The following is a 48,866-nucleotide window of genomic DNA, read 5'->3' as shown; positions in this document are numbered from 1 at the left end:
GACGCTGGCAACGGTGGTGCCGTTGGCGATCCCGGTGAGGATCGGCCCGGCAGCGTCACCGCCGAGGCGGTCCAGGAGGCGGGCGGCCGCGACGGCGGTGGACAGCCAGGGGCCGGGGTGCAGCGCGGCGCCGAGTTCTTCGGCGACGATGCCGGCCTCGACCATCCCCAGGCCGGCGCCGCCGTATCGATCGGGCACCAGCAGGCCGGTCGCCCCGAGGCCGGCCAGTCCGCGCCACACCACGTCCGTCAGGCCGGACGGATCGTCGAGCAACGGACGCACGTGCTCCGAAATCGAGGCCCGCTCAGCGAGAAACCGTCGCACCGTGTCGCGCAGGGCGAGCTGCTCTTCGGTCAGTTCCAGGTTCATTTGCGCGGCAGCCCCAGCACTCGCTGTGCGGTGATGTTCTTGTTGATCTGACTGGTGCCTCCGGCGATGGTCAAGGACCGCGACGACAACCGGTAGTCGGCCCAGTGCCCCTGCGTGCCCAGCACGTCGAACGCCAGCGCGGCCAGGTCCTGGCCGATCTCGCCCCACACGGTCTTGGCCAGGCTGGCCGACCCGAGCGGGTCGCCGCCGTGCAACGTCGCCGAAATGGCGCGCTGACACAACACTTCCAGATACTTGATGCGCACACTGAGCTCGCCCAGTCGGCGCAGCACCACCGGGTCCTCAAGCGCGCCGTCCACGGCCGTCAAGTCGGCCACGAGTTCGTCCAGCCGCACGTGCATTTCGGCGTACAACCGTGCGGCCCCGGCACGCTCGTGACTCAACGTGGTGGTGGCGACCTGCCACCCCGCATTGAGCGGACCGAGCAGCGCATCGGCCGGTATCCGCACCTCGTTGAAGAACACCTCGGCGAAATCCGTGTCGCCGTTCAGGGTCGCCAGGGGGCGGGCCTCGATGCCGGGCAGGCTCATGTCCACGATCAGGCAGGAGATGCCCTGGTGTTTCGGGGCTTCCGGGTCGGTTCGGACATACAGTTGGCACCAGTTCGCCTTGTGGCCCAACGAAGTCCAGATTTTCTGCCCGGTGACCACGAAGTGTTCGCCGTCGCGCACCGCCCGAGTGCGTAGTGCGGCCAGATCGGATCCGGCCTCGGGTTCCGACATGCCCTGGCACCAGATGTCGTCGGCGCGCATCATCCGCGGCAGCAGCGTCGTCTTCTGCTCTTCGGTGCCGTACTGCATGATCGCGGGGGCGATGTTGTTCATCCCGATCACGTTCAGCGGCAACGGGGCTCGCTGGCGCGTGGTTTCTTCGGTGTAGACCAGTTGTTCGAGCACCGTGGCACCGCGACCGCCGTATTCGGTGGGCCAGGAGACCGCGCCCCAGCCCGCATCCGCAGCGGTTGCGTCCCACGCGCGCAGCTTCTCGAACACCGCGTCGTCACGGCCCGACGGCCTTCGCGCGGCCCGGAGTTCATCGGTCAGATTGGTCGACAGCCAGGCGCGCAACTCATCGCGGAAGCGCTCCACTTCCACCGGGTATGAGAAGTCCACGTTTGTTATTCGACCTCGGGCAATTGTCTGCGACCAAGCCGCACTCTACGTTGGAACAGATATTTGGTCAATCAGCGCGACGCCGTCAACGGCCGGTGGTAAGAGGGGCCGTCGGTGCCGTGCCGTGCCGTACGCGTCCCGGCCACCGGGGACCGCATGCAGTCGTGGGTCTCCGCGCGGTCGGTCCGGCGCCGGATCTGTTCTCGCAGTTCGCTGTCCGTGGTCATGCACCGGATCCTCTCGGTTGACTGCAATCGGACCGGACTCTACGGTGGAACAGATATTTGGTCAACGAAGGAGGGGCGTGGTCGGCGACACCCCTGATCACCAGGGCCACCACCAGGGTCTGGGCATGCTTGCTTCCGCGCTGGCCGGGCGGCCGATGGCGGTTGCCGCACTGCAGCCCGGTGAAGCACCGTGGACCGACGGCCAGACGATCTATCTCGATCCGTCCGGCGGCCGGCGCTACCAGCGCGAGGCGGTCGCGGTGCAGGCCTCGCTGATCGCAGCCGGCAGCCTCGAACCCGACGTGGTGCGTCCGCTGGTCCGGCACCGCAAGCTGGCCGGTCGCTACCTGGCGATCGAAGCGCACCGCGCGCTGTGCGCCAACCGGGACCTGTTGCCGAATCCGTTGGTGTCGTTGGGCAACCGCGACATCGCCGCCCTCAGCGACTCACCGATGGCGTCGCTGCGAATCGCCGAGGGGCGGACCGCAATCGACGATCCGGGCCCGGCCTTCGGCGTGATTCGCGCGGCCAAGGTGCTGGCCGCCAACACCCGGCGGGCAGAGCAACAGGATCAAGCGGACCCCAAGCATGTGCCGCGGGACCGCAAGGCTCAGGAGCCGGACCGGCTCGAGGAACTGGACGATGACGAGATCGACGATTCCGACGATCCGGATATGTTCACCAGCCCGGTGGGCGGGGGTGGGTTCATCGGCAAATGGCTCAAGAAGATGCTGTCGTCGGCGCGCAAGACCGGTAGTGGCGGCGGTCCGCCCGGCGCGGACACACCGACGCACCGCACCAACTCCGGAAAGCGTGGTGCGCATGCGGTGTCGTCGCTGGCGTCGACGTCCAGCGAGGAAGACCGGATCCACGATGCGCAAGCCGACGGCGCGCGGTACCCGGAATGGGACGCGGGGAACAAGCGCTACCGCCCCGGATGGTGCACCGTGCGCGAGATCCAACCGAAGATCAAACCGTCGGCCACCCAGGCCATCGACGACGCGATCGGCGTGCGGCGCCCGCTGTCCCGGCTGGGCATGGGGTTGCACCGGCGCCACCGCCAACCCCAAGGCGACGACATCGACATCGACGCCGCGGTGGAAGCCCGGGTAGAGGTGCGGTCGGGTTCGGCGCCCGACGAGGCGGTGTATCTGGACAGCCTGCGACGCAGGCGCGACCTTTCGGTGCTGCTGCTGCTCGACGTTTCCGGGTCGACGGCCGAACCGGGCACGGCCGGGCGCACGGTGCACGAACAACAGCGCGCGGCGGTCGCCAACCTGGCCGTCGCGTTGCACGACCTGGGGGACCGGGTGGCGCTGTACGCGTATTACTCGCAGGGCCGGGGCGCGGTGAGCATGGTGCCCGTCAAACGGTTCGACGACCATTTCGACACCCGGATCATGCGCCGCCTCAACAGCTTGGAGCCCGGGGCGTATTCGCGGCTGGGGGCGGCGGTCCGGCACGGTTCGACCGTCCTGGAGGCGCGCGGCGGCACGGCCCGGCGGTTGTTGGTGGTGCTGTCCGACGGGTTGGCCTACGACCACGGGTACGAACGTGCTTACGGGGCCGCGGACGCGCGCCGTGCGCTGTCCGAAGCCCGCCGCCGCGGTACCGGATGCGTGTGCCTGACCATCGGCGCGGGGACCGACGTGGAGTCGCTGCGTCGCGTCTTCGGCAGGACCGCGCACGCGACCATCGGCCGCCCGGACCAACTCGCCGGCGTGATCGGTCCGCTGTTCCGGTCCGCGTTGCGCTCGGCTGAGGTGCGTCGGCGGGTTTCCTAATCGCATGGAGCAGAACGGAGTTCGTGAGTCTCCCGGGCCGCTGGGGACACCCCGGCTGTCCGCTTGAAACAAACATCTGTTCCGGCTAAGCTCAAGCCACGGTGGCGGAAAGGAAGACATGTCAAACGAGTCCGGACTCGCTTACCGAAACGGCGCGACCCCCGAGGTGGATGACTTGCGGCCCTACTATCAAGCGGTCGGCCGCGAGGAGGCCGTCTTCAAGGCGGCCTACCGGCAAGGCCTGGCGCTGGTCCTCAAGGGGCCGACGGGCTGCGGCAAGACGCGGTTCGTCGAGGCCATGGCGCACGACCTGGGTAGGCCGCTGATCACCGTCGCCTGCCACGACGACCTGACCACCGCGGACCTCGTCGGCCGGTATCTGCTGCGTGGTGACGAGACGGTGTGGGTGGACGGTCCGCTGACCCGCGCGGTGCGCGAAGGCGCGATCTGCTATCTGGACGAGGTGGTGGAAGCCCGGCAGGACACCACCGTGGTGCTGCATCCGCTCGCCGATCACCGGCGACAGTTGCCCATCGAGCGGCTCGGTGAAACCCTGGACGCGGCACCCGGATTCGGCCTGGTGGTGTCCTACAACCCCGGCTATCAGAGTGTGCTCAAAGACCTCAAGGACTCGACGCGCCAACGCATGGTGGCCATCGAATTCGACTTTCCCACACCGGAAGTCGAAGAGAGAATTATCGCGCACGAGGCCGGGGTGGATGCCGGCACGGCGGCCGATCTGGTGCGTTTCGGGCAGGCTATCCGTCGGTTGGAGACCGGCGGCCTGCGCGAGGTCGCCTCGACGCGGGTGCTGATCGCGGCGGGCCGGCTGGTCGCCGAGGGTCTGACCATGTCGGAGGCGGCACTGGCGGCGATCGCCGGACCGCTCACCGACGACGTGGCGGTGGGGCGGGCGCTGGCCGAGATGATCGAGGTCTATCTGGGCGACACGGACCAATCCCGCAATTGACGCTACAAACCGCCCGGACTAGGGTCTGAACAAATATTAGGTTTTAACACGAGTACGTGCCGCCGCATTCGCGGCCGTCCGGGAGGCCAGATGTCCTACGAAAGCACCGCTGAGCCGATCAAGGTCGGCTATCTGATGGACTTCAAGCTGCCGCCCGGGTTTCCGGAAGAGCTGTTCGCCTCGTTCACCCGGACGTTCGAGCTCGTCTTCGAAGAGGCGCTGCAGCAGGGGTTGATGGACCGGCCCGTGCAGATGATCTATCGCGAGGTGGAAGGTCTGCCCAAAGGGTCGGTCAAGGCCGTGATCGACGCGTATGGCGAACTGGTCGACGAGGGCTGCCTGGTGGTCTTCGGCCCCAATATCACCGACAACTGTGTGCCGCTGCGTGAGGCCATCGAGGAACGCTTCAAGGTGCCTGCGATCAGCGTGACCGGCACCGACGACTGGCTGGGCGAGTGGACCTTTGCGTTCCCGCAGGGATCCATGACCGACGAGCCGATCTTTTTGGCCGACCTCATCGCCAAACGAGAACTCACCGAGATCGGGGTCCTGGTCGAGCGGAGCCTGATCGGTGAGAGCTATCTGAAGAACCTGCGAAGTGCCTGTGGGCGCAAGGGAATTCGGATTGTCGCCGAAGTGTCGATCGCCCAGACGGCTCAGGACATCAACGCTGCCGTGCAGACGCTGCACGAGGCGAAGGCCGAGGCGATCGTGCACCTGGGCTTCGGCTTCGGAATCGTCTTCGTCAACCCCGCACTCGAGGGGCTCGGCTGGGACCCGCCGCGCTTCAGCACCACCGCGTGGCAGAACGCCTGGGTCAACCCGATCATGTGGAACGCGTTCATGGGTTGGATCGGGGTCGACCAGTACGACGAGGCGAACCAGGTAGGGCAGGACTTCCTCGACGCCTACGCGCAGAAGTACAACGGCAGCCGTCCCGAGTATTGCGTGACCGTGGTGAACCGCGACGTCGCCGCGACGCTGGTGCGGGCGTTCACCGACGCCCACCCGCTCAGCCCGCGTGGCGTGAAGGAGGCGCTGGAGCGGGTGAAGATGCTGCCCGCGGCGTCGGGGGCACCCGGCACCCGGGTGTCGTTGGGCAAGTGGACCCGCCGTGCCTGGATGGGTGCCGGGTATCTGGTGGCGCGGACCCTGGACGCCGACGGCGTCAACTCCCACCTGGTGGACCGCTTCGGAGAGTGAGGCGCACGCAATGAGCACTGACCAGTCCATACCGCTTGTGGCAGAACAGAAGACACCGCAGCGAGCCGGAAAGCGCAAGTGGGGCGGGTGGATTGCCGCTGCTGCGCTGGCAGCGTTCGCGCTGTTCTTCATCGTGAACTGCCGGAAGGCCCTCGGCCCACGCGTCGCCAATCCCAACGTGCAGGGCCGGCCGCGTCCCGTCGAGTTCATGTTCGGCCTGGACTACATCACGTTCCTGGACAGCGCGACTGCGGTGGCGCTGGTCGTGCTCGTGGCGGTGTTCGTCAGGGGCTGGCGGCGGAATCCGGGCAGCCCGGCGATGCTGATGTTCTTGTGCACCACCTTGATCGTGTGGCAGGACCCGATCATGAACTGGGCGCCGTTCGCGGTCTACAACCCCGACCTCATCCACTGGCCGGAGTCGTGGCCGCTGGTCTCGCTGTCGCCGACGGTGGAACCATTCGTCGTATTCGGTTACGTGATGTTCTATTTCGGCCCGTACTTCCCAGGGGTATGGATCCTGCGCAAGCTGCAGGCCAGAAAGGGTCCCGAGCATTTCGTGTCGCGGCACCCGTTGATCTGCCTGGGCTCGATAGTCCTGGTGATCGGCTTCGTCATGGATGCCATGCTGGAGAACACGTTGGTCCACTGGGGCATGTACATCTACTCGCAGGTGATTCCGTGGGGCTCCATTTTCACCGGCACCACCTTCCAGTTCCCGTTGATCTGGGAGTCGTTTTCGGTGACGTTCGTGATGGTGCCCGCGGCGATCCTGGTCTATCGCGACGACACCGGGAAGTCGGTGGCCGAGAAGCTGGCCGCGAAAGCCAAGATCTTCCCGAGCAGGCCGGTATTGGGCACGTTCCTGGTGATGTTCGTCATCATCAACGTGTCCTACTTCGCCTACGGCGGATGGTTCGCCGCGATCAAGGCCAGCAAGCTGGCGACGTCGGTGGCCTGCCCGTGGCCCTACCCTGAAGCCAAAGTCTATGACCCGCAAGGGTTTTACGAGAAAGCCGGCGCCCAAGGGCCGTTCTCAGTCGGCATCTGGTCGACCTGGATGAGCGGACAGCCCGACGGGCGGCCACATGTCGATCCGCCGCCGCCGGGACAAGGTCCGTGCGCGGCACAGAATCAAGTCGCCGACAAGAATGGCTGAACCGCGCGCCGTCGTCATCACCGGCGCTTCCCGAGGTCTCGGATTCGCCTCGGCCGTACGGCTGTACCGCGAAGGGTGGCGGGTAGTGGCGGCCATGCGGCCACCGGAGGGCGGAATGCCGTTGCTGCGTCAGGCGACCGGTGCCGACGAAGACGACGACCGACTGCGCTGCGTGCAGCTCGACCTGCTGGACCCGGCGTCGATTTCCGCGGCTGCCAAGACGATCGAGGAAACCGTCGGCGCTCCCTACGCGTTGGTGCACAACGCTGGAATATCCGCCGCCGGGATGGTGGAAGAGACCGATATGGCGTTGTGGCAGAAGATGTTTGCCACCAGCGTCCTGGGTCCCGTGGCGCTCACCCAGGCGTTGCTGCCGTCGATGCGGGCGGCGGGGCAGGGGCGGATCGTGTTGGTGTCCAGCGCGGCCGGGGTGCGCGGTCAGCCGGCGACGGCGCCCTATTCGGCGGCCAAGGGCGCGCTGGAACGGTGGGGCGAGTCGATGGCATGTGAGATCGCACCCTTCGGCCTCGGTGTCACGGTCCTGGTGTCGGGCACCTATGACACCGACATCATCACCGACGCAGGCACGACCGACGACCGTGACTTCGCCGGTCCGTATGCCCGGCTGCACAACTCCATGAACACCCGGGGCAGGTTCGCGATGAAACTCGCCCGTCCACCAGAGCGATTCACCGACGGACTGCTCAAAGCGCTCGCGGACCAGGCCCCGTTCCGCCGTCGCGGCGTCGGCCCGGATGCCTCGATGTTGTTGGCGTTCAGCCGACTTCTTCCCGCCGCCGGCATGCACCACATGTCACGGATCGTGCTGGGGATACCGCGACAAGGCGCGATGCGCGACGGGGCCTGGCCACTGACGGTCGACCAGAAAGCGATGGTGGCGGCCGCGCGCGTGCTGCCCCAACCCGTACTGCAGCGCTTGGCGACATTGGCGGCCCGGCGTGGCAAAGCAGCCGAGGATGGTGAAAGGCACTGATGGAACAGCTATTTGACGACCTGAATGATTTCGGCGCCTTCGACGACGCGATATCCGGTGACGTGCGTGACCCATACACCGAACTGGCGAGACTGCGCCGTGAGGAACCGGTGCAGCGGCTCGAGACTTCGGGGGCACTTCCGCACGAGGAATCGCTGCCGATGTTCATCGTGTATCGCCACGAAGACATTCAGCAGATGCTGCGCGACAACGAAACCTTCTCGTCGGCCGCCGTCATCGCGGCGTTCGGCCCGGTGCTGGGCGAACGCGTGATGCTGGGGATGGACGAGCCGATCCACGGCAGGTTGCGGTCGCTGGTGTCAAAGGCGTTCTCGCAGAAGTCGTTAGCGCGGTGGCAGGACGAGTTGGTCGGTCGGGTGGCCAACGGTCTGATCGACGAGTTCGCCCCCAACGGCAAGGCAGATCTGGTGAAGGAGTTCACCTTCGACTACCCGAGCCAGATCATCGCGGGCCTGTTGGGGTTGCCGGAGGAGGACTACCCGCAGTTCCAACGATGGTCGATCTCGCTGCTGAGCTGGCTGATGAACCCCGAACGCGGACTCGCGGCCGCCGCGGCGTTGTGCGAGTATTTCGCGCCGATCCTGGAAGCGCGGCGCGCCGAGCCGAAAGACGACCTGATCAGCGCTCTCGGCGCGGCCGAGATCGACGGCGAGATGCTGGCGGACGAGGAGATCTTCTCGTTCCTGCGGCTACTGCTGCCGGCCGGTGTCGAGACCACGTACCGGTCGCTGGGCAGCCTGCTGCTCGCGCTGCTGAAAGATCCCGAGCAGCTGGAGGCGATCCGGGCGGACCGCTCGCTGTTACCGCAGGCGATCGAAGAGGGCGTGCGGTGGGAGTCGCCCTTGCTCACCATCACCAGGGTGGCCACCCGCGACACCGAACTGGGCGGGGTGGCGATTCCGGCCGGCGCCACGGTGATGCCGATGCTGGGTTCGGCCAACCGTCAGGAAGACCGCTATCCCGACCCGGACACGTTCGACATCCACCGTCAGGCCCGGGCACACCTGGGGTGGGGGCACGGCGTGCACGTCTGCCTGGGCATGCACCTGGCTCGACTGGAGATGCGCACCGCGATCAATCTGCTGCTGGACCGGCTGCCGAATTTGCGTCTGGACCCCGACGCGGACGACCCGCACATCCGCGGGCAGGTGTTCCGGTCGCCGACGGCGGTGCCGGTGCTTTTCGACCCGCAGTAGGGGGCTCTGCGAGTTGCAACTTGCCAATCGGCTAGTTTCCGGTAAGGCTCTCTGTAGCCCGTTTAACGAGTCAGAAGAAAGTGACAGATATGGCTGACACTGTAAAGGTCCGGTTCGAGCCGAAGATGATGATCGACGGCAAGCTCGTCGACGGGCAGGCCGGCACCTTCACCAACATCAACCCGGCCACCGAGGAGTCGCTCGGTGAGGTCGCCGACGCCTCCAAGCAGGACATGCACCGGGCCATCGACGCCGCCCGGCGCGCTTTCGACGAGACCGACTGGTCGACCAACCGCGAACTGCGCAAGCGGTGTCTGCTGCAGCTGCACGACGCGATCGAGGAGGAGAAGGAAGAGCTGCGTGAGGAGCTCATCCTCGAGGTCGGGTCGCCGCGCGCAATCACCTTCGGCCCGCAGCTGGACGCCCCGCTGGCCGACGGGCTGAAGTACCCGGCCCGGCTGATCGACGAGTACGCGTGGGAGACCGACCTGGGCGACCGGGTGATCAGCCTGACCGGAACGAACACGACGATCAAGGTCTGGCGCGAGCCCGTCGGCGTGGTCGGCGCGATCGTGCCGTGGAACTTCCCGTTCGAGGTCACCATCAACAAGCTCGGCCAGGCGCTGGGTACCGGGAACACCGTCGTGCTCAAGCCGGCACCCAACACGCCGTTCAACGCCACCCGGCTGGGCCGGCTGATCGCCGAGAAGACCGACATCCCGGCCGGTGTGGTCAACGTCGTGACCGCGTCGGATCACTTTGTGGGCGAGGAACTCACGCTGTCGCCGAAGGTCGACCTGATCTCGTTCACCGGGTCGACGGTGGTCGGCAAACGGATCATGGAAAAGGGCGCCGCGACGATGAAGCGGCTGTTCCTGGAGCTGGGCGGTAAGTCGGCCACCATCGTGTTGGAGGACGCCGACTTCGGCATGGCCTGCGCGATCGGCATCGCGCCGTGCATGCACGCCGGGCAGGGTTGCGCGAACCCGACCCGGATGCTGCTGCCGCGCTCGCGCTACGAGGAGGGCGTGGCGATCCTGAAGAGCATCTACGAGAACGTCACGTGCGGTGACCCGCAGGACCCCGGAACCCTGTGCGGCCCGGTCATTTCCGAGCGGCAGCGCGATCGGGTGATGGGCTACATCCGCAAGGGTGTCGAAGAAGGTGCCACCGCCTTGGTCGGCGGCCCCGACGCGGAAACCGGCTTCGACAAGGGATTCTTCGTGCGCCCAACGCTTTTCACCGACGTCGACAACTCGATGACGATCGCGCAGGAGGAGATCTTCGGCCCGGTGCTGTCCGTCATCCCGTTCGACGACGAGGAAGACGCCATCCGGATCGCCAACGACAGCAAGTACGGACTGGCCGGCAACGTGATGTCCGGTTCGCTGGAGCGTTCCCTGGCGGTGGCGCGGCGCATCAAAGCCGGCTTCATGGGCGTCAACGGCGGCGCCGCATACGGCGCGGACGCCCCCTTCGGCGGCTACAAGGACAGCGGCGTCGGGCGCCAGAACGGTGTGGCCGGCTTCGACCAGTACACCGAGATCAAGTCCGTGGGGTATCCGGCGCAGTAACGCTTCGCGGCGCGAGCTGCGGCATGACCTCGGAGGCGACAAGCTCAACGTGATCGAGGTCGTCGATATCTCTGATCATGAGATGGATGCGGCTGACCCCGATTTCGGCGTGGCGGCCGAAGTTGTCGACTAGTTCGGCAGGAGATCCGGCGCCTCCGTTTCGGGTCAACTCCTCGACACTGCGTCCCATCGCCGCGGCCCGCGATGCGACCTCTGCGTCGGTGCGGCCGCAACACAACACCAGGGTGTTGGACAGCTTGACCTCGGCGGGATCCCGGTTGATAGCCCGGCACGCTTGGCGGACTCGCTCGAACTGTACGACAGCGGCGTCGGTTCCTGTCGGCGGGGAATTGAACGGATCGTCTGAGTCTGTTCTGGCCGACAGATGATTGAATTCGTCGGCGTAACGGGCGCTGAGCGCTGGGGTCCGCACCGCGCCGGCGCCTCCAATGATGACCGGGGGACCGCCTGGCTGGTAGGGCTTGGGCAGCGCCGGGCAGTCATCGAGGCGGAAATATTTACCGCGGTAACTGAAGCGGTCACCGATCGAGGTGCGCCATAAGCCGAGGATCACTGCCAGTGATTCTTCTAGGCGGTCGAAGCGCTCCTTGCCGGAGGGAAACGGAATGCCGTATGCGCGGTGCTCGGGCTCATACCAGCCGGCTCCCAGGCCGAACTCGACCCGACCACCGCTCATTTGGTCGATCTGGGCGACTTGTATGGCCAACGAACCCGGGTGCCGAAACGTCGCTGCAGTCACCAGCACCCCGAGTCGGATGCTAGTGGTCTCGCGAGCGAGCCCCGCCAAGGTCACCCAGGCATCGGTCGTTCCCGGCGGCTGCTCACCCCAGTAGTGGTCGCCCCGGAAAAACCCTGAATAGCTACACTCCTCGGCGGTTTGCGCCAGCCGTAGGTGTTGTTCGTACAGCGCCGATCTCGATATCGGCGCCGCAAAGACTGTTAACTCCATAGGGGTATGGAGGTGTGTACGTTGCCGCGCCGCACCGGCGCAGCTTCCGAAAGATCGTAAGTCACAATGCCATTCGCAACATTGACGATGCCCATGCGAAGCTCCTCGCAGGAGTCGCCTAATCGTAGGTGGGGCGCGGCGACCTGAACATGTTGCGGCGCCGCCAAATTGCACCGACGATGCCAGCTTCAAGCCTCATGATTGCCCTGCCTTGCCCGCCCCGCCCTGAGCGGGACTTGCCTGCGCCCTCGTTATGACGACGAATTGCCTTCTGGCCCTGCCCGAATGGGCCACGAAAGTTGAGTCGGTCGTACCCGTGTTTCGGTTACAGCAAACGTTGCGACTATGCCTACGGCGCGACCCCGAAGGGGGAGTGCTCGGCCTTTCTCGCCGCTGATGATCGCCACGCAGCGCACAGCAGACGTTCGTGCTGGCGGCGACCGTGCCCGCCGAGGTAATCCCGGGAATGGCGCCACAACATTCCTGACCGCATGTGAGGTTTTCGAGGGAAACTGGCGGTGCTCTGAATTTGGGGTTTGCCGAAATGAAAGCACGGGTAGATATCCGGATAAGTTTGCTGGCGCTTCGGGCGAAGCCGGTGGTAGCTCGTAGACCGAGGGGTGGAACAGTTATGAAAGGCGCCTGCCCGTTGCGTTAGCGCTGCGAGGATCGGCGCCGTTGTGCGGAACTCCAATGGCGATTCAGTCGGATAATTGATGCCAATACACGTGTGTTTGTGCGGGCTGTTTGTACTAAGGGTATTTCACTGACAATCCCGCGCATCGCCTATTTGACGTGTGCCGACATGCGATGTGTCCAACAATGTTGGAACCAATAGAGCAAGTGCTCCCCGAAAAGCGTTTCGGGGGCAGCAATCCAATGGCAAAAGATAGGTAAAAGGCAATGACTAAGCAAATCACACTCGCGGCAGCAGCGGCAGCACTCGCCGCCCTGCTGACTGCTCCCACGGCAACCGCGGAGCCCGCACCGGGCGCACCCCCGGCGCCCAACGGCCTCTACACCATCCACGAGTGGGCAAATACCAATCCGGCCAGCGAGGAATATCCCACGTATCAGCGGCAGATCGAAGCCGGCGCGCCGGGGACGTTTACCGTCATGGGTCCAAAGATCCAGTTGGTGTACGAGTGGAAGAACAACAGCGCAACCAACGAACAGGTTTGGTACGCACTGAAGCCCGGCGGGTTAGTCGACATGGAGTGCAAGGTCGGGCAAGCGAAGAACGCGCCGGAAGAGGTCGTGCTTCATCCGGAGGGCGACAGGCTGGTCGGCTACGTAAGGATCATGTGGTCGCCTGAGTTTCCGGGCTGCCCTGACCCCGCGACCGGCCAGGTGTCAACCGACTACACGCCGGCGACACATCGTCTCGAGTTCGTCCCGGCCTGATCCGATCCCTCGACATGGTCGTCGAACCCGTCCCGTGACGATCTATACGGTAGCCGGGCGCATCGCGGAGTCGACCCGCGCGAGTTCCCCGGAAAGACCTGCCGCGGTGCGGATTTCGCGGAATGCGTGCACCATCGCGTCGGTCGCCTCGTGCGGGTCGGTCAGGGTTTGGTCGTCGGCGATCACCGAGACGTTGAGCTGGTCGACGTAGCTCCACACGGTGAAGTTGATGCCGCAGGCGGCCATCAGCGGGCCCACCGAATAGATCTCGCTGATCGGGGCTCCGGCGAAATGGCCGCGTTCGCGCGGCCCGGGCACATTGGAGATCGGGACGTTGAACAGCTTGTTCTGGGACTGCCGTTTCGCCAGCCACCGGAAGGTGGCGGGCGCGGCTGCCGGCGGTAGATAGTCGATCAGCCGGCCCGTCAGCTCCGGACCCAGCAACTCGTTGTTCTCCTTGGCGATTGCGCTGCCCACCGCGGTCAGTCGCACCCGCTCCAACGGATCCTCGACATGGGTGGGTAGCGACACCACCATGCCACCGAGCTCGTTGCCGCTGATCCGGTCCGGGGACTTGTCGGTGCTCGCCGGGACCGAGGCGACGATGGGTTGGTCCGCCTTGCCGTCGTAGCGCAGTAACAGCTCCCGCAGCGCGCCCGCGGCGGTGGCCAGCACCAGGTCGTTGATGGTGATGGTCAGGTGCTTGCTCGTCTCTTTGACCTGGGCGAGCGAGAGCGTGGCGGTGGCGAACGTCCGGACCGGGCTCAGTACGTGGTTGATGAAGGTCGGCGGCGCCTGCAGCCAGTCGGCGACGTCTGGTTGCTCGTCACGCTCGCGGGCGCGGCGTCGCATCCGGCGCACGCCGGTGACTGCGTCACCGATCAACCCGGGCAGCGCGGCGATCTGCTGGGCGTGGTCGCGTCCGGCCGCCTGCAGCAATTCCGAGGTCGTCGGGGGAGCGCAATCTTTCGCACCGGTCCCGTCGCCGATCGAACCGCTCTCGTCCATCAGCCTGGCTACCAGGTTGGCCGAGGCGACCCCGTCGGCCAGGGCGTGATGCATCTTGCCGATCAGCGCGAACCTGTCACCGGCGAGACCCTCGGCGAAGTGGAACTCCCACAACGGGCGGCTGCGGTCCAGGGGTGTGCTGGCGATCTCCCCGACGATCCGGTCGAACTCGCGGCGACCTCCGGGTGCGGGCACCCGCACCTGGCGCAGGTGGTAGTCGAGGTCCACCTCGCAGTTCTCCAGCCACATCGGATGATGCAGCCGCCACGGAATGTTGACGAGTTGGTAGCGCAACGGGTCCAGCAGCGGCAGCCGTTGTCGCAACGTGCGCCGGAACAGGTCGAAGCTGAACTCGCCGGCGAAATCCGAGGCGTCGATGACCGCGATCTTCAACGTGTGCGTGTGCAGGTTCGGCGTTTCGCTGTACAGCAGCATCGCGTCCATGCCGTTGAGCCGCTTCACGTGACCATTATCACGCCCGGTCAGCGAAACCCACCCCGCCCTTTCACCGGCCAACGCGTTGGTTGACAATCGGAGGAGATAACACGTGTCAAAGGAGACAAACTCATGGCTGAAGCCGTCATCGTCGAAGCAGTGCGTTCCCCGATCGGCAAGCGCAACGGCGGGCTGTCCGGGGTGCACCCGGCCGAACTGTCCGCGCAGGTCCTCAACGGTCTGGTCACCAAGGCCGGCATCGACCCCGAGCTGGTCGACGACGTCATCTGGGGCTGCGTGATGCAGGCCGGCGAGCAGGCCCTCGACATCGGCCGCACCGCCCTGCTCACCGCGGGCTGGCCCGAAACGGTGCCCGGCGTGACCGTCGACCGCCAGTGCGGCTCCAGCCAGCAGTCGGTGCACTTCGCCGCCGCGGGCGTGGTGGCCGGCCACTACGACGTCGTGGTCGCCGGCGGCGTCGAGTCGATGTCGCGCACTCCGATGGGCGCGTCGCTGGCCAACGGCGGGCGGCCGTATCCGGAAAACTTCCTGTCGCGCTACAACGGCCAGATCCCCAACCAGGGCATCGGCGCGGAGATGATCGCCGAACAGTGGGGCCTCGACCGTCGCACGCTGGACCAGTTCTCCCTTAACTCGCACGAAAAGGCCGCTGCTGCACAGGATTCCGGTGCTTTCGACGACCAGATCGTAGGCATCAACGTGACCGAAGGGAACGAGAAAAACACAGTGTTGAAGGACGAGGGCATTCGCCGCGGCACCCCGATGGAGAAGATGGCGTCGCTGAAGCCGGCGTTCAAGGAGGACGGCGTGATCCACGCCGGCAACTCCTCGCAGATCTCCGACGGCTCGGCGGCGCTGCTGTTCATGTCTGCCGAGAAGGCCAAGGAAATCGGCGCCAAGCCGATCGCGAAGGTGCACACCGCCACCCTGGCCGGCGCCGACCCGGTGATCATGCTGACCGCTCCCATCCCGGCCACCCAGAAGGTGCTCAAGCGCTCCGGGCTGTCCATCGGCGACATCGGCGCCTACGAGGTCAACGAGGCGTTCGCGCCGGTACCGCTGGCCTGGCTGAAGGACATCGGCGCCGACGAGTCCAAGCTCAACCCCAACGGCGGCGCGATCGCGCTGGGTCACCCGCTCGGTGGCTCCGGCGCCCGCATCATGACCACGCTGCTGTATCACATGCGGGACAAGGGGATTCGGTACGGGCTGCAGACGATGTGTGAGGGCGGCGGGCAGGCCAACGCCACCATTCTCGAGCTGCTGTGACAGACGGGCCGGGCGCTCTGACCGAGCGCCGCGGCAATGTCCTGATCATCACGATCAACAGGCCCGAGGCGCGCAACGCGATCAATGCCTCGGTCAGCATTGCCGTCGGCGACGCGCTGGAGGAGGCGCAGCACGATCCCGAAGTGCGGGCGGTGGTGATCACCGGCGCGGGCGACAAGTCGTTCTGCGCCGGCGCCGATCTGAAGGCCATCGCCCGCCGGGAGAACCTGTACCACCCCGAGCATCCCGAATATGGGTTCGCCGGCTACGTGCACCACTTCATCGACAAGCCGACCATCGCCGCGGTCAACGGCACCGCGCTGGGTGGGGGCACCGAACTGGCGCTGGCCAGCGACCTGGTGGTAGCCGAGGAGCGCGCCCGGTTCGGGCTGCCGGAGGTCAAACGCGGGTTGATCGCGGCCGCCGGCGGGGTGTTCCGGATCATGGATCATCTGCCGCGCAAGGTGGCGATGGAACTGTTGATGACCGGCGAGCCGCTGAGCGCGGCCGACGCCCTGCGGTGGGGTCTGATCAACCAGGTTGTCACGGACGGTTCGGTGCTTGATGCCGCGTTGGCGCTGGCCGAGCGGGTGACCGGGAACGCACCGCTGTCGGTGCAGGCCAGCAAGCGCATCGCCTACGGCGTCGACGACGGCGTGATCACCGGTGACGAGCCGGGCTGGGAGCGCACCGTGCGCGAGATGAAGACGCTGCTGCGCTCCGAGGACGCCAAGGAAGGTCCGCTGGCGTTCGCCGAGAAGCGGGAGCCGGTCTGGAAGGCGCGCTGAGTTGCGTTAGTAGCGCGAGCAGACGCAAAAGCCCCCATTTCGTACCGAAATGAGGGGCTTTTGCGTCTGCTCGCGCGGGCCCCGCGGCCCCGGGGGGCTTTAGGACGCCAATTTGTTGACGCCCCAACGGAACAGCGGCGGCAGCAACGCGCAGGCCGGCACCAGGGCGCGTCGTGCGGGCGGCGGTGTGCTGGCCAGCACCAGGCCGCGGGTGAGCCATCGGTAGTCGCGGGTGACGCGGTGCCATGCGCGCTCGTAGGACTCCGGCGCGTCGTCGATGATGGCAGCCACCGCGGCCGCGGCCTGCTTGACCGCCAGGCTGATGCCCTCCCCGGTCAGCGCATCCTCATAGCCCGCGGCGTCCCCCACCAGCAGCACCCGACCGGCCACCCGCCGCGACACCACCTGCCGCAACGGCCCGCAACCCCGTGCCGGTCCGCGCTCGGCGTCGCGCAGCTGCGGCGCCAGCGTCGGGAACCAGTCCAGTTCGGGCCGCTGCCGGGACAGGATGGCCACGCCGACCAGGTCCGGTTCCACCGGCGTCACGTACGCCTCGCCCCACCGCGACCAGTGCACCTCGACGAAATCCGACCAGGCCGGCACCCGGTAATGCCAGCGCAGACCGTGCCGGCGCGGCGTACCGGTGGTCGCCTTGATCCCGACGGCCCGCCGCACCGCCGAATGCAGCCCGTCGGCACCCACCAACCATCGGGCACGCACACCCGCGGCGCTGACCCCGTGCGCGTCCTGCGCGACGGCGGACACCTTGGCCCGGATCCATTCGGCGTCCTGCTCTTTGGCGCGCGCGGCCAGCGCGGCATGCAGAGTGGTGCGACGCACCCCCCGCCCCGGGCCGGTACGGAAACAGGCCTGCGCGCGCCGGTCCTCGGAGACATAGGCGATGCCACGAAACGGCATTCCGGCCGGGTCCACACCCAGCGAGGTCAGTTCGGCCAGCCCGCCGGGCATCAGACCCTCGCCGCACGCCTTGTCGATCGGGTTCTCCCGAGGTTCGGCCACGATCACCGAAAGCCCTTGCGCGCGTGCGTGTAACGCCGCGGCCAGACCTCCCGGCCCGCCGCCGACGACCAGCACGTCCGCGTCGTAGTCCGTCATGTGTAACCCAGCGCCGAGTTCTCCACCCGCAACCGGACCGTGAGCAGCGCCGCATTGGCCACGGTGAAACACGCCGCGGTCAGCCACGCGGTGTGCACCAGCGGCAGCGCGAAGCCCTCGGCGACCACGGCGACGTAGTTGGGGTGGTTCATGAACCGATACGGGCCGCGCTTGACCAGTTGGGCATGGGGCAGCACGATCACCCGGGTGTTCCACCGCTTGCCCAGCGACCTGATACACCACCAGCGCAGACCCTGCGACAGCGCCACTACGACCAGCATCGGCCAGCCCAGCCACGGAACGAACGGCCGGTGCAGTGCCCAGGGTTCGACGAGACAGCCCACCAGCAGCGCGGTGTGCAAGGCGACCATGGCCAGATAGTGGCGACGGCCGAACTCCTTGGCGCCTTGCCCGAAGGACCACTTCGCGTTGCGCCGCGACACCACCAGCTCAGCGACGCGTTCCAGCGCCACGGCCAGGATCAGCAGGTAGTACACGGCTTCACCATCTCAAAGGCGCCGGCGCCGGAGCCCGGGGGGATGGGCGTCACCGAGCAATCTTCGCGCTGAACCGTGGGGGAACGTAATCCGACCGCTACCGGGCGCCCGGCGGCGCCACCAGGATGCGCGGCCCGCCATATCAGGGTCACGACGTCGCCGCCCGATCGGTTCAGACCGCCGTGACCTGCACCGATTTGCGACGGCCCCGGGTGGGGTACGTATCCGGAGGGGATTTCGCGGGCGACGAGCAGATAGGTTGTGCAGTATGCGGATTCTGGTGACGGGTGCCACCGGATACATCGGGTCACGGCTGGTGACGGCCCTGTTGGCGGACGATCACCAGGTGCTGGCCGCCAGCCGGAACGTCAAACGCCTGAAGGAATTCGGCTGGTACGACGAGGTCACCCCGGTGAGGCTGGATGCGGCGGATCCGTCCTCGCTGACGTCGGCGTTCGGGACCGCCGCAGACACCGGCGATCCCGTCGACGTGGTCTACTACCTGGTCCACGGCATCGGCCAGGCCGACTTCCGCGACGCTGACCGCACCGCGGCAGCCAATATGGCCGTCGCGGCCAAGGAGGCCGGCGTGCGCCGCATCGTCTACCTGGGCGGCTTCGTGCCCGAGGACGACACGCTGTCCGATCACCTGGCCAGCCGCGCCGAGGTCGCCGAAGCGCTGACGATCGAAGGCGGCCCGGAATTGGTGTGGCTGGGCGCGGCCATCATCATCGGCGCCGGGTCGACGTCATTCGAGATGCTGCGCTACGTGTCCGACCGGTTCCCGCTGTTGCCGATCCCGAGTTGGCTGGACAACCCCATCGATCCGATCTCCATCCGCGACGTGCTGCATTACCTCGTCGCCGCGGCCGATCCCGAGCAGGTACCGGCAGGTGCCTACGACATCTCCGGCCCGGACACCACCTCCTACCGCGGGTTGCTCAAGACGTACGCGCGAGCCTCGGGCCAGTGGCGAGCCGCGCTGCCGGTGATCGGGATCAACACCGCACTGGCATCGCGGGTGACCGCGCTGGCGCTGCCGGTGCCCGCCGGGCTTGCCGGTGACCTGGTGGAGTCACTGGATCATCCGATGCGCGCCTCGGGGAGCGGCCTGAAAGACAAAGTGCCCGACCCGCCGGGCGGCCTGCTGAGCGTCGCGGAGTCCATCGTCCTGGCGCTGGCCGGCACCAAGCGGGCGCCTCGGCCGGTCGACGCCCTGGCCGATCCGCACGATCTGGCCGACACCGATCCGATCTGGGCCGGGGGTGACGCGCTGCGCATCCGGAGGCTGGCCCGCACCATCACGCCACCCTTCGCGCGCCACACTCTAGGGTTGGTCAACATCGTCCCCGGCCCCGTGGCCGCGGCGGTGCGAACCAGCCTCGACATCCTGCTCTCCCTGACCCCGAAAGTACGCATTGCATGAGCCAGTCCACCGCTGCTCCCTGCACCCCGCCCCACCGCACCAACCCGTTCCAGGAATTCCGCCGCGCGATAACCAATGTCGCAGTGCCCCACCACGAATCACCACGCGTCATACTGCGACGGCGCATCGTCGTCGCCATCACCCTGGTGCTCGGTGCCGTGGTGTTGGGATTCTCGCTGCGCAGCAAACCCGGCGATCCGGCGTTCTATTGGCTGACGCTGACGTTGGCGGCGGTCTGGTTCGCCGGTTCGTTCATATCCGGCCCGCTGCACCTGGGCGGTATCTGTTGGCGCGGGCGCAACCAGCGTCCGGTCATCACCGGGACAGTTACCGGTCTGCTGCTCGGCGGCGCGTTCGTGGTCGGGGCATTGATCGTCCGGGAGATAACGCCGGTCGCGGACCTGATCACCCGGGTGCTGCTCTACGCGAACCAGGGTGCCTTCTGGCTGGTCGTGCTGATCACCGTGATCAACGGTGTCGCCGAGGAGACCTTCTTCCGTGGTGCGCTCTACACCGCGCTGGGCCGGCACCACCCGCTGGTGATCTCCACGGTGCTGTACGTGTTCGCCACCATGGCCTCCGGCAACTACATGCTGGGGTTCGCCGGCATCATCTTGGGCACCGTCAACGCTCTACAACGTCGGGCCACCGGGGGAGTGCTGGCGCCGATGCTCACGCACTTCTTCTGGGGCCTGATCATGGTGCTCGTGTTGCCCCCTCTGTTTGGGGTTTGACGATCTGCAGGTGTCTGACCACCGTCAGGCGGCTGTCGACGTCGCGGGCCAGCGCCCGTAGTGCGGCCAGCCGCGCCGGGCGCACCGCCCGCCAGTAAATGCGCCCCGGGATGCCCAGCGGTACGAAGGTCGCCCGCTGTGTGTACAGGCTGCCGCTGCCGTTCTGCGGTGTGACCGTCAGTTCCAGCCATTCCCGCCCGGGTGCGCGTCCGGGGCCGCGCAACCTCAGCATGCGTCCGGGTCCACGTTCGCTGACCTGCCAGCCGCGGCCGATGGCGGCAAGCTCGGCGGCGCGCCAGACGTCGTCGGGTTGCGCGGTGCTCGAGACGCTCCGCACGTCGAAGTAGGACACCGCGCCCGCCCAATCGGGGTCGCTGGGCAGCGGGTCGGCCGGTTCGGACTCCAGCGAATCCCAGCTCGGCTCGGCGCGGCCCCGGGACGCTCGGCGCAGCGCGAGTTCGACCGCGCTGCGGTAGCCGGTCAAGCCGCGCGACGGCGGGTCGATGACGGTGTCGACGTCGGAGTTGCGCATCACCGCGTCGCATTCCAGGGATTCGACCAGTGGGCGCGCCAGGCCCGACGGGATCGGGGTCACCGCACCCACCCACACGCTGGCGATGGCCGGGGTCAGGAACGGCAACACGATGATGCGGCGCGGCTGCAGTCCGGCGACCTCGGCGTAGATGCGCATCATGTCGCCGTACTCCAACACGTCCGGCCCGCCGATGTCCCACGTCCGCGACTCAGGCACCAGAGCCGTCGCCGCGCCGACCAGATAGTGCAGCGCGTCGCGCACGGCGATCGGCTGGATTCGGTTGTGCACCCACTGCGGTGTCGTCATCACCGGTAACCGGTCGGTGAGATGCCGGATCATCTCGAACGACGCCGACCCCGACCCGATCACCACCCCGGCTTGGAGGACGACGGTTTCGATGCCCGAGCCGATCAGACGATCGCCCACCGCTTTACGCGACTCGAGATGTTCGGACAGCCGGCTGTTCTCGGGATGCAGCCCGCCCAGGTAGACGATGCGTCGTACCCCGGTGCGCCGTGCGGCCGTCACGACATTGCGGGCCGCTTCGGCTTCCTTGTCGGCGAAATCCTTTGACCCGCCCATGGAATGAACCAGGTAGTAGACGACGTCGACCCCGTCGAACGCCTCGGCCAGCGAGTCGGCGTCACTCAGATCACCCTGAGCCACTTCCACCCGGTCCCGCCAGGGCACGCCGTCCAGCTTTTCCGGCGTGCGGGCCAGCGCCCGCACCTGATGGCCGGCGTCCAGTAATCGGGGTATCAACCGGCCGCCGATGTAGCCGGTGGCGCCGGTAACCAAACAACGAACCTGGTCAGCCGTCACAGATCCCTGCTCCGTTCTCGTATGTCAGTCATTCGGAACCGACTCGAGGACGGATTGCCCGCGTTGTGCCGACGAAACTCAGGAATCGCTGAAGTTGGGCGCGCGGCGTTCCTGGAATGCCTTGGTGCCCTCTTTGAAATCGGGTGCCTGCAGCAACCCGGACTGGCCGTCGAATTCGCGCTCGAGCGCCGGGTCCAGTTCGGTCAGCGTGGCCGCGTTGATCGCCGCCTTCGTCTTGGCGAATGCCACTGCCGGCCCGGACACCAACCGGCCGATCACCTTGTCCACCTCGGCGTCGAACTGTTCGGCGGGATAGACCTCGGTCACCAGACCCCACTGCAGGGCCTCGGCGGCGGTCAACCGCTCGGGCAGCAGGGCCATCCGCATGGCGCGAACCCGGCCGATGGCGGCAGCGATCAGAGCCGACGCGCCGCCGTCGGGCATCAACCCGATCTTGGTGAACGCCAGCATGAAAAACGCCTTCTCCGAAGCCAATACGACGTCACAGGACAGGGCGATGGACACCCCGACGCCGGCCGCGGGCCCCTGCACGACGGCGACCACCGGATGCGGCAGCGCGGTGATCGCCCGGATCAGTCGGTTGATCTCCAGGATGATCTCGTCGGGCGGCGCCCCGCCGCTACCGGACATGTCGTCGGCACTGATCCCCGCCCCGGAGCTGAAGCCGCGACCGGCTCCACCGAGTCGCACCACCTTGACCGCGGGATCGCCGGCCGCGCGTTCCATGGCGTCGGCCAGTCCGGTGATCACCGGGGTGACCAGCGAGTTGAGGCTGTCCGGACGGTCGATGGTCACCGACAGCACACCGTCGGTCAGCTTGACGTCGAGGCCGTCGACGGGTGGCAGGGACGCGATTCCTGATTCGGGCATGCGTCTGAGATTAAGCGACCAGCACGCACGGTCCGACACCGCGGCTGCGAATATGTGATCAACCGGTTGTTAGGCAACGAAGCTGACGGAAGGTCGAAACATCATGGCGGGACCCCTGCACGGATTGCGCGTTATCGAGCTGGCCGGCATCGGCCCCGGCCCCCACGCCTCGATGATCCTGGGTGACCTCGGCGCCGACGTGGTCCGCGTCGAGCGCCCCTCGACCAGTAAGAGCAACGCCGTCAAGGACACCACCAACCGCAACCGCCGGCTCGTGTTCACCGACCTGAAGTCCGACGAGGGTCGCCAACAGGTGCTCGAGCTCGTCGCCAAGGCCGACGTGCTCATCGAGGGTTACCGGCCCGGTGTCACCGAGCGTCTGGGCCTGGGTCCCCAGGACTGCGCCAAGGTCAACGACCGGCTGATCTACGCCCGGATGACGGGCTGGGGTCAGACCGGGCCGCGCAGTCAGCAGGCCGGTCACGACATCAACTACATCTCGCTCAACGGCATCCTGCACTCGATCGGGCGGGTCGGCGAACGTCCGGTGCCGCCGCTGAACCTGGTCGGTGACTTCGGTGGGGGCTCGATGTTCCTGCTGCTGGGCGTCCTGTCGGCGCTGTTCGAGCGGCAGCACTCCGGAAAAGGTCAGGTCGTGGATGCCGCGATGGTCGACGGGTCCAGCGTGCTGATCCAGATGATGTGGCAGTTCCGTGCCTCCGGCATGTGGACCGACGCGCGGGGCACCAACATGCTCGACGGCGGCGCGCCCTACTACGACACCTACGAGTGCGCCGACGGTCGCTACGTCGCCGTCGGCGCGATCGAGCCGCAGTTCTACGCGGCGATGCTGACCGGGTTGGGTCTGGACGGTGCCGACCTGCCGGGTCAGAACGACATCAGCCGCTGGCCGGAACTGCGGGCGATCCTGACCGAGACGTTCGGCAGCCGCGACCGAGACCACTGGGCCAAGGTGTTCGCCGACTCCGACGCCTGCGTGACGCCGATCCTGGCGTTCGGCGAGGTGCAGACCGAGCCGCACATCACCGAGCGCGACACCTTCTACGAACTGGACGGTGGTCTGCAGCCGATGCCGGCGCCGCGATTCTCCCGGACCCAGGCCGATACTCCTCGGCCGGCGGAGTTGGGGGACGTCGAAGCGGTGCTGCAGGACTGGGTATAGTCCCGACCAACCAGTAGGTCGGGTAGCCGGAGCGGAAGGAAACACAGCGTGGAGATCAAGGACGCCGTTGCAGTCGTCACCGGGGGAGCGTCAGGTCTGGGCCTGGCCACCACCAAACGACTGCTGGACGCGGGAGCTCAGGTCGTGGTGCTGGACCTGCGGGGCGGCGACGCGGTCAGCGAGCTGGGAGATCGTGCCCGCTTCGTCGAGGCCGACGTCACCGACGAGGCTGCCGTCGGCGCCGCACTGGACGTCGCCGAATCGCTGGGCACCCTGCGCATCAACGTCAACTGCGCAGGTATCGGCAACGCGATCAAGACTCTGTCCAAGGACGGGCCGTTCCCGTTGGACGGGTTCAAGAAGGTCGTCGGCGTCAACCTGATCGGCACATTCAACGTGCTGCGGCTATCGGCCGAGCGCATCGCCAAGGCCGAGCCGATCGGGGAGGAGCGCGGCGTCATCATCAACACCGCGTCCGTTGCCGCGTTCGAAGGCCAGATCGGCCAGGCCGCCTACTCGGCGTCCAAGGGCGGTGTCGTCGGCATGACCCTGCCGATCGCCCGCGACCTGTCGCGTGAGCTGATCCGCGTGGTGACCATCGCACCGGGGTTGTTCAAGACGCCGCTGCTGGGTTCGCTGCCCGAAGAGGCGCAGCAGTCGCTGGGTAAGCAGGTGCCGCACCCGGCCCGACTGGGCGACCCCGACGAGTACGGGGCTCTGGCCGTGCACATCATCGAGAACCCGATGCTCAACGGCGAGGTGATCCGTTTGGACGGCGCGATCCGGATGGCGCCGCGGTAACTGGTCTGCGGCGTTTGGGTGTGAAGTCTGCGGCTTTTGGGCGTGAAGCCTGGGCGTTGCGGGTGAAGCCTGGGTGGAGATCGGGTCGACTATCCCGCCCTGCGCTCACACTGAAGTCCCTGAGTTCACACCCGACGCCAACGCTTCACACCCGACGCCAACGCCTCACGCCCGACGCCAACGCTTCACACCCGACCCCAAAAGCCCCCCGACAAACCAAAAGCCCCCCGCCACAGCGGGGGGCTTGGAGCTAGAAAGCTAGCTATCGACGGAACCACCGGGTCGCGGTGGGTTCGGCCATTAGCAGCCGTGCGATTACGCCCATGATTTACCTCAGCTCGCCGTAGGCAGGGGTTGCCAGTCTTCGAACTGCTCGGAGGTCTCGCCCTCGACAAGCATGTCGCCGTGGTAGAGAGCCTCGAAGTCAGCCTTGATGACATCGGCACTCGTGTCGTCGATCCACATGACACTGAGCGTAAGAGCCGCCATTAAGGAATCTTTGAGTCACGATTCGGAAAATGATGGCAATTCTTACCGACGGGTAGGTTCGCCGAGATCGCGCGAGAATACCCATTTCAGAGCCGGATGAACCATGCCGGACCTGCGCTCGTATCACCCACAGGGTCTTGTTTGACACTTGTAAGTTAACGTTGCTAAGTTATCGCGGTGCGGTGCGGGTCCGGGCGGGGCGGCTTGCGCTGCCAGCGGAGGGACACACACATGCTGCAGGGCATCGCTCGGCTGGCCATTGCGGCCCCCCGACGCATCATCGCCATCGCCGTCCTCGTCTTCATCGCCGCCGCGGTATTCGGTGTCCCGGTCGCCAACAGCCTGTCGCCGGGCGGTTTCCAGGACCCCAACTCCGAATCGGCGCGTGCCATCGGCGTGCTGACCGAGAAGTTCGGTCAAAGCGGCCAGCAAATGCTGATCCTGGTGACCGCGCCCGGCGGCGCCGAAAGCGATCAGGCCCGCCGGGCCGGCACCGACATCGTCGACCAACTCAAGAAGTCACCGCTGGTCTACAACGCCACCTCGCCGTGGACCACGCCGCCGGAAGCCGCCGCCGACTTGATCAGCAAGGACGGCAAGGCCGGACTGATCGTCGTCAACCTCAAGGGCGGCGAGAACGACGCGCAGAAGAACGCCCAGACCCTGGCCGACGAGATCGTGCACGACCGTGACGGCGTCACCGTCCAGGCCGGTGGTTCGGCGATGGAATACGCCCAGATCAACAAACAGAACCAGGCCGATCTGCTGGTGATGGAGATGATCGCGATTCCGTTCAGCTTCCTGGTGCTGGTCTGGGTGTTCGGCGGGTTGCTGACCGCCGCGCTGCCGATGGCGCTGGGCGCGCTGGCCGTGGTGGGTTCGATGTCGGTGCTGCGACTGGTCACCTTCGCCACCGAGGTGTCGATCTTCGCGCTCAACCTCAGTACCGCGCTGGGCCTGGCGCTGGCCATCGACTACACGCTGCTGATCATCAGCCGCTACCGCGACGAATTGGCCGAGGGCGCCGACCGCGACGAGGCGCTGATCCGCACGATGGCCACCTCCGGACGCACGGTGATCTTCTCGGCCGTCACCGTCGCGCTGTCGATGGCGGCCACGGTGCTGTTCCCGATGTACTTCCTCAAGTCCTTCGCCTACGCCGGCGTTGCGACGGTGGCCTTCGTGGCGACCGCGTCCATCGTGGTGACCCCGGCCGCGATCGTGCTGATGGGTTCCCGACTCGACGCGCTGGACGTGCGACGACTGCTCCGGCGGATCTTCCGGCGCCCCGAGCCGTCGCACAAGCCGATCGAGGAGTTGTTCTGGTACCGGTCCAGCAAGCTGGTGATGCGACGCTGGCTGCCGCTCGGCGGCGCCGTGGTTGCCTTGCTGCTGCTCCTGGGTCTGCCATTCTTCTCGGTGAAGTGGGGTTTCCCTGACGACCGGGTGCTGCCGAAGTCGGCGTCGGCCCATCAGGTCGGCGATCAGTTGCGCACCAACTTCGCGCGGGACTCGGCGACCGCGGTACCGATCGTCGTCCCCGATGCCCGCGGTCTGAGCCCGGACGAGCTGGGCAGATACGCCGCGGAGCTGTCCCAGGTGTCCGACGTGGCGGCGGTATCGGCGCCGACGGGCACCTTCGTGGCGGGCAAGGCCGCGGGTCCGCCCACCGGCGCGACCGGAATGGTCGACGGCAGCGCGTTTCTGACCGTGAGCAGTACCGCGCCACTGTTCTCCCGCGCGTCCGACACGCAACTCGACCGGCTGCATCAGGTCGCGGGTCCGGGTGGGCGCGTCGTGGAGATGGGTGGCGTCGCGCAGGTCAACCGGGACAGTGTCGACGCCGTGACCGATCGGGTTCCGCTGGTGCTGGGGCTGATGGCCGTGGTCACCTTCGTGCTGCTGTTCCTGCTCACCGGCAGCGTGGTGTTGCCGGTGAAAGCACTGGTGTTGAACGTGCTGTCGTTGACCGCGGCGTTCGGCGCGCTGGTCTGGATCTTCCAGGACGGGCACTTCGGCGCGCTCGGCACGACGCCGAGCGGGACTCTGGTTGCCAACATGCCCGTGCTGCTGTTCTGTATCGCGTTCGGGCTGTCGATGGACTACGAGGTGTTCCTGGTCTCCCGGATCCGCGAGTACTGGCTGGCTTCCGGGGCGGCGCGTCCGGCCCGGCCCACCGCGGCCGAGGCGCACGCCGCCAACGACGAGAGCGTGGCGCGCGGAGTAGCACGTACCGGCCGGGTGATCACCGCGGCCGCGTTGGTCATGTCGATGTCGTTCGCCGCGCTGATCGCCGCGCACGTGTCGTTCATGCGGATGTTCGGATTGGGCCTGACGTTGGCTGTGATCGCCGACGCCACCCTGGTGCGGATGGTTCTGGTGCCGGCGTTCATGCACGTGATGGGCCGCTGGAACTGGTGGGCGCCCAAGCCGCTGGTGTGGCTGCACGAGCGGTTCGGGATCAGCGAGGGCGGCGCCGTCGATCCGCCCGGCGTGGTCCCGGGAAACGAGGCTGCCGCCGACGCCGACCCGGGCAAGGCGTCGGCCCGCAACAACGGGCACGAGATCCACGCTTCGGTGACGCGTAATGGTTGACGTGTCGGTGGGCGGCCTGCGCCGTCAGCGTGCCCCCCGCGGCCGGGGTGACCGGTTGCGTCACGAGATCGTCGATGCGGCAACCGCGTTGCTGCTCGAGACCGGTCAGGTCCGGGCCATCTCGATCCGATCGGTGGCCGAACGCGTGGGGGTCACCTCGCCGTCGATCTACCTGCATTTCAAGGACAAGGACGCGCTGCTGGACGCGATGTGCGTGCGCTATCTGGACAGACTGGACGAGGAGATGGCGCGCGCCGTCGTCGGGCAGACCTGCACCGTGGACGTCCTGCGGGCGCAGGGTCTGGCCTATGTGCGGTTCGCTGTGCAGACCCCGGAGTTGTACCGGTTGGCCACCATGTGCGAGACCCGGTCGGGCAGCAACTTCGACATCGCGGTCAAGAGCGCGGCGTTCACAAATATGCGCGCCTCGGTCCAGACGCTGATGGAAGAGGGCCTTTACCGGACCGACGATCCGACCATGGTGGCCCTGGAACTGTGGACCGCAGCGCACGGAGTGGCGGCCATTCTGATTGCCAAATCGCATCTGCCGTTCGGTGACGTCGAGGCGTTCGCCGACCGGGCACTCGGCGCGGTGCTGTGCGGCCATCTGGTGGCCGGGATCGTCGGCGCGGAAGCGACTTCGCAGCGGCTGCTGGATTGGGTCTTGCAGCATCGCCCACCGGCGGGGTCATGAGCGCCGGGAAGGTCCAGAACCCGTTCTTCGCCCGGATCTGGCCCGTCGTCGCCGCTCACGAGGCCGAATCGGTGCGCGCGTTGCGCCGGGAGAACCTGGCCGGGCTGACGGGGCGGGTACTGGAAATCGGTGCGGGCACCGGGACCAACTTCGCCTTCTATCCCGACACCGTCACCCAGGTCGTCGCCGTCGAGCCCGAGCCGCAGCTGGTGTCCAAAGCGCGTGACGCGGCCGCCGCGGCGCCGATTCCGGTGGTCGTGACGGCCGAGATGGCTGAGGACCTCGGCGACGGTGAGACGTTCGACGCGGTGGTGTGCTCGCTGGTGTTGTGCTCGGTGCACGACCAGGCCGGCGTGCTGCGACGGCTGCATTCGCTGCTGCGGCCCGGCGGAGAGCTGCGTTTCCTGGAGCACATCGCCAGCGCCGGGGCTCGCGGACGGTTGCAGCGGGTGGCCGACGCGACGATCTGGCCGAGGCTGTTCGGCAACTGCCACACCCATCGCGACACCGAACGCGCGATCGTCGATGCCGGGTTCGTGGTGGAGACGTCCCGTCGGGAGTGGACGTTGCCGGCGTGGGCGCCGCTACCCGTGTCCGAGCTGGCGGTCGGCCGGGCGCGTCGCGTCTAGCTCAGCAAGCTCGGCAGCTTGTCCAACAAGCCCGGCAGCGCCACGCTGGCCGAGTCGCGGACACACAGCGTGGCGTGCGGGGACAGCGGGGTCGGCTCGGGATTGACCTCGATGACCGGCGTACCGCGCGCCAGCGCCAGCTCCGGCAGCCCGGCCGCCGGATAGACGATCGACGAGGTACCGACCACGACCACCACGTCGGCATTCTCGGTCGCCTCGACCGCGCACTGCCACGGCTGCTGCGGCAGCGCCTCCCCGAACCACACGATGTCCGGTCGAATCAGGCCACCGCACCGGCAGATTGGCGGCTCCACTTCGATGGCGGCCTCGGTCATCACCGGTAGCGGCTCGCGATAGGACGAACCGCAACGCGCGCAACGGAACTCGAACAGGCTGCCGTGCAGGTGGTGCACCGGAGCGCTGCCGGCGCGCTCATGGAGATCGTCGACGTTCTGGGTGATGACGGTCACGTCGGCCCGGTTCTGCCAGTCGGCGATCGCGCGGTGGCCGTCGTTGGGCTGGACGTCGCCCACCAGGTAGTGACGCCACAAGTACCAGCCCCAGACGCGCTCGGGGTTACGCTCCCAGCCCTGCACGCTGGACAACTCGTACGGGTCGAAGTGGGCCCACAACCCGTTCTTGTCGTCGCGAAACGTCGGTACTCCGCTCTCGGCGGAGATCCCCGCGCCGCTCAGCACCGCCACTCGCATCCCACAAACATAGCCGCGCTTGGGCAATACTGGATGCGTGGAGTTGCGCGATTTGCTGAGGGTGGACGTCAAAGCAGGCAAGCCGTTGTTCGACCAGCTCAGGACCCAGGTGATCGACGGAGTGCGGGCCGGGTCGCTGCCGCCGGGCACCCGACTGCCGACCGTGCGTGACCTGGCCGGTCAACTCGGTGTGGCGGCCAACACCGTCGCCCGTGCCTACCGTGAGCTCGAGTCCGCGGCGATCGTCGAAACACGGGGCCGCTTCGGCACTTTCATCTCCCGCTTCGATCCGACAGACGCCGCGATGGCGGCCGCGGCCAAGGAGTACGTCGAGGTGGCCCACGCTCTGGGGCTCACCAAGAACGACGCGATGCGTTACCTCACCAACGTCGCGGAGGATTAGAACTCCAGCAGCGTCAGGTTCGGTCGTAGCGGGTCGAGGAGTTTGACCCGATAGACCGTCGACATCACGGCATTGAGCAACGCGCCCCGCCCCTGTGTCAGCCTGACGTCGCGGACGGCACGAACGCCCGGCACCGTGTTCACCAGATCGGCCGCCTGCGAAACGGACAGACTGAACGGCATGGTCGGCACCTTGTAGCGCAGCGTCGTCCGCATGCCGACCTTGCTCCACAGGCTGAACCAGCGTGGCGGGGTGTCGAAAAGCAGCCGGCCGCCGGGAAAACGCTTGGCGCACTCGGCGATCAACTCCAGCGACTGCTCGGGCTGTAGGTACATCAGCAGCCCTTCGGCAGTGATGAACACCCCGTCGCCCGGATCGACGTCGTCCATCCAGCTGTAGTCCAGTGCCGACTGCGCCCGCACCGAAACCCGCGACGATGATGGCAGCAACCGTTCCCGGACCTCGATGATCGGGGGCAAATCCACTGTCAGCCAACGGAATTTGCTCTCCGGCAGGGCGGCTGCCAAGCGCCAGAAGCTGGTCTGCAAGCCTTCGGCCAACGCCACCACGGTGGCGGCAGGGTGAGCGCTCAGATAGTCCTGTGTCGCGAGGTCGAACGTCCGGGCGCGCAGCGCGATGTCCTGGCCGGTGCGGCCGAATTTGGCGAAGTCGAAGTCGATCGAGTCCACCAGCGTCACCGCCATCGGATCCTCGAGGACCGCGTCCGGCCGCCGCGCTTCGGCGGCTCTGGCGTTCAACGTCAGCAGCGCGGTCTCCGAGACGCCTTTGAGGACGACCTTGCGTGGTTTGGGGGTACTCACTTGATCACCTTGCCCAACGTGCGCAGATTGCGGGTGGTGGTCGACGACTTGTAGCGCTTCTTGCCCATCGTCGCGCCGATCGTGCTGTCCAGGGTGCTGCCCTTGGGCACCTGCCAGTAGATGACGCCCTCGCCGCGACCGATCTGCTCCTCGGGACCGGCGCTCAATTCGGTCAACTCATCGAGCACCTGCGGGTCGGTGACGAAAGTGACGTAGGACTGGTAGCCGTCGCGCTCGCGTTCGAACGGATACCCCTGGTCGATGGCGCGCACCGTGTCGATGTCGTAGGCCAGCACCCACGCGTCGTATCCGAACCGGTCGCGCAACGCGGCCTCCGCTTTATTCCGTACCGTCGCGACCTTGGCCGACGATTCCAGCAGCACATTGCCGCTGGCCAGGATGGTGCGGACATTCTCGAAGCCCGCGGCGGTCAATGCCTCCGCGACCTCGGCCATCTTGAGGTTGACGCCACCGACGTTGACGCCGCGCAGGAATGCCGCGTACTTGGTCATCACTCAATTTCACCAGGGCGGTAGGAGACGTAGGCTTTCGGCATGGGACGCCAAGTCTTCGACGACAAGCTGCTGGCCGTGATCAGTTGCAACTCGATCGGGGTGCTGGCCACCATCAAGCGCGACGGGCGGCCCCAGTTGTCCAACGTGCAGTACCACTTCGATCCACGGCAGCTGGTGCTGCAGGTCTCGGTCACCGAGCCGCGGGCCAAGACCCGAAACCTGCGTCGTGACCCGCGGGCCTCGTTGCTGGTCGACGCCGACGACGGCTGGTCCTACGCCGTCGCCGAAGGTGTCGCGGAGCTGACGCCGCCGGCCGCCGCGGCCGACGACGACACCGTCGAGGCGCTGATTGCGTTGTACCGCAACATCGCCGGCGAACATCCCGACTGGGACGAATACCGCGAAGCCATGGTCACCGATCGGCGGGTGCTGCTGACGATGCCGATCTCGCACGTGTACGGGATGCCGCCCGGCAAGCGTTAGGCTGCCGGTATGGCTGAATCGGAACCCCCAGAGGACGACACCAAGCGCAAGTTCCGCGAAGCCCTCGAGCGCAAGCAGACGAAGTCGTCGGGCGGGTCCGACCACAAGGACGGCGGCGGCAAGCAGTCGCGGGCGCACGGGGCGGCCGGTAACCGTCGGGAATTCCGCCGCAAGAGCGGATAGTTGTTGGCGGGCAACCGAATTCAGTGATGAAACTGATGCTGCGACGCCGCCGCGATGCGGCAGTTCTAGACTGAGGCCGTGCCGAAGCTGCAGCTCGTCCAAGATCCGGCCGCCGACGGCCTGCTGGACTCCAACCCGTTCGCGTTGCTGGTAGGCATGCTGCTCGATCAGCAGGTCCCGATGGAGACCGCATTCGCCGGACCCAAGAAGATCGCGGACCGGATGGGTGGCTGCGACGCGGCCGAGATCGCCGAGTACGACCCGGACAAGTTCGCCGCGCTCTGTTCGGAAAAGCCGGCGATTCACCGATTCCCGGGGTCGATGGCCAAGCGGATCCAGGCGCTCGCGCAGATCATCGTGGACCGCTATGGCGGGGACGCGACTGCTCTGTGGACTGCCGGTGACCCCGATGGCAAGGAATTGCTGAAGCGGCTCAAGGGGCTGCCCGGCTTCGGCGAGCAGAAGGCTCAGATCTTCCTAGCGCTACTGGGCAAGCAATACGGTGTCACGCCGGCGGGCTGGCAGTCCGCGGCCGGAGAGTTCGGCAAACCCGGCAGCTACGTCTCCGTGGCCGACATCGTCGATGCCGAATCGCTCGGCCGGGTGCGGTCGTACAAGAAGCAGATGAAGGCCTCTGCTTCGGGGAAAGCAAAAGGAAAGGCGGCCAAGTGAAGACGCACATTACGTGTCCGTGTGGTGAAGCCATCGTCGGCAAGGACGAGGACGAGCTCGTCGAGCTCACCCAGGCGCACCTTGCCAGCGTGCACCCCGGTCTGGAGTACGACCGCGACGCGATCCTGTTCATGGCTTACTAGTCAGGCGCGTTGCCGGTCGCGAGCGTGCGCAGCGGTACGGCGACACGCGGCTGCGCCCGGTACTTTGTGCGCGCTTGCCACCGAGTGGATGGCAGCTATGGCACCACCGTCGTGCCGATGGTCGGCATGAACTGGCACTGGCGGTCTTTGGTCGTGACCTGACCGAAGATCGTGGACATGATGCTGCCCGAACCGGTGTCGACGATTGCGGTCAGCGTGGTCGGCCCTTCGGCGTTGATGTCGGTGCGTGGCTTCAGCGTGGCGCTGCCCGACTTGCCGGTGGTCAGGTTGATCCAGGTGACGTTCAACGGCAGCCGCTGCACCTCAGCAGGCCCGGGAGTGCCGACCGCGGTGAACACGTAGGCGGTCTGGCCGGGAGCGGGTCCCGGCGTCGGAATGGCGGCCGGACCGGCCACCGACAACGCCGTTGCCAGCGCATTGTTGCCCTCGCCCAGGCAGTTGGTGCCGATCGAGGGGTACATGAAGTCCTGCGTGGGCGGGGCATCGGGTCCGAACCCCGGGGCCGCGGCCGCGTTCGCTGGGGCCGGAGCCGGCGCTGGTGCCGCGACGGCCGCCGGTGCCGCGACGGGTGAGGGTGCGGCCACCGGCGCGGGCGCGGCCGGAGCCGGGGGCGCGCTAGGGGCCGCGGCAGGCGGCGGAACCGCCGGCCCGGGCAGCGGCGGGGACACCGGGCGCGGATTCACCGGCACGCCGACGGGCGGCGGGCCCGCCGCGTAGACGGGGTCCACACCCGTCGGCAGGTGTTGCGGCACGCCGGGCACGACACCCGGCGCCGGCACGTGTGCCACCGGGCCGGCTTCGGGCGCCGGTGGTTCGGCGACGAACTGGTGCACCGACGACGCGACGTTCTTGGCCTCGGCGGGTGCCGAGGGGTTGTGGGTGAACGCCTGCGCGGCCGCCATCAGCAGCTGCGTCGCCTGCCCCGGATCGCTGGCTGCCTGCTGGATGATCGGGCTCAACTGGGTCAACGCCGGCAGCCCCGGTAACTGGACAGGGTCGGTCGACGGCGTCGCCGGGTCGGCTGCCGCGCTCGGACTGAGCACGAACGCGGCAGCCGATGTGACGACGACTGCGGCCAAACCTCTGGACAGACTCCAAGTGCTTGCCACGGTGTTTCTCCTGTTTATCAGTGGTAGGTCAGTCGTCGGAGGACAGGACTCAGGGCAGCGCCGCGAGCAGTGTCTGCGGCCCGGTCGCCGCCGGCGCACCAGGCGTGGCGCCCGAGAGTCCCGGGATCGCCGAGGTCAGCCCGGGCAGTGCGGCTTGTGCCAGTCCCGGCAGCGACGACGCCAACCCAGGCAGCGGCGAGGCAGGTGCCGCCGGGGCCGCCGGAGCGGATAGGCCGGGGATCGGGGTGTTGACTCCGGGGATGGACGGCACGCTCGCCGGCGCGGCGGCCGCTGGAGCCGTCGGAGCGGCGAGGGCCGGCAGCGGCGTGTTCACTCCGGGGATGGACGGAACGCTCGCCGGGGCGGGCGCGACGGGAGCCGCCGGTGCGGTGATCCCGGGGATCGGCGTGTTGACTCCGGGAATCGCCGGGACCGTCCCGGGCGAGGTCGCCGCCGGGACCGTCCCGGGCGAGGTCGCCGCCGGGGCGGTCGCGGGTGCGGTGGCTCCCGGAACCACGGCGGGAAGGTTCAACCCACCCGGAGCCGCGGGCGCCGGGTCGGGCGCGCGCAGCACACCCTGCGGGGCCGGCGAAGTCGCCTGCGTCAACGGCGGGGTGGCACCCAGTGCGGTCGCCAGGTTCTGCAGGATCTGCGGCGCGTTGGCCGCCGAGGCGATGAGTTGCTGCGGGATGTTGGGTTGCGGCGGAGCCGGCGCGGGGTCGGCGTGGGCGATACCGCCCGTCAGTAGCGCGGCGGACGAGCCGACGAGTACGGCGGCGGCCCGGACGTAAGTCCAAATGGTTGGCATGACTCTCCCTGGTTGTCTTCAACTGGCTCTAGCAAGGCCCCCCAAGGACCTGCGGACGAAGCTATCGCGGTACAGAAGTGACTCAAGTGACACGTGTGGCATTTACGGGATCGTTATCGATACGAGCGACAGCGGTGACCGACCACCAGGGATTCGTTGCGTGGTCGTTATCGACCCGGCGCGCTGACTAAAGTCGGTCGGATAGACACGACATCGGCCGCCCCGGCGGCAACCACCGGCCGGCGACGCGCGCTTTCGCTGGCGACGGTGGCGCCGCTGCTCCTGATCCTCAGCGTCGCCGCCAGGTTCGGCTGGACCTACCTGTCGCCGCACGGCGCAAACTTCGTCGACCTGCACGTCTACGTGGGCGGGGCCGCCGCCCTGAACCACCCCGGCACGCTGTACAGCTACGTCTACGCCGACCAGACTCCGGACTTCCCGCTGCCGTTCACCTATCCGCCCTTTGCTGCGGTGCTGCTATATCCGCTGCACGCGGTGCCGTTCGGGCTGCTTGCCCTGCTGTGGCACGTCGCGATCGTGGCGGCACTGTACGGGGTGGTGCGGATCAGTCAGCTGCTGATCGGCATTGGTTCGGACCGGCGGGTGGCGCTGTTGTGGACGGCGATCGCCATCTGGATCGAACCGCTGCGCAGCAACTTCGACTACGGACAGATCAACGTGTTCCTGGTGCTGGCGGTGCTGGCGGCGGTCCACACCAGCCGGTGGTGGCTTTCGGGTTTGCTGGTCGGTCTCGCCGCCGGGGTCAAGCTGACCCCGGCGATTGCCGGGCTGTACCTGCTGGGCGCGCGCCGCTGGGCGGCGGCGCTGTTCTCGATGGCGGTCTTCCTCGCCACGGTCGGAGTGTCGTTGCTGGTTGTCGGTGAGCAGGCGAGGTACTACTTCACCGATCTGCTCGGCGACGCGCACCGCATCGGTCCGATCGCGACGTCGTTCAACCAGTCCTGGCGCGGCGCGATCTCACGCATTCTCGGCCACGATGCCGGCTACGGGCCACCGGTGCTGGCCGCGATCGCGGTGACGGCGGTCGTTGCCGTCCTGGCCTGGCGGGCGCTGGAGCCCACCGATCAGCTGGGCCGGTTGCTGGTGGTCGAGCTGTTCGGGCTGCTCTTGTCGCCGATCTCCTGGACCCATCACTGGGTGTGGCTGGTCCCGCTGATGATCTGGCTGCTTCATGGGCCGCTGCGGGAGCGGCTGGGAGCCAAGATCCTGGGGTGGGGCTGGCTGGTGCTCACCATTGTCGGCGTGCCGTGGTTGCTGAGCTTCGCGCAGCCGACCATCTGGGTGATCAGCAGGCCGTGGTACCTGGCCTGGGCGGGGACGGTCTACGTGGTGGCCGCGGTGGCGACGCTGGGTTGGATCGCCCGCGCTGCGCCGAACGTCACGCTAGCGCGACGGCCGACGCCCAACGTCACGCCAGCGTGACGGGCGGGCCCAGAAGCCGAAGCGTCACGCCAGCGCGACGGCCGACGCCCAACGTCACGCCAGCGTGACGGGCGGGCCCTGAAACCGGAGCGTCACGCCAGCGTGACGGGCGGGCCCAGAAGCCGGAGCGTCAACTGCCGACGATCCCGTCGATGGCGCGCGCCATGTCGATGTCGTTCTGAGTGATGCCGTTCTCGGAATGTGTCACCAACGCGAAAGTCACTGTCGTCCAACGGATGTCGATATCCGGATGATGATTCTTGGATTCGGCGTGCTCGCCCACCCGGCGCACCGCGTCGATCCCGTCGAGAAACGCCGGAAACTTGACCGCCCGGCGTATCGTGCCGTCGACCCGCTCCCAGCCGTCCAGGTCGGGCAGTGCAGCGTCTACTTGCTCGTCCGATAACACAGCCATAGCAGCTAGGTATACCCTCACTGCCCATGCCGAACCAGGTCGTCGTCGCCGGCGCCATCGTCGCCGGGTCGGCCCTTCTGGTGGCGCAACGGGAACGACCTCCTGAGCTCGCCGGCCTGTGGGAACTGCCCGGCGGCAAGGTCACCGACGGAGAATCCGAACCCGCCGCGCTGGCCCGTGAACTGGCCGAGGAACTCGGAGTCGACGTCGCGGTCGGGGAGCGGCTGGGCGAGGACGTCACGCTGAACTCGTCGACGGTCTTACGGGCCTATCGCGTGCACCTGCTGCGCGGTGACCCACAGCCGCATGATCACCGGGCGCTGCGCTGGGTGACCACGGCCGAACTGCCCGAGGTCGACTGGGTGCCCGCTGATCGCGCCTGGTTGCCCGACCTGATCCGTGCCCTGTCCTGCGGTCCAACACGTTGATTCTGCGCTGAGGTCGCAACTTACTCGCACTTTCGCGCCCTAGGCGCAGAGTCAACAGCGAAAGACTCAGAGTCGAGAGCGGATCACGCCCAGTTCGCTATCCGGCGGCCCCACTGCCACAATCACCGACGTGCCATTCCGCAATGTCGCCATCGTCGCCCACGTCGACCACGGCAAAACCACCCTGGTCGACGCGATGCTGCGGCAGTCCGGCGCGCTGCACGAGCGCGGTGAAGTGCAGGAACGCGTCCTGGACAGCGGTGATCTGGAGAAGGAAAAGGGCATCACCATCCTGGCCAAGAACACCGCCGTGCACCGCCACCACCCGGACGGGACCGTCACAGTAATAAATGTCATAGACACTCCCGGACACGCGGACTTCGGCGGCGAGGTGGAGCGCGGCCTGTCCATGGTGGACGGGGTGCTGCTGCTGGTCGACGCGTCCGAAGGCCCGCTACCGCAGACCCGGTTCGTGCTGCGCAAGGCGCTGGCCGCGCATCTGCCGGTGATCCTGGTGGTCAACAAGACCGACCGGCCCGACGCGCGCATCGCCGAAGTCGTCGAGGCCAGCCACGACTTGTTGCTCGACGTCGCCACCGACCTGGACGACGAGGCCGCCGCGGCCGCCGAGCACGCGCTGGGCCTGCCGACGTTGTACGCGTCCGGACGCGCCGGCATCGTGAGCACCGCGCAGCCGCCCGACGGCCAGGTCCCGGACGGCACCAACCTGGATCCGCTGTTCGAGGTGCTCGAGGAACACGTCCCGCCGCCCAAAGGCGACCCCGAGGCGCCGCTGCAGGCGTTGGTCACCAACCTGGACGCCTCGGCGTTCCTGGGTCGCCTCGCCCTGGTCCGCATCTACAACGGCAGGCTGCGCAAGGGCCAGCAGGTGGCGTGGATGCGCGAGGTGGACGGGCTGCCGGTCATCACCAGCGCCAAGATCACCGAATTGCTGGCCACCGAAGGCGTCGAACGCAGCGCGACGAACGAAGCGACAGCTGGAGATATCGTCGCCATCGCCGGCATTCCCGAGATCATGATCGGTGACACGCTGGCCGACCCCGACCACGCCCACGCCCTGCCGCGCATCACCGTCGACGAGCCGGCCATCTCGGTCACCATCGGCACCAACACCTCGCCGCTGGCCGGCAAGGTATCCGGTCACAAACTGACCGCGCGCATGGTCCGCAACCGGCTGGACGCCGAACTCGTCGGCAACGTCTCGATCCGGGTCGTCGACATCGGCCGGCCCGACGCCTGGGAGGTGCAGGGCCGCGGCGAGCTGGCGCTGGCGGTGCTGGTGGAGCAGATGCGCCGGGAAGGCTTCGAGCTCACCGTCGGCAAGCCGCAGGTGGTCACCCGCACCATCGACGGCAAGTTGCACGAGCCGTTCGAGGCGATGACGATCGACTGTCCCGAGGAATTCGTCGGTGCCATCACCCAGTTGATGGCAGGTCGCAAGGGACGCATGGAAGAAATGAAGAACCATGCCGCTGGCTGGGTCCGGATGGACTTCATCGTCCCCAGCCGCGGGCTTATCGGCTTCCGCACCGACTTCCTCACCCTCACCCGCGGCACCGGCATCGCCAACGCCGTGTTCGACGGCTACCGGCCGTGGGCCGGCGAGATCCGGGCTCGGCACACCGGTTCACTCGTGTCCGACCGCACCGGCAGCATCACTCCGTTCGCGATGCTGCAGCTCGCCGACCGCGGCCAGTTCTTCGTCGAGCCCGGGCAGGACACCTACGAGGGCATGGTCGTCGGGATCAACCCTCGCGCTGAGGATCTCGACGTCAACGTGACCCGCGAGAAGAAGCTGACCAACATGCGCTCCTCGACCGCCGACGTGATGGAGACGCTGGCCCGGCCGCTCGAACTGGATCTGGAACAGGCCATGGAGTTCTGCGCGGCCGACGAATGCGTGGAGGTGACCCCGGAGATCGTGCGGGTCCGCAAAGTCGAGCTCGACGCGACCTCGAGAGCACGCAGCCGGTCGCGGGCGAAGGCTCGGGGCTAGGCCGCGTGCGGCTCGATACCCTGATGGGCGTGCTGCACCGAGCCCGCCACGTCCTGGTAGCGGTCGGTGTGCTGGTCGCGGCCATCGGCCTGGTGTTGTCGGGTTGCACGGTGAGTCCGCCGCCGGCGCCGCAGAGCACCGACACCCCGCACAACGTGCCCCCACCCCCGCAGCACCCCACCCAGATCATCATGGGCATCGACTCGATCGGCGCCGGCTTCAACCCGCACCTGCTCTCCGACCTGTCTCCGGTGAATGCCGCGATCAGCGCGCTGGTGCTGCCGAGCGCGTTCCGGCCGGTACCCGACCCGAATTCGTCGACGGGTTCGCGCTGGGAGATGGATCCGACGCTGCTGGTCTCGGCTGAGGTGACCGGTGAAAATCCGTTCACGGTCACCTACAAGATCCGCCCGGAGGCGCAGTGGACCGACAACGCGCCGATCGCCGCCGACGACTTCTGGTACCTGTGGCGGCAGATGGTCAGCCAGCCCGGCGTGGTGGACCCGGCCGGCTATGACCTGATCACCTCGGTCCAGTCACTCGAGGGTGGCAAGCAGGCCGTGGTGACCTTCACCCAGCCGTATCCGGCGTGGCGGGAGTTGTTCAACAACCTGCTGCCCGCGCACATCGTCAAGGATGTGCCGGGCGGGTTCACGTCGGGGCTGGCGCGTGCGTTACCGGTCACCGGTGGTCAGTTCCGGGTGGAGAACATCGATCCCCAGCGCGACGAGATCCTGATCGCTCGCAACGACCGCTACTGGGGCCAGCCCGCCAAGCCGGCGCTGATCCAGTTCCGCCGCGCCGGGGCGCCGGCCGCGTTGGCGGATTCGGTGCGTAACGGCGACACCCAGGTGGCCCAGGTGCACGGCGGTTCGGCCGCTTTCGCGCAGTTGTCGGCGATTCCCGACGTGCGGACCGCCCGGATCGTGACGCCGCGCGTCATGCAGCTGACACTGCGGGCCAACGAGGCCAAGCTGGCCGATTCCCAAGTGCGCAAAGCGATCCTGGGGTTGATCGACGTCGACCTGCTGGCCGCGGTGGGTGCCGGCAGCGACAACACGGTCACCTTGGACCAGGCCCAGATCCGGTCGCCGAGCGACCCGGGCTATGTGCCGACCGCTCCGCCGGCGATGAGCACGACGGCGGCACTGGGCCTGTTGGAAGCTTCCGGGTTCCAGATCGAAAGCACTACGTCGGTGTCCCCGGCGCCGCCGGGGCCGAATACCACCACCACGGCGAGCGCCGGGCCTCCGGAAGTCATCCGGGGCCGGATCAGCAAGGACGGCAAACAGCTGTCGCTGGTCATCGGGGTGGCGGCCAACGACCCGACCGCGGTGGCCGTCGCCAACACCGCCGCCGACCAGCTCCGCAATGTCGGGATCGCCGCCAGCGTGCTGGCGCTGGACCCGGTGGCGCTGTACCGCGACGCGTTGAACAACCACCAAGTCGACGCCCTGGTGGGCTGGCATCAGGCCGGTGGGAACCTGGCCACGTCGCTGGCGTCCCGCTTCGGCTGCCCAGCGTTGCAGGCCACGCAGATCTCGCCGCCGGTTACGCCGACCAGCAGTCCGGCCGGCTCGACCGCGGCGAGCTCGTCGATCGGACCCGACACCACCACTTCCAGCCGTCCGCCGGACCCCGGGGCGCTGGTGAAAGCGCCGTCCAACCTCACCGGAATCTGCGATCGCAGCATCGAATCGAACATCGAGGCCGCGCTCAACGGAACCAAGAACATCAACGACGTCATCACCGCGGTGGAACCGCGACTGTGGAACATGTCGACGGTGCTGCCGATCCTGCAGGACACCACGATCGTCGCGGCGGGACCCAGCGTGCAGAACGTCAGCCTCACCGGCGTGGTGCCGGTCGGGATCGTCGGTGACGCCGGGCAGTGGGTCAAGACCGGCCCGTAATCCAAAACGGCCCTTCACCAGGCGTGACGCCGATGCGGGCGCGGTCTGGCGGGCGCCCGGGCCGACGTCCGCGGCGGCCAATTGTGCTCGTGACAAATTGTTATCGAAATTATGGTTTGGAATCGGCGCCGGTGGTCAACACCCGCGATACGTTCGACCAGGTGCTGTCGGGGGCTACCTGGCGAACAGGGGTAAGCCAGCAATTTTGCTAGGTGAGGGGTCACCATGTCGTTTGTCTTTGTCGAGCCACAAATAATGGCTTCGTTCGCCGCGCAACTCGAAGGCATCGGTTCGGCGCTCAGCGCCGCCAATGCGGCGGTGGCGGGGTCGACGACCGCTCTGGTGTCCGCGGCGCAGGACGAGGTATCGGTCGCGATCGCCGCGCTCTTCTCCCAGAACGGCCTCGGATATCAGCAGCTCAGCGGCCAGGTGGCCGCGTCCTACGGGCAGTTCGTCCAGACAGTCGCGGCGGGCGCGAACGCGTATGTGGCGGCCGAGACGGGTGCGGTGCAGACCTTGTCGGGCCTGCTGGCCGCACCGGCCGCCCCGCTGGACGTCTTCGCCCAGGCGCATGCCGCATTCACGGCCAACTTGGTCAATGCCGAGGTTTCGTTCAACCGGGCGCTGGTGGGCGCCGAGCTCAGTCTGCAGCAGTTGATCTTCGGCACCGACACCGCACTGAACGGTGCGATCAACGCGGGTCTGACCTCCTTCAACTCCGTTATAGGCGCGGGCCAGCAGGCGTTGAATCTGGTGGTGGGCGCCCAGATTCCGGCCGACTTCAACGCGAGTCTGGCGGTCAACGGCACCGGAAACGTCGGCTTCGGCGGCCTCTCCGGTGCCTTCAGCGGCGGCCTGAATGCCCTTGGCGCCCAACTCAATGCCGCGCTGTCGGGCAACTTCAGCTTGACCCCCGAGCTCGCCGGACTGGTGCAGGCGGGTAACTCGGTGATCGCGCAGGTCAATGCCGGGATCGCGCAAGTGAATGCCGGTCTGGCCAACCTGTCCGCGCTGGCGCAGACCGGTGGGTCGCTGAGCAGCAACATCAATGCGGGTCTGGATGCCTTGGCGCAGACCGGCGGCTCGCTGGCTGCCCAGCTGAACTCGGCCATCTCGGGAAGCTTCGCCGGCGGCCTGCCCGACTTCGCCGCGCTGGCGGGCAACTTCGGCGTCAACCTGCCAGCCCTGACGGCCAACATCAGCGGCGGCCTGTCCAACCTGAATGCTCAGCTGAATGCCGCCCTGTCTGGGGCACTGTCCGGCAATTTCCTCGGCGGCCTGCCCGCCCTGGACTTCGGTCTGGTGCTGCCCGCGCTGCCGGGCGGATTCCCACTGAACCTGGAAGGCCTGGCAGCCAGTTTCAACGCCGCACTCGCCGGCCTCGGCAGCGGTTTCGCGCTGAACCTGCCCGCGTTGGCGGCCAACCTCACCGGCGGCCTCGGTCCGCTGAGCGCGCAGCTCAACGCGGCGCTGACCGGAGCCTTCAGCGGAGACACCGCCGCACTCGCCGCGCTGGTGAACACCGTGGCGGGCCTTCCCACGGCCGGTCTGGCGGGGTTGAACCAACTTCAAGGCAGCGTATTGGGTTCGTTGGTCGCCAACGAGATCGCTTTCAGCCAGGCCCTGGTGATCAACGAGCAGGCACTGGTCACCGCTCTGCTCGGGCCCGCGGCGCTGCTCGGCCCGGCCGGCTATCTGCTCAACGCCGGCAACCTGCTGCTGGGCACCGGCGCGCAACTGTTCAACGGTGTCGTGGGTGCCCCGGCGGTCAACCTGACCGCCGACCTGCTGGTCAGCCCCACGCTGGCGCTCGGCGGCGGCTTCCCGCCGGTCGGTGGGTTGACAGGTGTTGTGCAGCAGCTGCTTTCGCTGAACACAGCCCTGGGTGGTGTGCCGGGACTCGATGTCGCGCTGCTGACGCAGCTGGGGCTGACCCCCGCGAACTTGGATGCTCTGGTCAACGCCCAGCTGGCCTTCAACACCAACCTGGTTGCCAACGAACAGCTCTTGCAGCTGGGCATCTTCGGCACCGGCGGTGCGCTCAACGGAGCGGTCAACAACGCTCTCAACGGCCTCAACCTGCTGCTGGTCGGTACACCGCAGGCGGCGATCAATGCCCTGCTCGGAATTCCCGCCGGGGATTTGACCGGAACCTTGCTGGTCAGCGCTCCGACCGATGTGTTCGGTGGGTTCACCGCGGGGGGCCTGCTCGGCGCCACGGTGCAGAAGTTCCTGTTCGACGCCTCCGTGATCAGTTCCGTGCTGACGCCCTTCCAAACCGCGTTCAACGGGCTCTTCGATGTCAGCGTCGACGCGGGCGTGGACGTCGAGGTCGATCAGCCCCTCCCCTGACCGGGTATCCACGAAACGAATCCAGATCGGTTTGTCTAATTCGTTTTGGAGAAAGACGCCATCCGTCGCCGCCTGCGTCGCTAGCATCTGATCGTTGACACAGCTACACGACCGGCCGGGGAGGGCCGTGCGTGGCACGGGTGGGGAGGTCCGCGATGTCCTATTTGACGACGGTGCCGGAGTTCGTGGCGGCGGCAGCCACGGATCTCGCGGGCATCAATTCCGCGATCGGCACCGCGAGCAGTTCGATAGCGGAAGCGACGACGGCGGTGTTGCCGGCCGGCGCCGACGAGATATCGGCGGCCATTGCATCGTTGTTCGGCGCGCACGGTCAGGCTTTCCAGCAACTCAGCGCGCATGCTTCGCAGTTCCATGAGCAATTCGTGCAAGCCCTGCGTGGCGGCGCCAACGCCTACGCCGCCGCCGAGGCTGCGAACGTCGCCCCGTTGCAGGCGGCCGCCGCGGGCCCGCTCCAGATGGTGGAGCAGTCCCAGCTCGCTTTCAACTCGAACCTGGTAGCCAACGAGCTGGCGTTCAACCAGGCGCTGGTGTCCAATGAGATCGCTTTCGAGCGGGCGTTTTTCGGCACCGACAGCGCCCTCAACGGGGTCATCAACCGCAGCTTCAATGTCGGCAACCTGTTGGTGGGCACCGGCGAGCAGGCGGTCAACTTGTTCTTCGGCGCGCCGACACCGGCGAACTTCACTTCCAGCCTGTTGCTCGGTTCCGGAGCTCAACCCTTCAACGGCGGTCAGATCGGCGGCCTCGCCGGTGCCTTTTACCAGGGCTTGACCGTCCCGGCCAATGTGTTAGGTCTGGTGCCGAGCGCCGGAACCACCGGTGTCCCGGCGATCCCGTTCGCGCAATTGGAGCAGATGCAGATCGGTTTCAACTCCAACCTGGTCGCCAATCAAATGACCTTCAACCAGGCGCTGGTCGCCAACGAAATCGCCTTTGAGCGGGCGTTTTTCGGCACCGACAGCGCGCTCAACGGGGTTCTCAACCGCGGCTTCAACGTAGGCAACCTGCTGGTGGGTACCGGGGAGCAGGCCGTGGACCTGTTCTTCGGCGCGCCGGTACCGTCCAATTTCACCTCGAGCTTGCTGCAAGGCACCGGGGCTCAATCCTTCAACGGCGGCCAGATCGGCGGCGTGGTCGGGGCTTTCGATCAGGGTCTGGCGGCCGGCGCCAACCTGATCGGTCTGTTCACCGAACCGTTCGCTGCTTAATCAGCCTGCGGCACCGGAGGTTTCGGCGGTATCACGGTGTCGACGATCAGTACCAGCTCGCGCCGGGTCGGCGGTGTGGCGGTCAGCATGAAGTGCTGGTAGATCAACGCCGGTCCCACTCGCGCGCTGAGCGGCGTCTGCGTCGCGGGATCGAGTTCGCCGTCGGCGACCGCGGTTTGCAGGATCGACTCCACGATCTTCATCCGCGGCGCCACCACGGCGTCGGTGAAGATCGTGCGCAGCTCGGGCTCGTGTATCAGCTGGCTGATGATCTCCAGACCGGGAAAGTCGGTCTTGCCGGCCAACACGTCGCGATGCGCGGTGAACACCGTCAGCAGATTCTCCCGCGCTGATCGGCCCGGCCGTGGCTCCGGCAGCGGCGGCAAGGTGTGAATCAGGGCGGCCTGCACCAGGTCGTGCTTGCTGGTCCAGCGCCGGTACAGCGCCGCCTTCCCGGTGTGGGCGCGCGCGGCAATGCCTTCCATCGTCAGCCGTCCGTACCCGACCGCGGCCAGTTCGGCCACCGTCGCCGCGTACAGCGCACGTTCGAGCACTTCGCCGCGTCGGCGACTCCGGCCGATGGGTCGGGTCAGCTGCGCCATCCGACGATAGTAGGCGTCGGCGTTCCTATCGGTCAGCGAAGGTGGATTTTCCGATCGCGGCCCGGCCGCCGGGTAGTGTGCGTCCATGTCCAAGCCGCGGCTGCTGTTCGTGCATGCGCATCCCGACGACGAAAGCCTGAGCAACGGCGCCACCATCGCGCACTACACCGCGCGCGGCGCGCAGGTCCATGTCGTCACCTGCACCCTCGGCGAGGAAGGCGAGATAATCGGCGACCGCTGGGCTCAGCTCGCCGCCGAGCGGGCCGACCAACTCGGCGGCTACCGCATCGGCGAACTCCGTCGGGCTCTGGCCGCGTTGGGCATCGACGAACCGATCTATCTCGGCGGCGCCGGGCACTGGCGCGATTCCGGCATGGCCGGCACCGAGCCGCGCACCGGGTCCGGTTCCGTCACCCGCTTCGTCGACGCCGACGAGCACGAGGCGGTCGGCGCGCTGGTGGCGCTGATCCGCGAGCTACGCCCGCACGTCGTCGTCACCTACGACCCTGACGGCGGGTACGGACATCCCGACCATGTGCGGGCCCACGCGGTGTGCACGGCCGCGGTGGCGGCAGCCGGCGGCCAGGACTATCCGAGCGCGGGGGAGCCGTGGCCGGTGCCGAAGTTCTACTGGACCGTCCTGGGCCGTGACGCCGTGGCCGCGGAAATACGCGGCCTGGTCCCGGACGACCTGCGCCCCGACTGGGTGCTGCCGCCGGCGGACATCCCGTTCGGGTACCCAGACGACGCCATCACGGCCGTCATCGAGGCCGACGCCGACGCGCGGGCCGCCAAGACCGCGGCGCTGGCCGCGCACGCCACTCAGGTGGTCGTCGGCCCTACCGGAAGGGCCTGCGCGCTGTCCAACAATCTGGCCCTGCCCATCCTGGCGAACGAGCACTATGTCCTCGTCACCGGAGAGGCGGGCGACCGCGACGAACGGGGCTGGGAAACCGATCTGCTTGCCGGTCTGGGATTCGACGGCGCGGGCACGTAGGCTTCGAAAAGGAGCCTCTACAGCCTCGACAGGCTCCATGACACGACCGAGACAGGACCGAGACAGGACTAGGAAGGCATTCACATGGACCCCGACCTGGACCCTAACCTGCAACACTGGCAGGACCGCCTCGACAGCTTCCAGTGGATACTGGGATCGATCGTCTCCCAGCTCGACAGCGTCCCGACCTGACCGACACCAAACCACGCGCCGCCTCGGTCGAAGAGAGCGGCGCGACGGATCCAGCTATCAGGTTTGTTGTATTGGCGTTGCTGGCCGTCGACGGTGTGTTGTCCGCCCTCATCGGTGCTCTGCTGCTGCCCTCCTATATCGGCTCGATTCCGTTCCCGGTGAGCGCGCTGCTCAGCGGACTGCTCAACGCCGCCCTGGTGTGGGCCGCCGGACGATGGACCACGTCGCCGCGATTCGCCGCGCTGCCGCTGTGGACCTGGTTGCTGACGGTGGCGGTGCTGAGTTTGGGAGGTCCGGGCGGTGACGTCGTCCTGGGCGGTGCGGGCTTGATGGCCTACGGGGCGCTGCTGCTGATCGTGCTCGGGGTGGCGCCGCCGGCATGGGTGTTGTGGCGCCGGCACCGGCAGGGCTGAGGAAGGCTCAGGGCAGCGGCGGGAACGGCGGCAGCGGCGGAAAGAAGCTGAAGAACCAGTTGATTTCGGTGTTGATGAACTGGCTGATCGACGCCGAGGTGGCAGACCAGAAGTTGTTCAAACCCTGCGCGAAACTGACTGTCCCGCTTAAGAAGTCGAGTGTGTTGAACAGGCCGCTCTGCACCATCGGTTCGAACAGGTAGTAGAAGAAGTTGATCTGCGGCCCCAGGATGCCGACCCACGGCAACCAGCCGGCCAGATAGGCGGCCAGGTTGAAGCCGTATTCGACATACGGCTCGAAAGCGATGTAGGCGTTCTCGATCGCGGTCGCCCATGACACCGGGAGGATCGCTGCCGGTGCCGCCGCGGCCGGGCCCAACAGGCCGCTGGTGGCCGCGAGGCCGCTGATCCCACCGGTCGGTGCAAGCTTCAGTGCCCCGAACAGATTGCCGATGCCCGGACTCTGGATGCCGGACAAAGCGCTACGCACCTCACCGGCCAGGCCGGCAGCCGAGGTCGGGATGGCCGATTTGCCGACCAGTTGTTCGGCCGGCCCGTTGACCACGCTCATCAGGGTCCGCGCCGCACTGGACTCGGCGTTGGTGTAGGCGTTGGCGCTCGCTCCCAGGGCCTGCACGACCTTTTCGTGGAACGCCGACACCTCGGAACTGAGCTGCTGGTAGCCGCGGGCGTGACTGGAGAACAGGGCGGCGACCTGGGCGGACACCTGGTCGGCGGCCGCTGCGACAACGCTAGTGGTGGGTGCAGCGGCTGCCGCGTTGGCCGAACTGATCTCCGTGCCGATGCCGGCGATATTGGACGCCGCAGCCTTCAGCGCCTCCGGCGCTGCATGCAAGAACGACATCTCACTCACCCTTACGTGATACCAGCGGCCACCGTCGCGGCTACTTCCGCGCGGCGGCCAGATACAGATCGTATCGCGGTAATCGGCCACCATTGTCCCACTCGGCCGAGAATCCGCCGAATCGCGCGTCCCGGTCAGTCGCGAGTGCTGGCCGGCCTGCCGCTACTGTTGCGCGTATGGCGCCAGGGATGCCCAGGTTTCCCGCAGAACAGGACGTATGGGTGACGTGGATGAAACGGCCGCACGGGGAAGTTACACCAACGTGCCCTTGACGCCGCAACCGCCGGAGCCCACGGCTCTGCCCAACCCCGCCGTACCGCCCAAAGCCAGCCCCTCGGCGTTGCGCCGCGTGTTGCGGCGGGCCCGGGACGGCGTCGCGCTGAACCTCGACGAAGCGGCGGTCGCGATGACCGCGCGTGGCGACGATCTCGCCGACCTGTGCGCCAGCGCGGCCCGGGTGCGCGATGCCGGTCTGCGGTCGGCCGGACGGCTCGGCCCGAGTGGCCGGCTGCCGATCAGCTACTCGCGCAAGGTGTTCATCCCGGTCACCCACCTGTGCCGGGACAACTGCCACTACTGCACGTTCGTCGCCGTCCCGGGCCGGCTGCGCGCCCAGGGCATGAGCCTCTACATGGAGCCCGACGAGATCGTCGACGTGGCCCGCCGCGGGGCCGAACTCGGCTGCAAGGAAGCGTTGTTCACCCTCGGCGACCGTCCCGAAGACCGCTGGGCCGAGGCGGGCCAGTGGCTCGAGGAACGCGGCTACGACTCCACGTTGTCCTACGTGCGAGCGATGGCCATCCGGGTGTTGGAGGAGACCGGCCTGTTGCCGCACCTGAACCCGGGCGTGATGACGTGGTCGGAGATGTCGAGGCTCAAGCCGGTGGCGCCGTCGATGGGCATGATGCTGGAGACGACGTCGCGACGGCTGTTCGAGACCAAAGGCCTTGCGCACTACGGCAGCCCGGACAAAGACCCCGCGGTACGGCTACGCGCCCTGACCGACGCCGGCCGGCTGTCGATCCCGTTTACCACCGGTCTGCTGGTGGGTATTGGCGAGACGCTGGCCGAGCGGGCGGACACGTTGCACGCGATTCGCAAGTCGCACAAAGAGTTCGGTCACGTCCAAGAGGTGATCGTGCAGAACTTCCGGGCCAAGGAACGCACCGCGATGGCCGCCGTGCCCGACGCCGGC

At 67.3% G+C, this 48,866-nt stretch carries 49 protein-coding genes and 1 pseudogene (1 of these 50 only partly in view); 31 read left to right on the top strand and 19 right to left on the bottom strand.

Features of this window, described 5'->3' with window-relative positions:
- The 3 genes from AC5Y47_RS01760 to AC5Y47_RS01750 all read right to left on the bottom strand — a co-directional run.
- A partial coding sequence (locus tag AC5Y47_RS01760; RefSeq protein ID WP_499941373.1) for an acyl-CoA dehydrogenase family protein occupies positions 1–369 on the bottom strand: 369 nt, incomplete at its 3' end.
- Complete coding sequence (locus tag AC5Y47_RS01755) at positions 366–1,502, bottom strand: acyl-CoA dehydrogenase family protein (protein WP_499941372.1); 1,137 nt, start codon at positions 1,500–1,502, stop codon at positions 366–368. The genes AC5Y47_RS01760 and AC5Y47_RS01755, both read right to left, overlap by 4 nt.
- Positions 1,503–1,573: 71 nt before the next feature.
- Entirely contained in the window at positions 1,574–1,729 is a 156-nt protein-coding gene (locus AC5Y47_RS01750) for a hypothetical protein (protein ID WP_499941370.1), read from the bottom strand.
- A gap of 125 nt (positions 1,730–1,854) precedes the next feature.
- Here AC5Y47_RS01750 and AC5Y47_RS01745 point away from each other — a divergent pair, with 125 nt between their 5' ends.
- The 7 genes from AC5Y47_RS01745 to AC5Y47_RS01715 all read left to right on the top strand — a co-directional run bounded on the left by AC5Y47_RS01745 (position 1,855) and on the right by AC5Y47_RS01715 (position 10,630).
- Positions 1,855–3,513 carry a nitric oxide reductase activation protein NorD gene (locus AC5Y47_RS01745; RefSeq protein WP_499941426.1) on the top strand — a complete coding sequence of 553 codons (1,659 nt, stop codon included), beginning with the start codon at positions 1,855–1,857 and terminating at the stop codon, positions 3,511–3,513.
- Between the two features lie 118 nt (positions 3,514–3,631).
- Entirely contained in the window at positions 3,632–4,483 is an 852-nt protein-coding gene (locus tag AC5Y47_RS01740; RefSeq protein ID WP_499941368.1) for a CbbQ/NirQ/NorQ/GpvN family protein, read from the top strand.
- A gap of 90 nt (positions 4,484–4,573) precedes the next feature.
- On the top strand, positions 4,574–5,686 hold the full coding sequence (locus AC5Y47_RS01735; protein WP_499941366.1) for an ABC transporter substrate-binding protein: 1,113 nt from the start codon (positions 4,574–4,576) through the stop codon (positions 5,684–5,686).
- Positions 5,687–5,696: 10 nt separating this feature from the next.
- On the top strand, positions 5,697–6,845 hold the full coding sequence (locus tag AC5Y47_RS01730) for a spirocyclase AveC family protein (RefSeq protein WP_499941364.1): 1,149 nt from the start codon (positions 5,697–5,699) through the stop codon (positions 6,843–6,845).
- Positions 6,838–7,839, top strand: a complete 1,002-nt coding sequence (locus AC5Y47_RS01725; RefSeq protein ID WP_499941362.1) for an SDR family oxidoreductase — start codon at positions 6,838–6,840, stop codon at positions 7,837–7,839. The genes AC5Y47_RS01730 and AC5Y47_RS01725 overlap by 8 nt, the downstream gene beginning before the upstream one ends.
- On the top strand, positions 7,839–9,056 hold the full coding sequence (locus tag AC5Y47_RS01720; RefSeq protein WP_499941360.1) for a cytochrome P450: 1,218 nt from the start codon (positions 7,839–7,841) through the stop codon (positions 9,054–9,056). The genes AC5Y47_RS01725 and AC5Y47_RS01720 overlap by 1 nt, the downstream gene beginning before the upstream one ends.
- 89 nt (positions 9,057–9,145) lie before the next feature.
- Positions 9,146–10,630 (top strand): aldehyde dehydrogenase family protein, encoded by a 1,485-nt coding sequence (locus AC5Y47_RS01715; RefSeq protein ID WP_499941358.1) that lies wholly within the window; start codon positions 9,146–9,148, stop codon positions 10,628–10,630.
- Here AC5Y47_RS01715 and AC5Y47_RS01710 read toward each other — a convergent pair.
- Together AC5Y47_RS01710 and AC5Y47_RS01705 are read right to left on the bottom strand one after the other, a co-directional pair.
- Positions 10,602–11,600: an LLM class F420-dependent oxidoreductase gene (locus tag AC5Y47_RS01710; protein ID WP_499941356.1), complete on the bottom strand. Its 999-nt coding sequence runs from the start codon at positions 11,598–11,600 to the stop codon at positions 10,602–10,604. The two genes, AC5Y47_RS01715 and AC5Y47_RS01710, sit on opposite strands and share 29 nt — an antisense overlap.
- 118 nt (positions 11,601–11,718) lie before the next feature.
- A pseudogene (locus AC5Y47_RS01705) lies at positions 11,719–11,892 on the bottom strand (hypothetical protein); the annotation flags it as partial.
- A gap of 611 nt (positions 11,893–12,503) precedes the next feature.
- Here AC5Y47_RS01705 and AC5Y47_RS01700 point away from each other — a divergent pair.
- The gene (locus AC5Y47_RS01700) at positions 12,504–13,004 is read left to right on the top strand and encodes a hypothetical protein (RefSeq protein ID WP_499941354.1); all 501 of its coding nucleotides are present in this window, start codon (positions 12,504–12,506) and stop codon (positions 13,002–13,004) included.
- A 42-nt stretch (positions 13,005–13,046) separates the two neighbouring features.
- Here the strand turns inward: AC5Y47_RS01700 and AC5Y47_RS01695 are convergent, their stop codons facing one another.
- A complete protein-coding gene (locus AC5Y47_RS01695) occupies positions 13,047–14,474 on the bottom strand; it encodes a WS/DGAT/MGAT family O-acyltransferase (RefSeq protein WP_499941352.1) in 1,428 nt (475 codons plus the stop codon).
- A gap of 105 nt (positions 14,475–14,579) precedes the next feature.
- Here AC5Y47_RS01695 and AC5Y47_RS01690 point away from each other — a divergent pair, with 105 nt between their 5' ends.
- A complete protein-coding gene (locus AC5Y47_RS01690; RefSeq protein WP_499941350.1) occupies positions 14,580–15,737 on the top strand; it encodes a thiolase family protein in 1,158 nt (385 codons plus the stop codon).
- Positions 15,734–16,525 (top strand): crotonase/enoyl-CoA hydratase family protein, encoded by a 792-nt coding sequence (locus AC5Y47_RS01685; RefSeq protein ID WP_499941348.1) that lies wholly within the window; start codon positions 15,734–15,736, stop codon positions 16,523–16,525. Before AC5Y47_RS01690 ends, AC5Y47_RS01685 begins: the two co-directional genes overlap by 4 nt.
- 99 nt (positions 16,526–16,624) lie before the next feature.
- Here AC5Y47_RS01685 and AC5Y47_RS01680 read toward each other — a convergent pair whose 3' ends face one another.
- Both AC5Y47_RS01680 and AC5Y47_RS01675 read right to left on the bottom strand, forming a co-directional pair.
- Positions 16,625–17,641: an NAD(P)/FAD-dependent oxidoreductase gene (locus AC5Y47_RS01680; RefSeq protein ID WP_499941347.1), complete on the bottom strand. Its 1,017-nt coding sequence runs from the start codon at positions 17,639–17,641 to the stop codon at positions 16,625–16,627.
- The gene (locus tag AC5Y47_RS01675; protein WP_499941345.1) at positions 17,638–18,138 is read right to left on the bottom strand and encodes an isoprenylcysteine carboxyl methyltransferase family protein; all 501 of its coding nucleotides are present in this window, start codon (positions 18,136–18,138) and stop codon (positions 17,638–17,640) included. Before AC5Y47_RS01675 ends, AC5Y47_RS01680 begins: the two co-directional genes overlap by 4 nt.
- A gap of 268 nt (positions 18,139–18,406) precedes the next feature.
- Between AC5Y47_RS01675 and AC5Y47_RS01670 the strand changes: the two genes are divergently transcribed.
- Together AC5Y47_RS01670 and AC5Y47_RS01665 are read left to right on the top strand one after the other, a co-directional pair.
- Complete coding sequence (locus AC5Y47_RS01670) at positions 18,407–19,564, top strand: NAD(P)H-binding protein (RefSeq protein WP_499941343.1); 1,158 nt, start codon at positions 18,407–18,409, stop codon at positions 19,562–19,564.
- Positions 19,561–20,298: a CPBP family intramembrane glutamic endopeptidase gene (locus AC5Y47_RS01665; RefSeq protein ID WP_499941342.1), complete on the top strand. Its 738-nt coding sequence runs from the start codon at positions 19,561–19,563 to the stop codon at positions 20,296–20,298. Before AC5Y47_RS01670 ends, AC5Y47_RS01665 begins: the two co-directional genes overlap by 4 nt.
- Here AC5Y47_RS01665 and AC5Y47_RS01660 read toward each other — a convergent pair.
- Positions 20,261–21,655 carry a DUF2867 domain-containing protein gene (locus AC5Y47_RS01660; RefSeq protein ID WP_499941341.1) on the bottom strand — a complete coding sequence of 465 codons (1,395 nt, stop codon included), beginning with the start codon at positions 21,653–21,655 and terminating at the stop codon, positions 20,261–20,263. The two genes, AC5Y47_RS01665 and AC5Y47_RS01660, sit on opposite strands and share 38 nt — an antisense overlap.
- A 78-nt stretch (positions 21,656–21,733) precedes the next feature.
- Positions 21,734–22,546 carry an enoyl-CoA hydratase gene (locus tag AC5Y47_RS01655; RefSeq protein ID WP_499941339.1) on the bottom strand — a complete coding sequence of 271 codons (813 nt, stop codon included), beginning with the start codon at positions 22,544–22,546 and terminating at the stop codon, positions 21,734–21,736.
- Between the two features lie 103 nt (positions 22,547–22,649).
- Between AC5Y47_RS01655 and AC5Y47_RS01650 the strand changes: the two genes are divergently transcribed.
- Both AC5Y47_RS01650 and AC5Y47_RS01645 read left to right on the top strand, forming a co-directional pair.
- The gene (locus AC5Y47_RS01650) at positions 22,650–23,729 is read left to right on the top strand and encodes a CaiB/BaiF CoA transferase family protein (protein WP_499941338.1); all 1,080 of its coding nucleotides are present in this window, start codon (positions 22,650–22,652) and stop codon (positions 23,727–23,729) included.
- 48 nt (positions 23,730–23,777) lie between these two features.
- A complete protein-coding gene (locus tag AC5Y47_RS01645) occupies positions 23,778–24,530 on the top strand; it encodes a 3-hydroxyacyl-CoA dehydrogenase (protein WP_499941337.1) in 753 nt (250 codons plus the stop codon).
- A gap of 333 nt (positions 24,531–24,863) precedes the next feature.
- Here AC5Y47_RS01645 and AC5Y47_RS01640 read toward each other — a convergent pair whose 3' ends face one another.
- Positions 24,864–24,995, bottom strand: coding sequence for a hypothetical protein (locus tag AC5Y47_RS01640; protein ID WP_142277073.1), 132 nt, complete (start codon positions 24,993–24,995; stop codon positions 24,864–24,866).
- 255 nt (positions 24,996–25,250) lie between these two features.
- Here AC5Y47_RS01640 and AC5Y47_RS01635 point away from each other — a divergent pair, with 255 nt between their 5' ends.
- Genes AC5Y47_RS01635 through AC5Y47_RS01625 form a run of 3 tightly spaced genes read left to right on the top strand, consistent with a single transcriptional unit; the run spans position 25,251 to position 28,937 of the window.
- The gene (locus AC5Y47_RS01635) at positions 25,251–27,614 is read left to right on the top strand and encodes an MMPL family transporter (RefSeq protein WP_499941335.1); all 2,364 of its coding nucleotides are present in this window, start codon (positions 25,251–25,253) and stop codon (positions 27,612–27,614) included.
- Complete coding sequence (locus tag AC5Y47_RS01630) at positions 27,607–28,308, top strand: TetR/AcrR family transcriptional regulator (RefSeq protein ID WP_499941333.1); 702 nt, start codon at positions 27,607–27,609, stop codon at positions 28,306–28,308. The genes AC5Y47_RS01635 and AC5Y47_RS01630 overlap by 8 nt, the downstream gene beginning before the upstream one ends.
- On the top strand, positions 28,305–28,937 hold the full coding sequence (locus AC5Y47_RS01625; protein WP_499941332.1) for a class I SAM-dependent methyltransferase: 633 nt from the start codon (positions 28,305–28,307) through the stop codon (positions 28,935–28,937). Before AC5Y47_RS01630 ends, AC5Y47_RS01625 begins: the two co-directional genes overlap by 4 nt.
- On the opposite strand, the gene AC5Y47_RS01620 is transcribed toward AC5Y47_RS01625, so the two are convergent.
- A complete protein-coding gene (locus tag AC5Y47_RS01620) occupies positions 28,934–29,647 on the bottom strand; it encodes an NAD-dependent deacylase (protein ID WP_499941330.1) in 714 nt (237 codons plus the stop codon). The two genes, AC5Y47_RS01625 and AC5Y47_RS01620, sit on opposite strands and share 4 nt — an antisense overlap.
- A gap of 37 nt (positions 29,648–29,684) precedes the next feature.
- Here AC5Y47_RS01620 and AC5Y47_RS01615 point away from each other — a divergent pair, with 37 nt between their 5' ends.
- On the top strand, positions 29,685–30,050 hold the full coding sequence (locus AC5Y47_RS01615; protein ID WP_499941329.1) for an Rv1152 family transcriptional regulator: 366 nt from the start codon (positions 29,685–29,687) through the stop codon (positions 30,048–30,050).
- Here AC5Y47_RS01615 and AC5Y47_RS01610 read toward each other — a convergent pair.
- On the bottom strand, positions 30,047–30,871 hold the full coding sequence (locus AC5Y47_RS01610; protein ID WP_499941327.1) for a class I SAM-dependent methyltransferase: 825 nt from the start codon (positions 30,869–30,871) through the stop codon (positions 30,047–30,049). The two genes, AC5Y47_RS01615 and AC5Y47_RS01610, sit on opposite strands and share 4 nt — an antisense overlap.
- Positions 30,868–31,383: a DUF1697 domain-containing protein gene (locus AC5Y47_RS01605; RefSeq protein ID WP_499941325.1), complete on the bottom strand. Its 516-nt coding sequence runs from the start codon at positions 31,381–31,383 to the stop codon at positions 30,868–30,870. Before AC5Y47_RS01605 ends, AC5Y47_RS01610 begins: the two co-directional genes overlap by 4 nt.
- 42 nt (positions 31,384–31,425) lie before the next feature.
- On the opposite strand from AC5Y47_RS01605, the gene AC5Y47_RS01600 reads away from it, so the two are divergent.
- From AC5Y47_RS01600 to AC5Y47_RS01585, 4 genes are all read left to right on the top strand, one after another.
- Positions 31,426–31,869, top strand: coding sequence for a PPOX class F420-dependent oxidoreductase (locus AC5Y47_RS01600; protein WP_499941323.1), 444 nt, complete (start codon positions 31,426–31,428; stop codon positions 31,867–31,869).
- A gap of 9 nt (positions 31,870–31,878) precedes the next feature.
- Positions 31,879–32,052, top strand: coding sequence for a DUF5302 domain-containing protein (locus tag AC5Y47_RS01595; RefSeq protein ID WP_499941321.1), 174 nt, complete (start codon positions 31,879–31,881; stop codon positions 32,050–32,052).
- Positions 32,053–32,130: 78 nt separating this feature from the next.
- The gene (locus AC5Y47_RS01590) at positions 32,131–32,724 is read left to right on the top strand and encodes an HhH-GPD-type base excision DNA repair protein (protein ID WP_499941320.1); all 594 of its coding nucleotides are present in this window, start codon (positions 32,131–32,133) and stop codon (positions 32,722–32,724) included.
- Positions 32,721–32,867 carry a hypothetical protein gene (locus tag AC5Y47_RS01585; protein ID WP_003875447.1) on the top strand — a complete coding sequence of 49 codons (147 nt, stop codon included), beginning with the start codon at positions 32,721–32,723 and terminating at the stop codon, positions 32,865–32,867. Before AC5Y47_RS01590 ends, AC5Y47_RS01585 begins: the two co-directional genes overlap by 4 nt.
- A 95-nt stretch (positions 32,868–32,962) precedes the next feature.
- Here the strand turns inward: AC5Y47_RS01585 and AC5Y47_RS01580 are convergent, their stop codons facing one another.
- Positions 32,963–34,018, bottom strand: a complete 1,056-nt coding sequence (locus tag AC5Y47_RS01580; RefSeq protein WP_499941424.1) for an Rv1157c family protein — start codon at positions 34,016–34,018, stop codon at positions 32,963–32,965.
- 28 nt (positions 34,019–34,046) lie between these two features.
- Positions 34,047–34,805 carry a hypothetical protein gene (locus AC5Y47_RS01575; RefSeq protein WP_499941319.1) on the bottom strand — a complete coding sequence of 253 codons (759 nt, stop codon included), beginning with the start codon at positions 34,803–34,805 and terminating at the stop codon, positions 34,047–34,049.
- Positions 34,806–34,961: 156 nt separating this feature from the next.
- On the opposite strand from AC5Y47_RS01575, the gene AC5Y47_RS01570 reads away from it, so the two are divergent.
- Positions 34,962–36,248, top strand: coding sequence for a mannosyltransferase (locus AC5Y47_RS01570; protein WP_499941317.1), 1,287 nt, complete (start codon positions 34,962–34,964; stop codon positions 36,246–36,248).
- 130 nt (positions 36,249–36,378) lie between these two features.
- Here the strand turns inward: AC5Y47_RS01570 and AC5Y47_RS01565 are convergent, their stop codons facing one another.
- The gene (locus AC5Y47_RS01565; protein ID WP_499941315.1) at positions 36,379–36,663 is read right to left on the bottom strand and encodes a 4a-hydroxytetrahydrobiopterin dehydratase; all 285 of its coding nucleotides are present in this window, start codon (positions 36,661–36,663) and stop codon (positions 36,379–36,381) included.
- Between the two features lie 26 nt (positions 36,664–36,689).
- On the opposite strand from AC5Y47_RS01565, the gene AC5Y47_RS01560 reads away from it, so the two are divergent.
- The 5 genes from AC5Y47_RS01560 (at position 36,690) to AC5Y47_RS01540 (ending at position 44,602) form a co-directional block, all read left to right on the top strand.
- Positions 36,690–37,091, top strand: coding sequence for a (deoxy)nucleoside triphosphate pyrophosphohydrolase (locus AC5Y47_RS01560; RefSeq protein ID WP_499941313.1), 402 nt, complete (start codon positions 36,690–36,692; stop codon positions 37,089–37,091).
- A 130-nt stretch (positions 37,092–37,221) separates the two neighbouring features.
- Positions 37,222–39,108: a translational GTPase TypA gene (gene typA / locus AC5Y47_RS01555; RefSeq protein WP_499941311.1), complete on the top strand. Its 1,887-nt coding sequence runs from the start codon at positions 37,222–37,224 to the stop codon at positions 39,106–39,108.
- Positions 39,109–39,131: 23 nt separating this feature from the next.
- Positions 39,132–41,021 (top strand): ABC transporter family substrate-binding protein, encoded by a 1,890-nt coding sequence (locus AC5Y47_RS01550; RefSeq protein ID WP_499941423.1) that lies wholly within the window; start codon positions 39,132–39,134, stop codon positions 41,019–41,021.
- Positions 41,022–41,246: 225 nt separating this feature from the next.
- Complete coding sequence (locus tag AC5Y47_RS01545) at positions 41,247–43,373, top strand: PE family protein (protein ID WP_499941309.1); 2,127 nt, start codon at positions 41,247–41,249, stop codon at positions 43,371–43,373.
- A 155-nt stretch (positions 43,374–43,528) separates the two neighbouring features.
- Positions 43,529–44,602, top strand: coding sequence for a PE family protein (locus tag AC5Y47_RS01540; protein ID WP_499941308.1), 1,074 nt, complete (start codon positions 43,529–43,531; stop codon positions 44,600–44,602).
- Here AC5Y47_RS01540 and AC5Y47_RS01535 read toward each other — a convergent pair.
- Complete coding sequence (locus tag AC5Y47_RS01535) at positions 44,599–45,204, bottom strand: TetR/AcrR family transcriptional regulator (RefSeq protein ID WP_499941306.1); 606 nt, start codon at positions 45,202–45,204, stop codon at positions 44,599–44,601. The two genes, AC5Y47_RS01540 and AC5Y47_RS01535, sit on opposite strands and share 4 nt — an antisense overlap.
- Positions 45,205–45,289: 85 nt before the next feature.
- Here AC5Y47_RS01535 and mshB point away from each other — a divergent pair, with 85 nt between their 5' ends.
- Together mshB and AC5Y47_RS01525 are read left to right on the top strand one after the other, a co-directional pair.
- Positions 45,290–46,201: an N-acetyl-1-D-myo-inositol-2-amino-2-deoxy-alpha-D-glucopyranoside deacetylase gene (gene mshB, locus AC5Y47_RS01530; RefSeq protein WP_499941304.1), complete on the top strand. Its 912-nt coding sequence runs from the start codon at positions 45,290–45,292 to the stop codon at positions 46,199–46,201.
- A 143-nt stretch (positions 46,202–46,344) separates the two neighbouring features.
- Complete coding sequence (locus tag AC5Y47_RS01525; protein WP_499941302.1) at positions 46,345–46,806, top strand: hypothetical protein; 462 nt, start codon at positions 46,345–46,347, stop codon at positions 46,804–46,806.
- 7 nt (positions 46,807–46,813) lie between these two features.
- Here the strand turns inward: AC5Y47_RS01525 and AC5Y47_RS01520 are convergent, their stop codons facing one another.
- Positions 46,814–47,671: a PE family protein gene (locus tag AC5Y47_RS01520; protein ID WP_499941300.1), complete on the bottom strand. Its 858-nt coding sequence runs from the start codon at positions 47,669–47,671 to the stop codon at positions 46,814–46,816.
- Between the two features lie 217 nt (positions 47,672–47,888).
- Between AC5Y47_RS01520 and AC5Y47_RS01515 the strand changes: the two genes are divergently transcribed.
- Positions 47,889–48,866 carry the 5' end (the start) of a bifunctional FO biosynthesis protein CofGH gene (locus AC5Y47_RS01515; RefSeq protein WP_499941298.1) on the top strand. Its footprint extends 1,650 nt past the window's final position, so the window shows 978 of its 2,628 coding nt (coding positions 1–978); it begins with the start codon at positions 47,889–47,891; its stop codon lies beyond the right edge, outside the window.

This window comes from Mycobacterium sp. NGS22 (assembly GCF_059813095.1).
The sequence above is the reverse complement of the archived record's forward strand: the minus strand, read 5'-3'. Positions and strand labels throughout refer to the sequence as shown.

Bases quoted from the DNA above. Each gene is read 5' to 3' on its own strand.
- AC5Y47_RS01750 (WP_499941370.1), bottom strand. From the start codon at position 1,729: ATGACCACGGACAGCGAACTGCGAGAACAGATCCGGCGCCGGACCGAC.
- AC5Y47_RS01745 (WP_499941426.1), top strand. From the start codon at position 1,855: ATGCTTGCTTCCGCGCTGGCCGGGCGGCCGATGGCGGTTGCCGCACTG.
- AC5Y47_RS01740 (WP_499941368.1), top strand. From the start codon at position 3,632: ATGTCAAACGAGTCCGGACTCGCTTACCGAAACGGCGCGACCCCCGAG.
- AC5Y47_RS01735 (WP_499941366.1), top strand. From the start codon at position 4,574: ATGTCCTACGAAAGCACCGCTGAGCCGATCAAGGTCGGCTATCTGATG.
- AC5Y47_RS01730 (WP_499941364.1), top strand. From the start codon at position 5,697: ATGAGCACTGACCAGTCCATACCGCTTGTGGCAGAACAGAAGACACCG.
- AC5Y47_RS01725 (WP_499941362.1), top strand. From the start codon at position 6,838: ATGGCTGAACCGCGCGCCGTCGTCATCACCGGCGCTTCCCGAGGTCTC.
- AC5Y47_RS01720 (WP_499941360.1), top strand. From the start codon at position 7,839: ATGGAACAGCTATTTGACGACCTGAATGATTTCGGCGCCTTCGACGAC.
- AC5Y47_RS01715 (WP_499941358.1), top strand. From the start codon at position 9,146: ATGGCTGACACTGTAAAGGTCCGGTTCGAGCCGAAGATGATGATCGAC.
- AC5Y47_RS01710 (WP_499941356.1), bottom strand. From the start codon at position 11,600: ATGGAGTTAACAGTCTTTGCGGCGCCGATATCGAGATCGGCGCTGTAC.
- AC5Y47_RS01700 (WP_499941354.1), top strand. From the start codon at position 12,504: ATGACTAAGCAAATCACACTCGCGGCAGCAGCGGCAGCACTCGCCGCC.
- AC5Y47_RS01690 (WP_499941350.1), top strand. From the start codon at position 14,580: ATGGCTGAAGCCGTCATCGTCGAAGCAGTGCGTTCCCCGATCGGCAAG.
- AC5Y47_RS01680 (WP_499941347.1), bottom strand. From the start codon at position 17,641: ATGACGGACTACGACGCGGACGTGCTGGTCGTCGGCGGCGGGCCGGGA.
- AC5Y47_RS01670 (WP_499941343.1), top strand. From the start codon at position 18,407: ATGCGGATTCTGGTGACGGGTGCCACCGGATACATCGGGTCACGGCTG.
- AC5Y47_RS01665 (WP_499941342.1), top strand. From the start codon at position 19,561: ATGAGCCAGTCCACCGCTGCTCCCTGCACCCCGCCCCACCGCACCAAC.
- AC5Y47_RS01655 (WP_499941339.1), bottom strand. From the start codon at position 22,546: ATGCCCGAATCAGGAATCGCGTCCCTGCCACCCGTCGACGGCCTCGAC.
- AC5Y47_RS01650 (WP_499941338.1), top strand. From the start codon at position 22,650: ATGGCGGGACCCCTGCACGGATTGCGCGTTATCGAGCTGGCCGGCATC.
- AC5Y47_RS01640 (WP_142277073.1), bottom strand. From the start codon at position 24,995: ATGTGGATCGACGACACGAGTGCCGATGTCATCAAGGCTGACTTCGAG.
- AC5Y47_RS01635 (WP_499941335.1), top strand. From the start codon at position 25,251: ATGCTGCAGGGCATCGCTCGGCTGGCCATTGCGGCCCCCCGACGCATC.
- AC5Y47_RS01630 (WP_499941333.1), top strand. From the start codon at position 27,607: ATGGTTGACGTGTCGGTGGGCGGCCTGCGCCGTCAGCGTGCCCCCCGC.
- AC5Y47_RS01625 (WP_499941332.1), top strand. From the start codon at position 28,305: ATGAGCGCCGGGAAGGTCCAGAACCCGTTCTTCGCCCGGATCTGGCCC.
- AC5Y47_RS01620 (WP_499941330.1), bottom strand. From the start codon at position 29,647: ATGCGAGTGGCGGTGCTGAGCGGCGCGGGGATCTCCGCCGAGAGCGGA.
- AC5Y47_RS01605 (WP_499941325.1), bottom strand. From the start codon at position 31,383: ATGACCAAGTACGCGGCATTCCTGCGCGGCGTCAACGTCGGTGGCGTC.
- AC5Y47_RS01600 (WP_499941323.1), top strand. From the start codon at position 31,426: ATGGGACGCCAAGTCTTCGACGACAAGCTGCTGGCCGTGATCAGTTGC.
- AC5Y47_RS01595 (WP_499941321.1), top strand. From the start codon at position 31,879: ATGGCTGAATCGGAACCCCCAGAGGACGACACCAAGCGCAAGTTCCGC.
- AC5Y47_RS01575 (WP_499941319.1), bottom strand. From the start codon at position 34,805: ATGCCAACCATTTGGACTTACGTCCGGGCCGCCGCCGTACTCGTCGGC.
- AC5Y47_RS01565 (WP_499941315.1), bottom strand. From the start codon at position 36,663: ATGGCTGTGTTATCGGACGAGCAAGTAGACGCTGCACTGCCCGACCTG.
- AC5Y47_RS01560 (WP_499941313.1), top strand. From the start codon at position 36,690: ATGCCGAACCAGGTCGTCGTCGCCGGCGCCATCGTCGCCGGGTCGGCC.
- AC5Y47_RS01550 (WP_499941423.1), top strand. From the start codon at position 39,132: ATGGGCGTGCTGCACCGAGCCCGCCACGTCCTGGTAGCGGTCGGTGTG.
- AC5Y47_RS01545 (WP_499941309.1), top strand. From the start codon at position 41,247: ATGTCGTTTGTCTTTGTCGAGCCACAAATAATGGCTTCGTTCGCCGCG.
- AC5Y47_RS01540 (WP_499941308.1), top strand. From the start codon at position 43,529: ATGTCCTATTTGACGACGGTGCCGGAGTTCGTGGCGGCGGCAGCCACG.
- AC5Y47_RS01535 (WP_499941306.1), bottom strand. From the start codon at position 45,204: ATGGCGCAGCTGACCCGACCCATCGGCCGGAGTCGCCGACGCGGCGAA.
- mshB (WP_499941304.1), top strand. From the start codon at position 45,290: ATGTCCAAGCCGCGGCTGCTGTTCGTGCATGCGCATCCCGACGACGAA.
- AC5Y47_RS01520 (WP_499941300.1), bottom strand. From the start codon at position 47,671: ATGTCGTTCTTGCATGCAGCGCCGGAGGCGCTGAAGGCTGCGGCGTCC.